Genomic DNA, 44,819 nt, shown 5'->3' on the forward strand with positions numbered 1-44,819 from the left:
ATTTAATTTTAGGAAGTCCTGGGAATTTTACCGCTTCTAAATTAAAGTGGGTAAAAGAAAATGAACCTAGCAATTATAAGCAATCAAAATACATGATGTTACCCGGTGATTATATTGCCGCAAAACTATCGGGAAAAGCACAAATTAGCAAAAGTGGATTATCGGAAGCTGCACTTTGGAATTTTAAAGAAAACCGGTTAGCTCACGAAATTTTAGATCATTTTGAAATTGATACTAACATTGTACCTGAAATTGTTTCTAATTTTGGTGAGCAGGCTCAAATTTCAGCAACAGTTGCCAAAAGTTTGGGACTTAATGAAAATGTGAAGATTACCTATCGTGCAGGAGATCAGCCTAACAATGCATTATCGTTAAATGTTTTAGAACCAGGGGAAATAGCTACTACCGCAGGTACATCAGCAGTTATTTATACGGTTAGCGATAACCATGCTTTTGATAAAGATAACCGTATCAATACTTTTTTACACGTTAATAATCAAGAAAAAGAGAATCGTAATGGTGTAATGGTTTGTATTAATGGATCTGGTATTCTATATCAGTGGCTTCGAAATACGTTGTCTGCTGGGTCTGATAAACCAGTTTCTTACGAGCTTTTAAATGAATTAGCTGCAGCAGCAAAACCAGGAAGTGATGATTTATTGTTTTATCCGTTTGGAAATGGTGTAGAGCGAATATTTCAGAATAAAAAAGCCACATCTGGAATTCAGAATCTTAATTTCAACATTCATAAAACACCACAATTGATACGCTCAGCTTGCGAAGGAATTGTTTTTGCAATGTACTATGGTTTCGAAATTATGAAAGAGGTGGGAGCATCCGGAACTAAAGTAAGAGCAGGACGAGATAATTTATTTTTAAGTCCTGTATTTCGAGAAATTTTCGTGAATACTACAAACACTACCTTAGAATTGTACAATACCAATGGGGCAGATGGAGCAGCAAGAGGTGCGGCATATGGTTATGGCCATTTTAAAACACTTAAGGATGCCTTTAAAAGTTTAGAATGTCTGGAGCAAATAAAACCGGATGCTGAATTGGTAGAAACTTATAAACATATTTATACAAACTGGAAAAATCAGATTAAAATTCAATAAAGATGAGTGAATATTTTAAAAATATCGGAAAGATAAAGTTTGAAGGTAAAGAGAGTGACAATCCTTTAGCTTTTAAATATTATGATGAAAACAAAGTTGTAGCGGGTAAAACCTTAAAAGAACATTTACGTTTTGCGGTAGCTTACTGGCACACTTTTAATAATAAAGGGGGAGATCCATTTGGATCAAATACAGAGGTATTCGAATGGGATAAAAAAACAGATGCTGTAGATCGTGCTAAAGACAAGATGGATGCAGCATTCGAATTTATGACCAAATTAGGAGCTCCTTATTATTGTTTCCATGATGTAGATTTAGTAGATGAAGCACCTACATTAGGAGAGTTTGAAAAAAGAATTCAGAAAATAACTGAATATGCTAAAGTAAAACAAAATGAAAGTGGTTTGAAACTACTTTGGGGAACATCAAACTTATTTACGAACCCTCGTTATATGAATGGTGCCTCTACAAACCCTAATTTTGATGTAGTTTCTTATGCAGGAGCTCAAGCAAAAATAGCTTTAGATGCTACTATTGCTTTAAATGGTGAAAATTACGTATTCTGGGGAGGTAGAGAAGGTTATATGAGCCTTTTAAATACCGATATGAAAAGAGAACAAGATCATTTAGCTATGTTCTTAGGTATGTGTAGAGATTATGCACGTAAAGAAGGTTTTAAAGGTAATTTCTTTATTGAACCAAAACCTATGGAACCAACAAAACATCAGTATGATTACGATGCGGCTACTTGCCTTGGGTTTATAAATAAATATGGTTTAAAAGATGATTTTAAATTAAATATTGAAGTAAACCATGCAACACTAGCTGGACATACTTTTGAGCATGAATTACAAACTGCTATAGATGCCGGTATGTTAGGAAGTATTGATGCTAACCGTGGTGATTACCAAAATGGATGGGATACTGATCAATTCCCAATAGATTTATTGGAGGTTACACAAGCTATGCTTATTATCTTAGAAGGTAACGGATTTAAAGGTGGTGGAATTAATTTTGATGCAAAAGTTCGTAGAAATTCTACTGATTTAGAAGATAAATTTATTGCACATGTAGCAGGAATGGATGTTTTTGCTAGAGCATTAATCACAGCAGATCATATTCTTAAAAATACAAAATATACTTCTTTACGTACAGAACGCTATGCTTCTTTTGATAATGGAGAAGGAAAGAGATTTGAAAATGGAGAACTTAAATTAGAAGATTTAAGCGCTTTAGCTACTAGCAAAGGTGAACCAGAAAAATTAAGTGGTAAACAAGAACTTTACGAACAAATTATAGCTAATGCATTTTAATTTCTATAAAATGCTTAGTTAATTTTTAAGGATTCGAATTTTATAAAAAAAAGCTGTCTATTTAGGCAGCTTTTTTAATTATCATCGATAAAGGTTTATTTTTGTGAAAATTTAACAAAATCATCTTCAGGCAAACTTATATAATATCACTTTTTAAGCACTATTTATTAAAATGAATATGTTATAAAGCTAAGATTCCATATAAAGTGCCATAAATTAATTAATATAAACATCTATATCTCTTGAGAAGTATCAGTCTTAAAATTTTCTTACTACTATTTTTAGCGTATACAGCGAATAGCTTTTCTCAAACTAGCCAATTTAATGAAATCGATATTCGGTTTTCTCATATTGGGGTAGCCGATGGCTTATCGCCGGGTGCTGTAAATTGTATTTTTAAAAGTAACGATGGTTTTTTATGGATAGGAACTACCAGTGGCTTAAATAGATACGACGGATATTCATTTAAAACTATTAATCCAAAACCTTCTGATACATTAGCATATCAATCAAGAGATTATCGCCAAATTTTTGAAGATCCAATTGGTAATATTTGGGCAGAAACACAGCAAGGTATTAATATTTTTAATAGGGACACACAATCTTTTTCATCTAATCAAACTAAAGTTATAAAAGCATTAGGGTTACCTGAAGGTACTGTTACTTCAATAAAAAAGGATAAAAATGATGATTATTGGTTTATATATGCTGATGCTCGTATAGTAAAATACAATAAAAAAAATATTGATGTTAGCTCTGTTATTAAAGAATTATCTATTCAACAGGATACAGAAATTGCAGATATAACTGAAGATAAAAAAGGAGATTTTTGGATAATATTTAAAAATGGATTTTTAGTTACGGTAAATGGAAAAACATTACAAATTTCTGCTAAATACAATAATCTAAAGGAACATAATGATTCAGAATCCCGAGCGTATCGTTTAGTAATTGATAAATTAGGAAATATTTGGATCCATAGTTATGGAAGATATGGTGTATACCATTTTAATGTTGCTAAAGAATTACTTCAGAATTTTTCTGAAAAAACATCTAAACCCAAGATTAGTAATGATTTAGTAAGCGAGTTGGTTACTGATAGTAAAGGCAATATTTGGGTAGGTACTGACCATGGTGGCATTACAATTATTGATCCTGAGGATTTTACAGTTCAGTATCTTGAAAATAATCCGGAGATCGAAAATAGTTTATCGCATAATACGATAACAGCAATGTATAAAGATGCTGAAGGTATTTTGTGGATAGGTACATTTAAAAACGGAGTTGATTATTATCATCCTAATATTATTCGGTTTCCGCTTTATAAAAAACTAGTTTCTGATCCAAATAGTCTACCTTTTAACGATGTAAATGTATTTGAAGAAGATAAAAACGGAAATCTTTATTTAGGAACTAATGGGGGGGGATTAATTTACCTAAATCGAAAAACAGGAAAATATACGCAATATCTTCATAATCCTGATAATCCCAAGAGTATTTCTAGTAATGTGATTGTTAGTTTGTTAGTGGATGATAAAAATCAGTTATGGATAGGAACTTATCTTGGTGGATTAAATAAGTTAACTGCAGATGGGTTTATTACATATACGCACAATCCTGCCAGCCCAAATTCGATAGCTGGAAATAATATTTGGGAATTATATGAAGATTCTAGCGGTTATATCTGGATTGGTACTTTACAAGGTGGGCTAGATCAGTTCGATCCAGAAAAAGAAATATTTTATAATTCAAATAAAGATGGAGGAAAATTCATCATTCACAATAGTTATATTTCTTCAATTACCGAAGATTCTAGGGAAAATTTATGGATTGGTGGCTTAAATGGCATCGATGTTATTAATTTAAAAACTGGAAAAAGTACTCATTTTACGCACATTCTTGGAAAAGAAAATAGCTTAGAAGATAATTTTATCTTCAGTATTTATAGTGATAACGATAACCATATTTGGGTGGGAACCCAAAAAGGTCTGGAATTATATAATCCTAAAGAGCAATCGTTTTATCACTATAAACTGAAAGATGGCTTACCTGGGGAAAAAATTATTGGTATTGTAGAAGATAGTCAAAACGATATATGGTTAACCTCTTCTAACGGAATTGCGCAATTCTCTAAAGATTCCATTAATAAATCTGGTAAAATAATTCCTAATTTTAAGATTTATAATGATTTAGATGGACTCCAAGGAAATATTTTTAATGAAAATTCAATATTTAAAACATCAAGAGGAGAAATTTTAGTTGGTGGCTTGCACGGTTATAATATTTTTAATCCTGAAGAATTTGAAGTTAATACCAAACTACCAAAAGTTGTTTTTACAAATTTTTACTTATTTAATAATACTATTTTACCTAATCAAGAGATAAATGGAAGAAAACTTCTGAAGAAACCGTTGTATAAAACTTCGGAAATATCTTTGAAGTATGAGGAGAATATATTTTCCATTGGATTTGCTGCTTTAGATTATTTTCAACCTTCAAAAAATAAATATAAATATAAATTGGAAGGTTTTGATGCTAATTGGCAAATGGTAAATAGCGATCAGCGTGAGGTTACTTATACAAATTTAGATCCTGGTTCGTATATCTTTAAAGTAAAAGCCTCAAATAACGATAATTTTTGGAATACTGAAGCAACTACATTAAAAATCGAAGTTTTACCCCCATTTTATAAAACCACCTATGCCTATATTTTTTATGTATTGATTATTGCCGGTATTTTATATGTTGGTAGAGAACGAATTATCGATAAGCAGCGTAAAAGTTTTCAGATTGCTCAGGAAAAAAGGGAAGCCAGTTATTTACACCAGATGGATTTAATGCGTATTCGTTTTTTTACCAATATTAGCCATGAATTTAAAACGCCATTATCTTTTATACTTTCTCCGCTAGAGCAATTAAAACAGCGAGAATTACAACCTCAGGTACAAGAGCAAATAGCAATTATCAATAAAAATGCACAAAAATTATTGAATTTGATTAATCAAATTCTGGATTTAGGAAATATAAAGAATGATATGCTGTTATCGAGCTCTAGAGGTAATGTAATTCATTTTATTGAAGAGATTGCTGATTCGTTTCAGGAATTAGCAAAAGAGAAAAATATACATTTTCAATTTACTTCAAATAAAGATCAATTTTTTACGATTTTTGATATGGATAAATTGGATAAAATCATCTTTAATTTATTATCGAATGCGTTTAAATTTACACCTTCGGAAGGAAAAATTACAATTGCGATAACTGTAAAAAAATCTAAAAATAAACCAACACAAAGCCATTGTTTAGAGATAACGATAAGCGATACGGGAATTGGTATAGCTAAGGAATATCAAAAAGCTATTTTCGATCGATTTTTTCAGGTAAATGCTGTAGATCAGAAACCAACACAAGGTAGTGGTATCGGGTTAACTTTAGTTAACGAATATGTGATGTTATACAAAGGAAAAATTAGCCTAGAAAGTGAGTTGGGAAAAGGAACTACTTTTAAGGTTGAAATACCGTTACTGGAGTTGACAACCCAGCCAGCTATGGATAGTGAAAATTCAACAGATTCTGTAGAATTAGAAGTATTGCCTAGTATTTTAATTATTGATGATAATCGAGATTTACTAAATTATCTTACTCAAAATTTCAAAGAATTCTATAATGTTTTTATTTCAAGTGATGGGGAAACAGGTTGGAAAAAAATACTTTCGGTTCGGCCTGATTTAATAATTTGCGATCGGATAATGCCTGGTATGCAGGGTATGGATTTGTGTGTTAAAGTTAGAAATGACTCGAGAACACGGCATATTCCTTTTATTTTAATAACTAGCAATGGTAGTGAAGAGAATAAGCTGCAAGCGTATAATGCTGGGGTAAATGATTATTTGATAAAACCGTTTCAATTCGATTCTTTACATTCAAGAGTTCGAAATTTAATTGAGCAGCGAAAGTCTTTTCAGCAAGCCTATAGTAAAAAAATCGAAGTACCTGATATTTCCGATAAAGTGAAAATTGAAACGGAAGATGAAAAACTAATGGGAAAGGTTTTAAAAACAATTACTAAAAATTTATCCAATTCTGATTTTTCAGTAGAAAAATTAGCTTCTGATTTGGGAGTAAGCAGATCTTATTTATATAATAAAACTGTAAATCTTTTTGAAAAGTCTCCTTTAGAATTGATTATAGATCTTCGCTTAAAAAGAGGAAAAGAATTATTGAAAAAAAGTCAATTAACAATTGCGGAGATTGCTTTTCAAACCGGCTTCAACAATCCTAAATATTTCACTAAAAACTTTAAAAAGAATTTTAATATTCTTCCTTCTGAATATAGAAATAGGCATAACGCTAAAACTAAGTAAGTATAATATCGTTTTATAAAGACATAATTGTTTTTAATAGGGATTAAAATGTTAAAAATGATAAATCCCTTTATTTATAGGGTTTGCCGAGTTATTTAAAAACATTAAGTCCTATATAAAAACGATTTAATCCTCTCCATAACTACATTCATTTAATACTTTAGCGCTCATTACTACATCGTTTGAATTGATTAGTAAATAATTTTTTAATTGAATTTTTTTAAACGCAAAAAATCAAGACATTTTTATTAATTCATTATTAAAAGCATCGTTTATGAATAAAATGACTACTAGTAAAATAAGGATTAGCCCTTATTTTTTGACGTTAATTTTTCTGCTGTCTAGTATGAGTATCTGGGCGCAAGAAAAAGAAGTAAGCGGGACAGTGATTTCCGCAGACGATACTATGCCGATTCCCGGTGTAAGTATTATGGTAAAAGGAACTACTAAAGGAACTACAACCGATTTTGATGGAAATTATACGATATCGGTTTCTCCAGATGCAGTACTCGTATTTAGTTATTTAGGTTTTAAAACTCGAGAAATTACGGTTGGAGAACAAACTAATATAGATGTTTCTTTACAAACGTCAACTGCGGAGTTAGATGAAATAGTAGTTGTTGGTTATGGTACCCAACGAAAGAAAGTTTCGACCGCTGCTACATCTTTAGTGAAAAGTGAAAATTTAGTGGAAACAGCAAGCATAGATGCTACGAGTGCCTTACAAGGACAAACTTCTGGTGTTAACATTACTTCTACATCAGGGCAACCGGGAGCAGATATGTCTGTAAATATTCGAGGTGTAGGAACCGCAGGAAACAATAAGCCGTTATATGTAGTAGATGGTGTAGTGGTTAATAATGGGATAGGATATTTAGATCCAGCCTCTATAGATAGAATAGATATTTTGAAAGATGCATCAGCTGCGGCTATTTATGGTGCTAGAGCAGCAAATGGAGTAGTGCTTATTACAACTAAGAAAGGAAAGAAAGGAAATATTAATGTGGCTTTAAATAGTTATGTAGGTTTTCAGGAAGTTTATAAAGAGCTAGATCTATTAAATACTAGAGAGTATGCTACGATTATGAATGAGGCTAGAGTTAACTCGGGTTATGCTCCTTTATTTTCCCAAGAAGAAATAAATGGTTTCGATAATCACGATTGGCAAGATGATTTGTTTAATGATGGAGCTATAAAACAAAATTATTCGGTATTAATAAATGGAGGTAGCGATAAAGCAACCTATTCTACAGGAGTTTCTTATTATGGACAAGAAGGAATTGTTGGAAGCAATACTGATCAATCTGATTTTGATAGAATAACTTTTAATACTAATAGTACTTATAACGTTATTGATGATATACTAAAGATTGGTGAAAATTTTTCTTTTGCTAATACTAAAAGAAATGGTGTTTCTGATGGAGGTATTTATAGCAATAGTATTCGTAATTTTTTGAATGCCCCACCAACTTTTCCTGCTTATGATGAGAATGGAGAATTTGGAAGTACTAATATTAGTTCAGATATAGCGAATCCACTAGGGATGTTATATTATAATAATTTTAATGAGACTAAAACAAATCGAGCTGTAGGTAATTTATTTGCAGAAGCAACATATGATAATTTTACTTTCAGAACTACTTTTGGTATAGATTACCGTAGCAGTAATTATAGAAGTTTTCTACCGATTTATAATCTATCTTCAGCAGATAATAATACTAATTCATCAGTAACTCAGCGTCATGAAACAAATATGAACTGGACTTTTGAAAATACAATCCAATATAAAAATACATTTGCAGGTGTACATAATATAGATCTTTTGGCTGGTATTTCAGCAAGGAAAAATGTTTATGAATTTAATGAAGGAAAAGGAACTAATTTAACATTCGACGATTTCAAGCATGCTTATTTAGATAATGCTACAGTTAGACAGAATAGTAGTGTGTTTGGTTCTAGAGATGATTATGCAATATATTCTTATTTCGGAAGACTTTTATATGATTATGATAGCAAGTATTTATTTACTGCTACAATTCGTAGAGATGGTTCTTCAAATTTCGGTCAAAATAATCCATATGCTTATTTTCCTTCTTTTTCAGTAGGATGGAATGTAGATAGGGAAGATTTTTTTCCGAAAGATTCTTTCTTAAATACATTAAAATTACGAGGAAGTTGGGGACAGAATGGTAATGATCAGTTTGAACAGGCTTTCGTTTATATGGCTACAATAGATTCTTATAATAAGAATTATCATTTCGGAACTGGAGAAGATGAATTGCCTTTAGAGTTAGGGGCAAGCCCAGATATTTTAGCTAATCCAGATATTAAGTGGGAAACTTCAGAGCAATTAGACTTAGGTTTTGATGCTCGTTTATTTGATAAACTAAAAGTAACATTTGACTACTATAAAAAGACAACTAAAGATTGGTTAGTAGAAGCACCTATACCTTTATTTGTAGGTACTGGAGCTCCTTACATAAATGGAGGGGATATTGAAAATGAAGGTCTTGAACTATCATTAGGTTATAATACAGATATTACAGAAGATCTTTCTATTTCCATCAATGGTAATATATCTTATAATAAAAATGAAGTTGTAAGAATTGCTAATTCCGAAGGTATAATTAGAGGAGAGACTGGTTTGTTATTTCAAGGGATGGATGAATTAAACCGTGTTGAAGTTGGCCAACCTATTGGTTATTTTTATGGATTGAAAACTGATGGAATTTTTCAAAATCAAGAAGAAATTGATCAATATTCGAAAGATGGGCAATTAATTCAGCCAAATGCAAAACCTGGAGATGTTCGTTTCGTAGATTTAAACAGAGATGGAACTATCGATCAAGTAGATAAAACAAAAATAGGAGATCCTAATCCAGACATTAATTATGGATTCAATTTTACTTTAAATTATAAAGCATTTGATTTTTCAGTTTATACATATGGTGTAGCTGGTAATCAAAATGTATATGGGGTAAGAGATTATTCTAGACCTTTCTTTAATTATACTACAGATATTTTTAATAGATGGACAACAGAGGGTAGTTCTAATAGATTGCCTAGAGTTACGTACGGTACTACAGAAAATAAAAATTATAATAGTTTTTCAGATTTGTATGTACAAGATGCAGGTTTCTTTAGAATCAAAACGTTGAATATAGGTGCAGATTTGGTGAAATTGACTAATAGTCTTGATTTCTTTTCAAAATTTAGAGTTTATTTAACTGCAAATAATTTATTTACAATTACCGGTTACGATGGAATGGATCCAGAAATAGGATTTGGAAATTCAAATCAATCTTGGGCAAAAGGTATTGATGTAGGATATTATCCACAACCAAGAACATATATGATTGGTTTAAATGTTAATTTTTAAAAAGTAAGAAATGAAAAATTATATAAAACTATTTTTAGGATTGTCTATTTTATTTTTAGCTTCCTGTACAGATGATTTTTTAAAAGTAGAGCCTTATACCCAACGTGTGCAAGAAAATTTTTATAAAACGCCGGAAGATGCACATGAAGGTTTAATTGCTACCTACGATGTTTTACAGCGTGAAGGATATGGTGGTTTTTTAATGATTTCGGAAATTGCTTCTGATAATTGTTTTGGAGGTTTTGGTACTGCTGACGATCAAGTAGCATTAGATTGGGATCGTTTTAAATATGGAACCGATTTAGAAATGAATAAAGAAGTTTGGCGTGTTTGTTACATGGGAATCTATAGAGCAAATGTTTTATTAGAAAATTTAGATAATGTTACGTGGGGAGATAAAGAAAGTTTACGGACACAATATGAAGCTGAAGCACGCTTCTTAAGAGCTTATTTCCATTACGAATTATCTAGAATGTTTGGAAAAATTATTCCTCTAGATCATACGGTATCCACTAGTGAATTTGAAAGTCCTAGGGCTCCTGCAGAAGAAACCTATTCATTAATAGCTAACGATTTAGTTTTTGCTTCTGAGAATTTAGGGAATGACAATTATTCTATAGATGATACTTCCGAATTTGGTCGTATTACAAAATGGGCTGCAGAATCCTTGTTGGCTAAAGTATTTTTATTCTATACAGATTATTATGAGAGTTCAGATCTAGCTGGTATTGTAACTAAACAACAAGCTACAGATTATATTAATGATGTTGTAAACAATAGTGGACATGGTCTACTTGAAGATTTTTCTACTTTATGGTTAGCAGCTTCATTAAAAAATTATGCAGGAGAAGCAAATAAAGAAATTATATGGTCTATACGTTTTAATAGTTCCGGTAAACAAGACTGGGGATTAAATGAAGGAAACCGCTTTCAGGTAAATATAGCTACCAGGGGTTCAAATTTAGGTCCCTACGCCAATGGCTGGGGTGGAGCTACTGTAAACCCTGAATTGTATAATGCTTATAATAATGGTGATACTCGTAGAGATGCAACCATTATCGATTATGAACGAGAAGGTTTAGATTTTGATGTTCAAGCTCGTGGGCAAAGACAATATACTGGTTATGCTTGGAAAAAATATGCTCCAATTACCAATGAAGCAGGTGATGCTGTAGTAACTGCAAATGGAGGTAATTTTCAAATTGATGGTTATCAAGATATAATTGTATTACGTTTCTCAGATGCTTTATTAATGGCAGCAGAGCTAAATATGGATTCTAATCAAACTTTTGCTCAAGAATGTTTAGATAGAGTTCGTGCTAGGGCTTTTCAAGATGACGAGCATTCTGTAGCTATAAATAAAGAAAACATAATGAATGAACGCAGATTAGAATTAGCTTTAGAGGGGTATAGATATTTTGATTTAATCAGATGGGATTTACAAAAAGCAAAAGCGGCAATTGATAATACAGGAGATGATTCAGGGTTCAATGTAAACTTTAGAACAGAAACTGAAGGTTGGTTTGCATTACCACAATCTCAAATTGATATTTCTAATGGGGCAATCGAACAAAACCCAGGTTGGTAGTTGTTGAATTTAAAACAAAACTTATGAAAAATATTAAAATTATACTTCTGGCATTATTGAGTATTAGTTTATTTTCTTGTGATGATGAAGAAAATTTGCCAGCAATCAATCTCAAACCAAGTGAACTAGATTACACGGTAGAATTAATGCCTGAAAACCAAAATACATTAATTCTAAAAAACAATGATGAAACGGTAATACCTTACTGGAGCTATGTGGATTCAGAAGGTAGTGAAATAGGTCATTCTAACAAAGATAGCTTAAGTGTTGGTTTACCTTTTGCAGGAGATTATATAGTTAAATTTACTGCTTATACAAGAGGAGGAGCAGTACACGCAACGCCTGATACTATTAAAATTGCATCAAACGATAATGAAATCTTTAACGATGAAAAATGGCAATTATTAACTAATGGTGCTGAAGGGAAAACATGGGAATTAAATATGGAAAGTCCTATCGGATGGGCTGCTTTAGGTTATCCTGAAACTTCAGATGATAGATGGTTCCCAAGCTATAAAGGTAACGAATGGGTTATGGAAAATAAAGATTGGGGAGAAATGACATTTAATCTTAATGGAGGTTACAATGTAGAAGTAACTCAAACGGCTTTAAATTCTGAAGAAAAAACAACTAAAACAGCTACTTTTAATTATAATATAGAAGAACATACTATTACATTTAACGGAGGAGTGGAACTTTTATATGGTGGGGACTATTATTCTGATGTTAGTAATTGGACAGCAGTAAATGTACTTTCAGTTTCTAAAAATTTACTAGAACTTTCGGTAGTAAGAGATCAAGATAGGGCAGGACAAGACAAGCGTCAAATAGTATTTAGGTATACTCCAAAAAAATAAAAATAATGAAACCGGTAGTTATTTACATTACCTACCGGTTTTTTATAAGCCTAGCCCATGAATGCTTTAAAAAGAAACTTTCTAGTTCATTATTATGTAATTCTCTTAATAGTGATTTTAGCTTCTTCTTGCTCTAAAAGTCAAAAAGTTGATTCATCTATAGATCGCAAACAAGATTTCACCGACAATTGGCAATTTCAATTAAATGCTGATATAACAGATCCTGAATCTGTTTTAAATTCAGGAGCTTGGGAAACTCGTCAATTACCACACGATTGGAGTATTGCTCAAGATTTTGATCAAAATAGCAGAGCTGGTATTGGTGGTGGTGCTCTAAATGGAGGATTAGGGTGGTACAAGAAAACTTTTAAAGTTGCTGAAGAAGATACTTCAAAAATTACAAAAATTGTATTTGATGGGGTGTACCAAAATAGTAGCGTTTGGATAAACGGAAAACTATTAGGTAATAGACCTAACGGATATATCGGATTCGAATATAATTTAACGCCATATCTACATTTTCGTGACAAAGAGAATACAATTTTAGTTAAGGCAGATAATAACAATCAGCCAAATTCTCGTTGGTATTCGGGAAGCGGTATTTATAGAAATGTTTGGTTAAAAACAGTACATAAAGTTCATATTCCACAATGGGGAACTTTTATAACAACACCTCAGGTTTCAACTGAAAAGGCGACCATTCAGTTAACCACAAAAGTTGAAAATGAAAGTGCTACAAGTCAAAATGTTCAATTAGAAACTAAAATTTTATTTGGTAATAAAACCGTAGCCACTACTACTTCAAAAGTTATAAATATTGATAGCAATAAAAATCAAGAAGTAGCACAAAAAATTGAAATTAAAAATCCAGATTTATGGTCAGTAAACGAGCCTAATTTATACCAAGCCGTTGCACGAATCAAAATAGATAATGAAGTTGTAGATAAATACACAACTACTTTTGGTATTCGTTATTTTAAATTTGACTTAGAAAAAGGATTTTTATTAAACGGAGAATCAGTAAAAATTAAGGGTGTTTGTATGCATCACGATTTAGGTCCATTAGGTGCTGCAGTAAATACTAGAGCGATCGAACGTCAGCTTGAAATTTTAAAAGAAATGGGCGTAAATGGTATTCGAACCGCCCATAATGCCCCAGCTCCTGAATTGTTAGATTTATGTGATAAAATGGGCTTTATTGTTATGGATGAAGCATTTGATATGTGGACGAAAGCTAAAACCGAAAATGATTATAGCCAATTTTGGGATAAATGGCATAAACGCGATTTAGAAGATTTGATTAAGCGAGATCGAAATCATCCTAGTATTTTTATGTGGAGTATTGGTAACGAAATTCAGGAACAATGGAGTGAGAAAGGAGCTGAAATTGGTCGAGAATTATCCAAAATCGTTAAAAATTTAGATACAACTCGATTGGTTACTGCTGGGATGAATCCGCCAATTCATGTAAACAATAAAGAAGTAACCATTCAGTTTGAAGAAACAGCCGATCAGCCAAATGCACTAGCAGGTTCTGGTGCTTTAGATATTATAGGGTATAATTACGCACACCAAACTTGGGAAAAACATCAAACAAATTTCCCCAACATCCCTTTTATTGCTACAGAAACTACTTCTGGTTTAGAAACAAGAGGATATTACGAATTCCCTTCAGATACTACAAAGATTTGGCCGGTACGTTGGGATAAAGTATTTACTGGTGGTAATCCTGATAATACAGTTTCAGCTTTCGATCAAGTACGTGCACCATGGGGATCGTTACACGAAACAAGTTGGAAAATCATTAAAAAACACGATTTTTTATCTGGTTTTTATATTTGGACAGGTTTCGATTATATAGGAGAACCAACTCCTTACGAATGGCCTTCACGTAGTTCTTACTTCGGTATTATAGATCTAGCCGGTTTCCCAAAAGATGTGTATTATATGTACAAAAGTGAATGGACTACCGATACGGTACTTCATGTTTTACCACATTGGAACTGGAAAAAAGACCAAACCGTAGATGTTTGGGCCTACTATAATAATGCAGATGAAGTTGAACTTTTTATAAATGGAAAATCAAAAGGGATAAAAAAGAAAACTGGAGATCAATTACACGTAATGTGGCGTTTTCCATTTGAAGCGGGTACTTTAAAAGCAGTATCTAGAAAAGATGGAGAAATTGTAAAAGAAACCTTAGTTAAAACGGCTGATAAGCCTGCTCAACTAAAACTATCTCCAGATAGAAAAACCATTAAAGCGGATAATAAAGATTTATCTTTTATAACAGTAACAATTACCGATAAAGATGATGTTTTAACGCCTCGAGCTGATAATAATATTTCTTTTAGTATAGAAGGAGATGGAGAAATTGTAGGGGTAGCCAGTGGAGATCCTACTAATCATCAATCTTTTAAAGGAACAGAGCATAGAGCATTAAATGGTAAATGTTTAGTGATTGTTAAAGCCGGTAAAAATGCCGGAACTTTAAAAGTTACGGCAAGCTCAAAAGGATTACAAGCAGCTAGCTGTACTCTAACAATGGTAGATTAATATAATTATACAACTATGAAAATAAATAGTTTACTCAAAAACAGACCTAAGCTTTTACTAATGGCTTTTGGTCTAGCTTTTGGTGTTGCAGCACCGGGATATGGGCAAATTCAAAATGCCGATGTGCTTAATGAGCCTGTAGATGTTAGTAAATATTTTGAAAACTATGAAAACACCTTCTATTTTGCTGACGAGCTGGTTTCATTTAATCCAGAAACAGGAAAAGGAACGTTAAAATATAAGCGATATCAATATAAAACGAGACAGGCTTTTGATAATATGTTGATGAAGCCTGATACGGTTGCTGCTAACGAATTTCCTGAAACGGAATATGAAGCATCTCCAGAACTTCCATTTCAAATTCAATTTGTATCCGATCGTACTATTCGGTTAAAAATGGCTTCAGGTCCTCAATTTAATCAACCTAAAGAATCGTTGATGTTAATTGATGGTACAGCTCCTAACCATCCTGAGTTATGGAAATCATCTAAAATTAAGAATGGATATCAGTTTGAAAGTAAGCATGGTAGAGTTGAAATTATTTCGAAACCATGGCATGTGAAAATTTACGATGAAAATGGTAAATTATTAACTAGTACATTGCATAATTCAGACGTTCAAAATACATACACACCTGTTTTACCATTCTCGTATGTAAGAAGAAATTCAGATTATTCAAGGAGTTTTAGTCCGGTTTTCAGTTTAAAGCCAGACGAAAAGATTTTTGGCTGTGGGGAGTCGTTTACACAATTCAACAAACGCGGTCAAAAAGTTGTTTTGTATACTAACGATGCTAATGGTGTGCAAAACGAAACCATGTATAAGCCTGTTCCTTTTTATATGAGTAGCCGTGGTTATGGTGTGTTTATGCATACTTCTTCACCAATAACTATAGATTTTGGAAAGTATTTTAACGCTGCCAACAAAATGATGCTTGGTGACGATGTAGCAGATTTATTCTTTTTCTTAGGAGAGCCTAAAGATATTTTAGATGAATATACTGATCTTACCGGAAAAGCTGCAATGCCACCACTTTGGTCATTCGGGTTTTGGATGAGTAGAATAACTTATTTTTCTGAAAAAGAGGGAAGAGAAGTAGCTAAGAATTTAAGAAAATATGAAATACCTAGTGATGTAATTCATTTTGATACCGGTTGGTTTGATGTAGATTGGAGAAATAACTACGAGTTTGCTTCAAAGCGTTTTGATGATCCAAAGAAAATGATGTCTGACATGAAAGACGATGGTTTTCATGTATGTTTATGGCAATTGCCTTACTTCACACCAAAAAATACATTATTTAATGAGATTGTAGATAATGGCTACGCTGTAAAAGACAAAAAAGGAAATATTCCTTACGAAGATGCTGTATTGGATTTCACAAATCCTGAAACTATCAAATGGTATCAAGCTAAACTAAAACATTTATTAGATTTAGGAGTAAGTGTATTTAAAGTAGACTTTGGTGAAGCTGCTCCTTTTAATGGAATTTATAATAATGGCAAAACCGGTTTTTACGAACATAATTTATTTCCATTACGTTACAATAAAGCAGTAGCCGAAATTACTAAAAAAGAAAAAGGATACACCTTAATTTGGGCTAGAAGTACTTGGGCCGGTAGCCAACGTTACCCATTACATTGGGGAGGCGATGCTGCAACAACCAATACAGCAATGGCATCTACTTTACGAGGAGGTTTATCTTTAGGACTAAGCGGATTCAGTTTTTGGAGTCACGATGTAGGAGGATTTGTAACAAAATCTCCAGAAAATTTATATAGAAGATGGACACCTTTCGGAATGTTATCTTCTCATGTAAGAAGTCATGGTGAACCACCAACAGAACCTTGGGAATATAGCAAGTCTTTCTTAAAAGATTTCAGAAAAGCCGATAATATGCGTTACGAGCTTATGCCATACATTTATGCACAAGCGAAACAAAGTTCCGAAAACGGATTACCAATGATGCGCGCTTTATTTGTAGAGCATCCTGAAGATGCCGGTTCTTGGTTGATCGATAACGAATATCTTTTTGGATCTAGCATGTTAGTAGCTCCTCTTTTTGAAGAAGAAACAAGCCGAGATGTATACTTACCAGAAGGGACTTGGATAGATTATCAAACTAAAAAAGTATACAAAGGTGGATGGCATACTATTGAAGCTGGCGAAGTTCCTATAATTGTATTGGTACAAAACGGAACTGTTATTCCGCACATTAAATTAGCACAATCTACTAAAGATATGGATTGGTCTAAACTAAGCTTAAAAGTTTACGCAGATGAGAATACGGAAACTGCTACTGGAAAAGTGTATTTGCCAAACGGAAAATCACTACAAGAACTATCAGTTTCTAAAGAAGACGGAAGCTTTACTTTAGATAATAATCCGTTACAAGAAAAAACAACATTCAAAATTGAATGGATTAAGTAATTGAAATCTTAAAAATCAGTAAAAGTCGAACGTAATTTTTATGAGTTTTCGATTTTTACTGATTCCCTAACAATAATTTGCTTTAAAATATTTAACAATGATTAAAAAGATACCCCTTATTGCTTTAGCACTTAGCACGATGGTTGGCTGTATATCGCAAAATTCAGAAAAAACGTATCAGATACAATCTCCTAATGGAGAAAATACGATTCAATTTGAATTAACCGATCTAGCACCACAATATTCTGTAAAACATGGTAACACTGAAGTAATAGTTCCTTCAAAATTAGGTTTTGTTTTTAAAGATAATGATACGTTACAGCATAATTTTGAGGTAGTATCACAAAAAGAGTCTAGTTACGATAATACTTGGAAACAAGTTTGGGGAGAAAAACACAGTATCCGAAATCACTATAATGAGTTGGTTGTTCACCTCCAGGAAAAATCAGAAAAAAAACGAAAGCTAAATATCGAGTTTCGAGCTTTTGATGATGGTATTGCTTTTCGATATGTATTCCCGGAACAAGGAATTAAAGATAGTATTTTCATCATGGACGAGCTTACTACTTTTAACTTGAAAGAAGATGGCAAAGCTTGGTGGATCCCAGCTTACGATGAGCAACGTTACGAAAATTTATTTACAGCTTCACCAGTTAGTACGTTAGATACCGTACATACTCCATTAACTATAGAAAGTAAAAGTGGACTAGCATTAAGTTTTCATGAAGCTAACTTAACAGATTTTGCAAGTACCACATTAGCACATACAACAGGTACTACTTTAAAAACAGATTTAGTGCCATGGTCAGATGGTATAAAAGTACGAACTACAAAGTCTTTTAGAACACCTTGGAGAACCCTTCAAATAGCTAAAAAACCGACCGATTTAATTACTTCATATTTAGTTTTAAATCTTAACGAACCTAATAAAATAGAAGATACTAGTTGGATTGAAACTTTTAAATATATTGGTATTTGGTGGGGAATGCACATTGGTAAATATACTTTTTGGGAAGGTGATAAACAAGGAGCAACCACTGTTCATGCTAAAGAGTATATAAATGAAGCTAATAAATTAGGAATAGACCATTTATTAATTGAAGGGTGGAATAAAGGATGGACTCCTTCTTGGTATGAAAATGCAATGCATCAATTTAGCTTTACTAAAGAAGCAGACAATTTCAATTTGAAAGAAGTTACCGATTATGCTGCTGATCATGGAGTGAAAATTGTAGGCTATCATGAAACTGGATCAAACCTTAAAAATTATTTACAACAAATAGATTCAGCATTTGCGCTTTATAAAAAACGCGGAATTACTACTGTGAAAATCGGTCATGTAGGTTCAAAATTGAATATGAAAGAATGGCATCATGGTCAATTTGGAGTTAATTACTTTAGATATGTATTAAAAAAGGCAGCCGAATACGGATTAGAAATTTATTATCATGAGCCTATAAAAGATACAGGGGAGCGCCGAACTTACCCAAATATGATGTCTCGCGAAGGAGCTAGAGGTCAGGAATATAATGCATGGAGTGATGGTAATCCAACAAGTTATACTACAATTTTACCATTTACCAGATTATTAGCGGGACCTATGGATTATACGGCAGGTATTTTAGATGTAAATATTGAACAAGGCTACCCAGGTAGAAGAGTACATAGCACAGCTGCTAAGCAACTTGCTTTAACTGTTACTGTATTTTCTCCACTTCAAATGTTAGCCGATTTACCTGAAAACTATATGAATCAGCCTGCATTTAAATTTTTACAAGATGTTCCAACTGACTGGGAAGATACTAAAGTGTTAAATGGAGAAATTGGGCAGTATATTACAACTGTTCGAAAAGATATTAATAGTGATGATTGGTTTTTAGGAAGCATTACTAATGAAGATGCTAGATCACTTTCGATTAATTTAGATTTCTTAGACAAAAATGTTTCCTACGAGGCGCAAATTTATAAAGATGCAGACGGAACCGATATTGATCATAATCCTACAAAAATTGATATTCAGAAGAAAAAAGTATCTGCTTCAGATTCATTAACTTTAGAGTTAGGATCTGGTGGTGGAACTGCTATTCGATTTAAAAAGATATAATATTAGTGATTTTTAACAAACTACAAATTCAGTTTTTATGAAATATAAATTTTTATATACCGCTTTAGCGTTGCCATTATTATTTGGTAGTTGCAAAGGTGACCAATCAAATGATACGGGAGCTGATCAAAAATCAGCAGCCAATAAGGAAGAAATCTATAAAGGTATTCCGGTTACTCAAAAGTATAATGAGAAGATAGATAGTCTTGTTGCACAAATGACTTTGGAAGAAAAAACGGGAATGCTACATGGTAATAGTATGTTTACTACTGCCGGAGTAGAACGTTTAGGTATTCCTGAATTAAAAATGGCTGATGGACCATTAGGAGTACGAGAAGAAATCTCTAGAGACTCTTGGGCGCCACTAGGTATAGATGATGATTATGCAACTTATTATCCAGCAGGATCTGGTGTTTCTGCTACTTGGAATCCTGAATTAGCTTATACTTTCGGAAATAGTGTAGGGCAAGAAGCCAGAGCTAGAGATAAAGATGTATTACTTTCTCCAGCAATTAATATCATTAGAACACCACTAGGTGGTAGGACGTACGAGTATTTTACAGAAGATCCGTTTTTGAATAAAAAATTAGCGGTTCCTTTTATCGTAGGTCTTCAAGAAAACGATGTGGCAGCTTGTGTAAAGCATTTTGCAGCAAATAATCAAGAAACACATCGAGACTATGTTAATGTGAAAATTGCAGAGCGACCATTACGTGAGATTTATTTACCTGCATTTAAAGCTGCTGTACAAGAAGCAAATGCTTACAGTATGATGGGAGCTTACAATAAATTTAGAGGTGAATATTTATGTGAGAATGATTATATGTTAAATCAAGTACTTCGAGATGAATGGGGGTTTGAAGGAATTGTAATTTCAGATTGGGCAGCCGTTCATAGTTCGGTTAAATCGCTAGAAAGTGGATTAGATATCGAAATGGGTACGCCCAAGCCTTTCAACGAATTCTTTTTAGGAGATAAATTAATTGAAGCTGCTAAAGCAGGTAAAATTTCTGAAGAAGAAATAGATAAGCACGTTAAACGTTCATTACGTATACTTTATTCAGTGAATAGTATGGGCGATACTACTGCTCAGAAAAAAGGGAGTTTGGCTACAGAAGCTCATTTTAAAGATGCTTATAAGATTGCTTCAGAATCTGTAGTATTATTAAAAAATGATGAATCTTTATTGCCTTTAAAAACTGATGAATTAAAAAGCATAGCCATTATTGGTAATAATGCTACTAAGAAAAATGCATTAGGAGGTTTTGGTGCTGGTGTTAAAACAAAACGCGAAGTAACTCCATTAGAAGGAATGAAAAATAAACTTCCTTCTTCTGTGAAAATTAATTATGCTGAAGGTTATTTAGAACGCTATTCTAAAACCGAAAAAGCAAAATTAGGTGATGTTACCTTAAGTGGCCCGGTAACTATAAACGAACTTGATCAAGATAAATTAAAAGAAGCTGTAGAGGCTGCAAAAAAATCGGATATAGCAATAATTTTTGCAGGTTCTAACCGTGATTACGAAACAGAAGCTTCCGACCGTGCCAATTTAGATTTACCATTCGGACAACAAAAATTGATCGAAGAAGTAATGAAAGTGAATCCTAAAACCATTGTGGTTATGATTGCGGGAGCACCTTTCGATATTCAAGAGATCAATAAAAAAGCTTCAACCTTAGTTTGGAGTTGGTTTAATGGTTCTGAAGGAGGAAATGCTTTGGCTGATGTGTTAGTTGGTAATGTAAACCCTTCCGGTAAATTACCTTGGACAATGCCTAAATCTTTAAAAGATTCTCCTGCTCATGCAACCAATAGTTTTCCTGGAGATCAGGAAGTATCTTATGAAGAAGGTATTTTAGTAGGTTACCGATGGTTTGATACTAAAAACATAGCGCCACTTTATCCATTCGGTTATGGAATTTCATATACAGATTTTGAATTTTCAGAAGTTAAAGCTGATAAAGATTCTTATGGATTAAATGATACGATACAAATAATTACTACTGTAAAAAATACCGGTGATATGGATGGTAAAGAAGTAGTACAAGTGTATGTTTCTAAACCAGAATCTAAAGTGGAACGTGCAGCAAAAGAGTTAAAAGGATTCAAAAAACCTGAAATCGCTGCTGGTTCTTCAAAAACAGTAACTGTTCAGGTTCCTGTAAAAGAACTTGCTTATTATGATGTAACTTCTAAAAGCTGGAAAGTAGAACCAGGAAAATATACTTTTAAAGTAGGAAATTCTTCTAGAAATATTAAAGGAGAAGTTAGTATTACTATTTCAGAATAAAATAATATAGTATTCGTAGTGAAATAATTATCATTTCAAAACGATTTTTATTATCATGAACTAAAAAGCAAAAGCACCTTAAAATAAGGTGCTTTTGCTTTTTATGAAAAATTAATTATTAATCTTATAAGATCTTATGTGTTACGTTAATTCTTTTATTTAATGATAGAATTAAAAAATTAGCAATTATTTACAAAAATATTGTATTTTCTACAAGAGATTTTCTTGGGTTTCTAAAGTAATTTTGAAAAAAACTTAGCCATGAAACCGAAAGATGCCATAAATAAAATTAGCACTAAATATCGCCTCAGTAATGAGGAATTAAAAGCACTTTATAATTTAGAAAGTTGTGAGATAAAAGGAATTGCTTTTACAACGGAAGGTGGTTTTTGTAATGAAGGCAATTTTTTCTTAGAAGAAAATCCAAATCTAGGAAAAATCAGAATTCAGTATTATAATTATAAATCCGAAAGAGATCAATATCTAATTTTAAATAAAAATGTTGATTTGACTATTAAAATAAATGGATTATATCGAGAAGTAAACAAATTAGCTTGCTTTTATAAGCAATTAGAATCTGAAGCTAAAAAACTTTATTTTAAACATACATTTGCTGATGCTTTTAAGCGTAAAAAAGATTTTTTGGTCGGTCTTAAAGCAATGTTTAATATAACGGAGTCTTCAAAAGAATCTAAAAATGGTTTACAGTGTTCTCAATATAGAATGGTAGGGTGCACAGCTATTTTGGAGTGTTGTACCGAATACGAACAAAACTTAAAAACAGCCTACCAATCTATTTTAACAGAAATTGAAGAAGAAGGAACTCAAAATTTATTAAAATCCCATTTAAGTTATGTAATTGCCGATTTACAAAATTTACGAATAATCCAAAAAAATATTCAATTATGAGAATATAAGATAATTATTAAATGGCTAAAAGCCGCCATTTATAAACGTTTTTTTTGTTAAAGGCAAGTTCTTCCTACAATGAAAAACTCTAGTTTAGATTTAATGTATTATTTGAGTTATATATTTCTTAAACTCGATTTGCCGTATTAGCTGTTTCAATTCAATTTGCCTAAACTATATATCATATCCATTTTGGTTGTTTCTCGAGCATATTTTTTTTATCAGTTGAATTTTTATTACTAAGCGTTTATGCAAAATTATCTCTATACCAAATGAGATATAGAATTAATATTCCATAGAAAATAGTTTACATAAATTATTGATTTTTATTTAGCAAATGCTTAGCTGCAATTACAAGCAATAAATAATCAGTAGTGCCACCGCCCAAAACGTATTCGGTTTGTTGCCATAAGTACGGCCATTCTAAAAGTTCAGGAAAGTCCGGCCTAATTAATGCTGTTCCGGAAGCTATACCACCCGGAACATACGAACGTTCTCCTCTTGTTGGTCCATAAGCTTGCGTTACCGATCGGGTACCAACGCCCGATACAAATGAGGAGGTGTTAACTCCTGGATGTGTCCCTAAAACAAAGTTTAGTGCATTTAGAATATATTCTTTTGGGAAATATTGAGGAAATGCAGTGTGCAAAAAATATTGTTTCATCCCAAAGTTCTGGATACCCCAACCAGCACCCCAGATATTTGGTTCATAGGGAACTCCGTATGGTGTTTTTGTGCCTTCTTTTTTTACCTGGACAGCATAGAATTCAGCTTGTTTAGAAAGAAAATTTTTGAATTTTTCATCTGGAATTTCATCAATAATAGATGCTATAATCCATCCAATAGCCTGAAAATTATTTTGAATAAATTCTTGTTGCTGAATTAAATATACTAAATATTTAGAATTTTTAGTAGTATTAAATAATTCCGTTGCAAGTTCAATTCTACCTAAAGAAGGTTTTTTACTATATTTTTTCCATTCCTTTTCCGAAATGCTTAATGCCGCATTTGCCAAAGTATCATTATAATCTTTTAAAACTCGAACTGAAGTAGCTAAAGCGGCAGCAGCTTGAAGAGCTCGTTCAGGATTCTCTTCAGTAAAAACCCATCGGTCGTCTGAAGCACCTTGTTGCCCTATAGGAATATCGGCAACTGAATCGTTGTAAACTATATTATCGCTATGGTTTACAGCATCTCCCAATAAAACATATTGTCTTTTGGTAGGAACTATAATGCCTCGATAAAACTGATCTAAAGAATTATATCCGCCAATTATCGATAATAAACCATGTTCAATTTGTTGTAAAATATCTGGTTTCCCGTCTGGGGTAAGTAATTCTACAGTTTTTGAATGTTGATTGATAAGCGTATTATCATAGTCAATTTTAAATAATTCATAAATACGGGAAAGTCCTTGTACCGTTTCGGCTTGCGATTCTATCCGTAAATCGTAATCTCCGGCATCGTGCCAACCTCCTTGATTGAGCTGAGGTACATGTTCTCCTGATTTAAAATGTGTTAAGGAACTTGTGCCTTGAAGGTACCCATCAAAATGATTCGTATTTATAGGAGCCATTCGAGCATCATCTAAGTGGCAGCGCCCATGCCAAACTTTGTACCGATCGTTAACACGCATATGGCACATTTGTTCTGGTAAGAAATATTCTAAAGTAGGTTGCCAAACATTTCTGTCGAATATTTTTTGACTGATCTGAAAAGGATTGGTGTTGAAGTTTCGATATTTTAATTGATAAATTCCTTCTTCTTTTACATTAGAAAAGTCATATTGATAATAGATATACCGTAAAAAACTGCCCCATTTTTTAGGTAATTTTTTTTCGACAAGTGTATGGCTTCCATCCGGATTTATTTTTTCAAGAATAATAGGTTGAATACTATCTTTTGGATCGGTTTCAATTACTGCAATTTTTTCTTGATTTGGATGATAGCCAACTTGCGATATTTGAACTATAGGATCGTACTTATAATTAGGCAAGGCTTGGGGTGTTACCAACCACTCGATGGCATTTTTTGTTTTATTTGCTGGCACTAAGGAACGTACAATAAACCACCCATTGTTATGAAGCTCCCTTCCATCTAGCAATTCTAAATTTGATGTTCCTAGATTCTCGATGGTTATATGTTGTTCTGAAGTTTCAGGAGCAATATTGAGCTTTTTTCCACTAGCTAGAGGTTGGAGGTGAGAAATACCTTCTTCCGAAATTTTTCCGGGACCGTTGGCTTGGCGATTAAACGTGCCAAATTCCTCATCTAAATAATAGGTTTTTCCGAAGAGAATACCGGGAAATAGCTCAATATTCATTCCTACTTTACCAACCCATTCTTCTGGTAAAGGTTCATCTAAATCGACACTTATTATAAAAGATTTACCTTTTGGTTTAATGTTTAGGTGATAAGAGAATTGAAGATCCGGATACTCAATAGGGTTAAAACCAATCTCATTCTTTCAAGAATCAGGATATTGCATGTGTACGCTAATGGTTTGGGTGTTCCAATCTACTTTTCGGACACCAACTTTTGGAACCGGTTGCCATTGTCCGGGAGTAGGCTGCAAACGTAAATCTCCGTTTGTGGCAATGCGAATGCCATTTTGAATAATACCTACACCGCCCTGATGGCTTTCTGGATAAAAATCGTGAGCTAACATTACATTTACACCATTTCGCTCTAAATATTCTTGATTATTGATAGCGAAATTAGAATCTGGAGATTGGCTAAAACAATTTATGAAAAAGCCTATACAAAAGCTATAAAGTAAAAATTTCATAATCTTAATTTATATTAGAATTAGCAGGATGCCTAATTGTACTTATAATACTATTTTATGAAAGTACTACAGGGGTTTTTTAGAAGATAATAATTATATAAAAAATATAATATCTTTATTTTGCTAAATTTATAATTATGACTATTGGATGCATTTGTGTATTGCTATTATACCGCTAATACGTAAATATAACAAGAATTTAAAATGACTGTTAAACAAGCGTTACTATAAAAATGGTATCCGTTGGCTGTTGATAAAGAAGATTGTGGTTTTATACTGAAATTATTCATAAATAAAAAAAGCTATATCCTTTGGTTAGTGGATATAGCTTTTTTATAATTTTAAAACTAGTTTATTCTTTCCGTCTTTCTCTAAGCTAATTAATCCTTTGCTTTTGGCTCTAGAATCATAAGGCGTAAGTTGCCCATTGCTTAAAAACTTGATTTTATCATATTCTGGGCGAATAAGTTTACCGGTTTTTGGAACGTAAAACCCATATTTTTCATTGGCTGTTAGTTTAAAAATAGGTTCAGTTTTATTCTCGGCAGTTTTCATTTCAGTCATGATAATCTCATCATAACTATTAGGTAATACTTCTTTATTCTCCTGATTAAGCACGCCAACTTTACGGTTTTTTCTACTAATAAAATAATGACCTTGCACGCGTAATTGTCTCTTATAACTTGACGGAATTATAACATTGCCTATCTATAATTCCAAATTTTCATACTTTTTTACATTAAAATAGCGGAGAGCTAGTATTTGAACGCGATCATTAAGTTGCCCCAGGAATTGGCATAGGTTGTTTTTCCCTCTTTTTCTATTTTTAAATAGCGATCATAGAGCAATGGTATTGTATCATATTCCGGTTGCAATACCCATTCAGCTGAATCATTCAGCATTCCATAGTTTCCTACAATGCGCATTAGTTTTTTCTCATTCTTGTATAAGCTTAGCATTCCGTTATTCGTAGGAGAAACGCTGTCTAATGGCTGAAATTCGTGTATCAAATTTTCAAACACGCGTTTTCCATTGGTTTTGATAAAAAAGGTACTACTGTCTTCTTCTACTCGTGCTATACCTTGAAAAAAACGAGAGCTTTTATCGAATGCTACTGTATCGGTAAAAGTTTTAGAATTTTCTGTAGTATGTTGAGATAAGCTTTTAGAGCCATTGCAGGAGTTAAAAAGCGAAATTGAGATTATAAATAGGATGCTATAAATATAGATTGAAGGTGTTTTCATTTTTTATTCTTTCAGTATTAACGAAAAAAAATCTTTTTTCAAAATTCAAAAAGTGTTACTGTAAGGACTATAATTTAATTTATTTAGTTGTATTTGATTAGCTATAATGCCAATTTTTGTTTGATTACAGTGAGGTTTTGTATAATTTATCGCGATCTAAGACAAACAATTTATTTTTTAAAATAAAAAGTCCGTAAGCATCTCCTGTAAAAGTTTTCTCTTTTTTTAAGAGGAAAGGGCTTATGTTTTCTTCTTGATCTACTGAGAAAACAAAAGTAATATATTTATGATTTTGAAAACTTTCAGCGGTAGTAAGCAGTAGTTGATTGTTTTTTGTGTATTCTAGGTTAGAGATGTTTGCATCAGGTCCCAAAACAGAAGTATCTATTTTGTGCCAAGTTTTTCCTCCATCTTTTGTTTTCAGGAGTAAACTTTGTAATCCTGAAATATAACCTTCTTTTTTATTTTTAAATGCTATAGAATTTAAAGATTCACCTTGTTTTCCGCTACGTAATAACAACCAGTTATTTCCTCCATTTTCACTCTGGTATACATTTCCTTTAAAGGTGATTATTAGGATGGTATTATCTGGTAAAATAAATAGATCGCTTAATGAATTATCATCTTTTTTCAATCCATTTAAAGGATTTAATTGCCAATTTTTTCCGCCATTAGTGGTTTTAAGTAAAATGGGGTTTCCACTATTATCGCCAATAATGAAGCCCAAACCTGATTCCGAAAATTTAATTTTATAAAATTTAGGATAGCGTAACCCGTAATTGTTTTTACTTAAGCTACTTACGTCAAAAACTTCCCATTCCTTATCTAAATTTTTATTTCTAAAAATAAAACGAGAAGCACCCACTACAAAAAATTGATTATTATAAATAGTAGTACAATAAAAAGCATTGGCAAAACCTGAGAATGAAAAACTCTTCCAATGCTGCCCTCCATCTTGTGTAGAACTTATTCGTAATCTGGTTCCGCCAACAATAATTCCTGTTTTTTCGTTTTTAAAACTAACGCTATTGTAAAAATGAAAACCAGTATTTTCTACAGAATGCAAAACCTTTACTGTTTTTCCGGTTACTTTATTTTGAAAATGTTCTTGATCAGTAAAGTTTACTGTATTGGTGTCTATTTCAATTTCAGGAAAGTCACTTACTGGTTTGTAGTGTGTTTGAGAATTACATTTTATAAAACAAACACAACAAAATAGTAAGGATACAATTTTAAAATTATTCATTTTTAAGTTTTTTGTTTATCACTTTTATTCAATATCTATTCCATTTAAAATCAACGAACATATTAATTAATGATAGCTATTTTATAGATCAAATATAAAGTTTAATTAATTTTGATTATTTTAAAATGTAAAATATATTTGACTAATTGTAAAGCAAAATTATCAATTTAATTATGGAAAAATCAAAATTGGTTATCTTAGTGATAATGTTCACAATTATTATGTTAGCATTATTTACTTCTAAAAAAAATCCTAAAAATCTATATGAGGTTAAACGAAAATTGAGGTTACTTCCTTTTTGGGCAAAGTATCTAGGTATTGTAATTTCTATTTTAGCACTTATTATTCATTTAGTAGATAAATTCTTTGTTTTAAGTTCATTTTGGCAATTTATTTTAACAGTAGGATTATTAATTATAGGACTTTCAGAAGAAAAAAACGAAGATGAAATGATTATGTCTTTACGGTTGAATGCTATATTTATAGCATTTTTTGGAGGAGTTATTGTACATATTTTATATGTTTTACTAGATATTTTTTTAGGAGGAACTGCAGCATATTTTAGTTCTATGTATGTTACAAACTTTATTATTATTTTATATCTTATAAATTTTTATAGCACAAAAAAAAGAATAAATGAATGAAGAATTCATTAAAAATTGAACGAGCTATTTTAAACTTAACACAGGAAGATTTGGCTAAAAAGATAAATGTTTCTAGGCAAACGATTAATTCGATAGAAAATAATAAATATATACCTTCTACTGTTCTAGCATTAAAATTGTCAAATGTTTTTGATAAACCGGTAAACGAATTTTTTCAATTAGAAGAAAGTGAATAAGCTTATATAAAATAGTAGTGTAGGTGAAAAGTATTGCTGAAAAACAAATCGAATTTTTACTTCAATTCTTATACTCAATTTATAAATTTTAATAAGTTTTTACTTGGAATAATGGTCTTGCCGTAAAAGTTAAAAATAGACTCTTTTTTTGTTTAAAATTAGAATTATAAAATATCAGTAACAATTTATAGTTCAGGAATTCAAGATACATCCACAATGTAATTTAAAATAGGACACCAAAAAGTATGGGGAAAACTGAAATAAATTCAGTTGATAGTTGACGACATACAATTATAAAAGCAGTTACTTTTTATTGAAGCTCCTAATGTAACAGCAGAAATTTAATATTAAAACACCGCTCCCTATTACAAATAAATAAACGGCATATTTTTCAGGGATAATATCACAAATACTTATTATCGCACCAATATATGTCAATAAAAAGCATATTATAAATGCCCAATGTAATTTAGTGGTTATTAATTTCATGGTTAGGTAGATTGGTTAAGCTATTTTAAAAATAAACTATAACTACTTATAAATCAATTATTAATTTATATTATTTTGATTGGATTAAAATAATTTTGATATGTGTTATAATTCTACTCTATAAATAAAAATTCACAGCATTAATAAAGTTTGTATATCAAAATTCCTAGAGTTACTATTTTTTAATTGATACGAATTTATTTTATAAAAAGATAGACTATCGTACTAATAACTTGTAGTTTCAGATTGCTTTGAATTATTGTTATGTGAAAATATCCCTTTTAAAATGCGTATATGGTAAAAAAAGCTATATAAAATTTTAAATTTTTATTGTTTCTTTTTTAAACATTAAAAAAAAGTTGTACTATTGTTTCCATATTAAGCAATAAGACATTTTTACGAAAACCTTGTAAATTATAATAAAATGAAAAGATTTCTACTTCTAGTTTTATGTTTGCCGGCTCTATTTTCTTCCCACGAAAAGAAATCAAATATGTTTTGGGGTAATTGCGAAGATATATCTTCATTTGTTGCAGTATTTGGCAATAATTTAATTTACAATCAATTTTTAGAACTATTATATCCTATTGAATATGAATGATTATTGAAAAGTAAGAATCGAGCGATGTCAATGCGCCATAAATTATTGTCAGATATATAAATTTTAAAACCAAAAACTAAACACAGTATTTCTCATTTTAACCAACATTGAAATGAGATTTTTTTAAATCAATTTTTAAAAGTTTCAAAATGAAGCATTATATGAACAAAAATTTTACTAAAAGAAGCTTAAGCTTATTCTTCGCAGGGTTTTCTTTATTTGTTTCGCAATCGATTTTTGCGCAAGAGGATAAGGATAAAAATTTAAGCACTCAAGATTCCATTGCATTACAGCAAGAATTGAAAGGAGACAAAGAAGTAGAAGGAAAGAAAAATGGAGGCGATCGAAATGTGATGTTAAATGCATCTAGTAATTCAGGCCCTAGAGATGTTAATATTGGTTTACCAGGAAGTGTGGGAGGTATAACTATTCTCGAAAACGATTTACCTGTGGTTTATTTCTTTTGGCCAGAATTACCTAATAAAACGTGGAGACAAAGTGTAAGTCTTCAAAAAACTGGTCTGTTAAAGATGGATCAATTAGCCAGTACAATGGGAGATTTAGGTTTTGCTGTTAATTCGTATACACAAACCGGTACTGAAGATTTTCATATAAAAGGAAAACTATCAGGAAGTCATTTTGGTTGGTTTCAAGGTGATGTAAATGTATCAGGACCTATTTCTGATAATGGTTGGTCGTATACTTTAGGGGCATTTGTGAATTTTGATCCAAGTACCTACGATTTAGGCTATAACAATTATGCCGATCAAACTAAAATATTTAGAGCAGGGCTAACTAAGCGTTTTAAAGAAGGTAAAGGAGAATTTAATATTTCTTATAAATATGCAGATTCTTATACTACTACTAACTATGCGGTTATAGAATATGGGCCAAATGGAGAAGCTAACGAAATTGACGATTTTAGAATTGGACGTGATTCTTATACCGTGAGAGATGGAAGAATTCGTTTTAAGGATATAGATGGTGGTGATTATTATTGGGCATCAATGGATGGTAAAGAAAATACCAATAAATCTCAAAATTTAGATATTTTTGGTAATTACCTAATGGATAATGGATGGAATTTTAAATACTCTACACGTTTACATTTAGCAAAGGCTTCTTTATTGAATAGTATTCCTTTAAGTATACTTAGTAATGATAAAGATAAGAATGATCCAAAATATAAAGAGTTTAGATATCCATCTACTGGAGAATTATATGAAGGACCGGTAGGAACTCAATTAGGGATGAATAGTCCGGAAATATCTACAACAGCAATTATGGGAAGATTTTCTATAAATAAAAAAATAGATAATCACAATTTAACTTTTGGAGTTTTAGAGCAATATTATCATATAGATAATTATTTATCTAATCGTTCTCTTTTCTTTCAAACCGTAGAAAATCAACCACAACGGTTAATTGGTTATGGCAAAGATGAAGAGAATCAATCTTTAGTGCAAATTACAGATGAATATGGTTTTTATGGATATAACGGGGGCGCAGAGTTCCATACAGGAACTGAAAATAAATTGGCAGTATATGGTAGTGACGATTGGAAAGTAAATGATCGTTTAAATTTAAGTTATGGTTTATTCTTGAGGCATCAATATATAAATGGAGAATATTCATTGACCCCTAGGAGTCAGGGTTTTACTATTCAAGATGCAGAAAAAGATCCTATTGATAAAAATTGGTTTCATATAGCAGGGAAATTAAATGCAACTTATAATTTGACTAAAAAATTCGGACTTTTGGCTAATTTTCAATATACCGAAGAAAATGGTAGGTTAGAAAGTTATTCTGCAGCAGCAGTTCCAAATACTAAAACTAGTAAAAGTCCATTAGGTGCCTTTGGAGTATTTTATAATGAAAATTGGATTAGCTTAGTATCTCAGGTTACCTATTTAACTAAAAATAACTATTTAAAGCGTTTCAATTTAGTAAATCCCAAAAATGATACTGAGCAACAACAAACGCCTACGAATTACGATATCGAAACTTTAGGGTGGACTACAGATGTTGTACTAACTCCATTTAAAGGTTTCAGTTTTCATGGTTTGCTAACATTGCAAGATCCACAATATAAAAATTTTACTTTTAATGCATTTGGAGAAGACGTAGATGATAGTGGTAAAACCGTATTAGAAATTTCTAAAGTTTTAATTGAATTGGATCCTAGTTATACCTATAAAGATTGGAGAGTTTGGGCAAGTTTTAGATATTTTAGTGAACAATACGCCAATATAAATAACGCGCTGACCTTCGCACCTAGATGGGAGAATTTTGGAGGTGTAAATTACAAATTAAATGATCATTTAAATTTTGGTCTTACGCTGGTTAACTTCTTAAACCAAGTAGGTGCTAAAGGAACTATTAATGGAACTGAGTTAGTTAAAGATCCAGAAGAGTATTACGGAAGATTGTTAACTGCTTCGTACATCCGTCCGTTTACTGCACAACTTTCAGTAAGCTTTAATTTTTAGAAATCAACAAGACTAAAAGCATTCAATTTTGAATGCTTTTGGTTTTTTGTAAAATCATAGTTATGAAAACAAAAACTTTCTTGTTACTAAGTTTAGCTTTAGGGATCCAAATAGGATTTTCACAAGAAGCTAAGGATATAAAAACCCTCACCAGTAAATCAGGAACCGTTTTAGGCTACAGTAAAAATTCTGGAGTTAAAATCATTAAAGACAATGGAGAATCTTTTAAAGATTTAAATAAGAATGGAAAATTAGATTCTTATGAAGATTGGCGGCTTCCTGTAGAAAAGCGGGCTAAAGATCTGGCGTCTAAAATGTCTGTTGAACAAATTGCCGGTTTAATGTTATACAGTAAACATCAATCTATTCCGGCTGGTGAAATTGGTTTTGGAGCAGGAACCTATAACGGAAAGCCTTTTTCTGAAAGCGGAGCGAAAGCTTCAGCAATTTCAGATCAGCAAAAGCAATTTTTAAAAGACGATAATTTACGCCACGTTTTACTTACTGCTGTTAAATCGCCGGAAGTTGCCGCCAAATGGAACAATAATGTACAGGCCTATGTAGAAAGCTTAGGTTTGGGAATTCCCGCAAATAACAGTTCAGATCCACGAAATACAGCTACAGTTACTTCAGAATTTAATGCCGGGGCAGGAGGGACGATCTCCCTATGGCCTGATGGCTTAGCTATGGGAGCGACCTTTGATCCAGAGTTGGTAAGACAATTTGGAGAGATAGCCGCTAAAGAATATCGTGCTTTAGGGATTACTACCGCACTTTCACCGCAAATAGATTTAGGAACCGAGCCACGCTGGTATCGTATCGCTTATGTATTTAGCGAATCGCCAGAACTGGTAAAAGCGATGGGGAAAGCCTATGTTGAAGGATTTCAGACTTCAGGTAAAAATACTGAAATCAACAGTGGTTGGGGATATGAAAGTGTAAATGCAATGGTTAAACACTGGCCGGGTGGTGGTCCGGAAGAAGGAGGTCGTGATGCTCACTGGGCCATGGGAAAATTTGCAGTTTATCCGGGAGATAATTTTAAAGACCATTTAAAACCTTTTACCGAAGGTGCTTTTAAATTGGATGGAGGTACTCAAAAAGCAGCTGCCGTAATGCCTTACTATACGATTAGTTTTGATCGGGATGATATTTATAACGAGAATGTAGGGAATGGTTTTAGTAAATATATGATTACTGAACTGCTTCGCGACAAATACGGGTACGACGGTGTGGTGTGTACCGATTGGCTAATCACTGCCGATGAAGGGAAAACTCCGGGAACTTTTGCCGGAAAACCTTGGGGAACTGAAGCACTTAGTGTGGCTGAACGTCATTATAAAGTACTAAAAGCAGGAGTAGACCAATTTGGTGGAAATAACGAAAAAGGTCCGGTTTTAGAAGCTTACCAAATGGGCGTTAAAGAATTTGGTGAAGACTATATGCGTAAGCGCTTTGAACGTTCTGCGGTACGTTTACTGAAGAATATCTTTAGAACCGGATTATTTGAAAATCCATATTTAGAGATCCAAGAAACCAAAGAAATCGTTGGTAATGTAGAATTTATGCAGGCTGGTTACGAAGCGCAGGTGAAATCTGTCGTAATGCTAAAAAATAAAGATCAGGTATTGCCGATTAAAGAAAAGAAAACCGTTTACATCCCTAAAATTTATACGCCAATTTCAACCGATTGGTGGGGTATTCCTACGCCGGCAACATTTGATTATCCGGTAGATTTAGAATTGATCAAAAAGTATTACAAGGTCACAGATAATCCAAAAGAGGCAGATTTTGCACTGGTTTTTGTGAGAAATCCACAAACTAAAGAAGCCGGTTATAGCGAAGTAGATCGTAAAGAAGGTAGTAATGGTTACGTGCCTATTTCTCTTCAATATGAAACCTATACCGCAACAACCGCCAGAGAAAAAAGTATTGCTGCCGGAGATCCTGTGGTAGATCCAGAAATTACCAATCGTTCCTACAAAGGAAAATCGTCTACCTCTTCAAACATCATGGATTTAAGAACGATTGAAGATACCAAAATGTTGATGGGTGATAAACCGGTTATTGTTTCGGTAACAGCAAATAAACCGATGATTTTTAGTGAATTTGAATCTCAGGTAGAAGGAATTGTTCTCAACTTTGGGATTTCAACCCAAGCAGTAATGGATATTGTTTCGGGAAAACAAGAACCTTCAGGATTATTGCCTTTACAAATGCCAGCCAATATGGAAACGGTAGAAGCACAACAAGAAGATGTGCCTTTCGATATGATTCCGTATCAAGATTCAGAAGGCAATACATATGATTTCGGTTTCGGTTTAGACTGGAATGGCGTCATAAAAGATAAAAGAACTTTAAAATTTAAAAAACAATAAAAATGAAAACTAAAATTATAGCTTTCTTGGGATTGTTATTGGCTGTTTTTCAGTTGTCTGCCCAAGATGAGGTGATCAAACTTTACGATGGAAAAGCGCCCGGTTCTGAAGATTGGAATTGGGAAGAAGCACAAAAATTTTCCGATTTATTTAAAACTGAAGTGGTGTATAATGTCACCGATCCTTCGTTATTGGTTTTTAAACCAGAAACTCCAAACGGAACAGCAATTATAATCGCTCCTGGCGGAGGTTTTCAAACCTTATCAATCAATCGGGAAGGTATCGATCTAGCTAAAGAATTAGCTTCAAAAGGGGTAACTGCGTTTGTATTAAAATATCGTTTAGTGCATTCTAAAACAGATTCTCCTGCAAAAGAATTAATGGAAAGTTTAAAAGATCGCGCTGATTTTGATGCGAAAAGAGTTAAAATCAAAAAATTGGCAGGGCAAGATATGCAAGCTGCTTTAAAGTATGTAAGAGATAATGCAGCTCAATTTAATATAGCTAAGGATAAAGTGGGAGTGATTGGATTTTCTGCCGGAGCTACTGTAGCTTTAGAAAGTGTGCTTAGAAGTGCAAGTAAAGCAACACTTCCTAATTTCGCAGCTTCACTTTATGGAGGACCTAGCGACGATTTAATGGCTCAGGATATTCCCAAAGAAATTCCATTATTTATAGCTGCCGCCAGCGACGATCAGTTAAAACTAGCTCCAAAAAGTATAGCTCTTTATAATAAATGGCTAGCAGCCGGATATCCGGTAGAATTGCATATGTATGCCAAAGGCGGTCACGGGTTTGGAATGGGAACTCAAAATTTACCGGTAGATTCTTGGTATAAGCGATATGAAGATTGGTTAACTCAATATAAATACCTCAATAAATAATAGCATATGAAAATGAACAAACTAAAGCTTTTAGCTTTTGTAGTATTAGGCTCTTTACAGCTGGCAAATGCTCAAAAAGCACCTCAATTAGGAAAAGCTGCTGTAGATAAAGTAATCCAGGCAATGACGCCAGAAGAAAAGGTAGAATTATTAGTGGGACCTGGGATGCCTGGTTATGCAGGTTTGGTACCTCTAGAGGGAGAGCCTGATGTACGTGTTTTAGGGCAAGCCGGAGGAAATGAAGAAGTGAAGCGTTTAGGAATTCCTAAGACTGTTTTTGCTGATGGTCCTGCCGGACTAAGAATTCAGCCAAAAAGAAAAAATAATCCTAATACCTATTATGCCACTGCATTTCCTGTAGGAACTGCTTTAGCCTCTTCTTGGAATACCGATTTAATTGAAGAAGTGGGAAAAGCCATGGGAGAAGAAGTAAAAGAGTATGGTGTAGATGTATTATTGGCTCCTGCGTTAAACATTCATAGAAACCCCTTAAACGGAAGAAACTTTGAATATTATTCTGAAGATCCTTTGGTTTCCGGTAAAATAGCTTCTGCTTATATCAAAGGAATCCAGTCACACGATGTAGGTACTTCCGTAAAACATTTTGCAGCAAATAATCAAGAAACTAATCGTTTATCGGTTAATGCCCATATTAGCGAGCGTGCGATGAGGGAAATTTACTTACGTGGTTTCGAAATTGCCATAAAAGAAGCCAATCCGTGGACAGTGATGACTGCTTATAATAAAATTGATGGTACGTATGCTTCCGCCAATGAAGATTTATTAATCAAGGTGTTAAGAGATGAATGGGGCTATAAAGGAATGGTGATGACCGATTGGTTTGGCGGCTATCCGGGTTTCGCTGCTATTAATGAGAAAGGTAATGTAAGTGATGTTATAGCGCAAATGGAAGCCGGTAACGATTTGTTGATGCCGGGAACACAAGCCCAAAAAGAAGCTTTACTAAAAGCTATTAAAGAAGGTAAGGTAGATGAGGCGGCTATAGATAGAAACCTGCGTCATATTTTAAATTATATTTTAAAAACGCCAACGGTAGAAAACTATAAGTATAGCGATAATCCAGACTTAAAAGCACACGCTGAAGTAACGCGTAATGCCGCTACTGAAGGAATGGTGTTGTTGAAAAATGAAGAAAAAACTTTGCCTTATACCAATAAATCAGGTACCGTTGCTCTTTTTGGAAATACTTCCTACGATTTTATTGCTGGAGGAACTGGAAGTGGTGATGTAAACGAAGCCTATACCGTTTCGTTATTGGAAGGATTAAAAAATGCTGGGTATAGCATCGATCAGGATTTAGAAAAAACCTACGTTCCTTTTGTAAAAGCAGCTACCGAAAAGGAAATGAAACGTCGTGCAGCAGAAGGGTTATTGGCCGCTGTACAACGTATTCCAGAGATGCCGCTGGCAAAAGAAATGGTAACTGAAAAAGCAGCATCTTCTGAAGTTGCCGTAATTACCATAGGTAGAAATGCCGGTGAGCAACACGATAGAAAAATAAACAATGATTTCTATTTAGGTCAGGATGAAATAAAAATGATCAATACCGTTAGTGATGCCTTTCATGCTGAAGGTAAAAAAGTGATTGTGATTTTAAATATTGGTGGCGTTATTGAAACCGCCAGCTGGAAAGATAAAGTTGATGCCGTTTTATTAGCTTGGCAACCTGGGCAAGAAGGAGGAAATTCTGTTGCCGATGTAATTTCTGGGGTTAAAAATCCTTCCGGAAAATTAACAATGACTTTTCCAATGGATTATAACAACGAGCCTTCTGCAGCTAACTTCCCAGGAGTTCCTGCTAACGATCCTAAAGAGGTATTTTACAAAGAAGGCATTTATGTTGGTTATCGTTATTTCAATACTTTTAATGTAAAACCCTCTTATGAATTTGGTTTTGGTGATTCGTATACCACGTTTGAGTATTCAGATATAGCATTCAGCAATAACAATTTTAAAGATGAGATCAAAGTTTCAGTAAAAGTTACCAATACGGGAAATATTGCTGGGAAAGAAGTAGTTCAGGTATATGTTTCTGCGCCTTCAAAAATGCTTGATAAACCTTCAGAAGAATTACGAGCTTTTGGAAAAACTAAATTGCTCCAACCCGGAAAATCTCAGAAGTTAACATTCACTTTAAAGGCAAAAGATTTAGCTTCTTTTGTAGATGCTAAAAGTGCCTGGATTGCTGAAAAAGGAATCTATACCGTAAAAATTGGAGCCTCTTCTTTAGACATTAAAACCGCTAAAAATTTCAATTTATCTAACGACATCACCGTAGAGAAAGTTAATAATACTTTTGATCTTGATGTAGATATGGAAACCCTGAAGAATTAGTTCTTTTAAGATCATAACTAAAAAAGCCTTATCTTCTGATAAGGCTTTTTTTATGTTTTGAAATTTTTAAATCGAATTATTCAATTTTACATTATTTTACAAGTGTTTATTTTCTAATAATTTATAAATCGTAATTTTTTTATCGTTATTAAAATTGGTAATTTAATAGATGACCAAAACATCAACCAAAATTATCAAATTATGAAAATAAAATATTTTCTACTTTCAATGTTAAGTGTTTCTTTGTTAGTGGGTTGTCAGCGAAAACAAAAAGATTTCACTAAAACGATTACGGTAAAAAATAAGTTAGGTTTTAATCGAGAAGAGGTAGTAAGTATTTCTAAACAAAAGCTTACTAAATTTTTAAAAAATAATAATCCAGAATATTTACACATCAAGAGAGTAGGAGATTCTTCATTTTTGAGAAAACAGTGGATTGATAATGATCTTGATGGTAATAACGATGCGTTTCTTTTTTTAGCAGAAGTCAGCGCAAATTCAACAGTTCAATATGAATTAGTTTTAGATAGCACCGTTACAGAACCTGAAAGTGATGTTGTTGCTTATTCACGTTTTGTTCCAGAAAGAACAGATGATTATACTTGGGAGAACGATAAAGTAGCTTTTAGAACGTATGGACCTAAAGGTCAAGAGGGATTTTTAAAAGGTGTATCAGGTAGTACTATGTCTAGCGGAATTGATCTTTGGCTTAAGCGTACCTCAAAATCAATAATTAATGATTGGTATGAAGGATATCAAAAAGATCCTCGTTATTATCATGTAGATCGGGGAGAAGGTTACGATCCCTATCATGTAGGGAATAGTAGAGGAACAGGTGGAATTGGCGTTTGGGAGAACGATAGTTTGTATGTTTCAAGAAATTTTACCAGTTATAAAACAATTGCTTATGGTCCACTTCGTACTGTTTTTGAATTAAGTTATGCACCATGGTCGCCTTATAATGTGAATGAAACAAAACGCATTACGTTAGATTTAAGAAGCAATTTTTCGAAGTTTGAGTTAACACTTTCTGCGGATGATTCAATACCTAATTATGCAATTGGAATTAGTTTACATGAAAACAAAGGAGTATATGCTATTTATGAAGATGAAGGTTGGCTTAGACATTGGGAAAAAATTGATGGAACTCTTGTGGGGGAAGGTATCGTAATGAATCCAGAAGAGATAGATTCTGCTTTTGCTAGAAAAACAGAAGTTTCAGATCAAAGTAATTTATTAGTTATTGCTAAGCCAACTCAAAAACTAACTTATTATGCTGGTTTTGCTTGGGTAAAAGCAGGAAATATAACTACTGTAGAGGGTTGGGATAAAAAGTTAAAACAAAAAGCGAAAGAATTGCAAAATCCACTAGAGATAAGTTTTGAATAAGAACAAGAAATTAAAAAAAGGTAGTTTAAACTACCTTTTTTTAATTAATTCGTAGTGATTCGTACAACTTGGTAATAGCTGTATTTAGCTCATTAGCTATTTTATTCTTTTTCAGAATAGCATCAATAAGTTTATTTTCTCTTGTATTTATATAGAAGATTGAACTTTCACCAACTTCAAATAAACGTTTTTCTGCAGCAACCATTACTTCACTATCACTAACAATATCATTAGTAATTTGCAATTGCTCTTGTAAACTAAAAATCTCTTGTTCGGTGGCTTTTACTTTATTCGTTAATTTCCAGCGGCTTTGTTTAATTTTATATTCTGCCTGATCTCTTTTCGCCTTTGCTAATTTTAAATCTCCACGTTCTTTTCTTAAAAATAATGGGAGTTTAACTTTTAAACCAGCTTTATAATTGTCGGTAGAAATATAATTAGTTTCATCGATTTCTGGAGATAAGAAATTGTACTCTAAATTAATAGTCGGTAATAAATTATTCTGTTTTAATTTAACATCGAGATTATACGAATCTAGATCGTATCCTAAAGAGCGTAATTTCGGGTGATTCGTAAGATCATTAGCATTGCCTAATAATTGTTCAATTTCTAATACATCTTTAAAATTAATAACATCGGCCATTGGCTGTAAACGATCTTCTAGTTCTAACGGAATATTATCAATCCATAAATAGTTGCTAAGTTTTAATTTTGCTTTTTGAAGTTTTAATTCAGCTTGTTTTAACTCTAATTCTCTTTTTCTAACTGTAATTTTTGTTTCGACGGTATCTATTGCCGGAGTTTCTCCTAAACGACTAGATTTTGCTACACCTTCATATCGGATCTTAGCATTTTCTAAAAACTCCTCAATTACTGTTTTATTCTGAAAATAATATAGCCAATCTGCATAAGTTTGTGCAGCTTCAGCTATTATACTAGCTACCATAATATCACGCTGTACCAGTGTTTTCTTTTGAAGAATTTTAGCTTGGCGCAGTGCATTCATTCTATCGTTATATAATAATCCTTTTGCTAAGGATATACTAACTCCGGCACTCCAAATACCATTTTCGGGAGTTGTATGCTCAGGATTTAAATAATAGCCTTCGTTTTGTTCGTAACCAGCTTTTAGATCTATACCGTACCATGTAGGGATTTTAAAACTTCCTTTCCATAAGGAATAGTATTCAGTTTCCTTAAAGTTTTTCTCTTTCATGCTCCCAGTCAATGTAGGATCAAAAGCACCTCTAGATTTTAATAATTTGGCTTCTGCAGCAGTAATTTCTAAATCTGCCTGAGCAACAATAGGATGGTATTTTTTTACCATGGCTAGAAATTCTTCTAAAGAAAAAACTTCTTCAGTTTCTTGAGCATAACTGGTATTAAATACTCCTATAAATGTTATAATAACAATTGCGATTTTTTTCATAAAGGGTGATAATTATTTCGCTTTACTTTTCGCTTTTGTATTTACTTTAGATTGGGTTGTGTTTTCCCCACTTTTGTAAAAGTTAGGCGGGAATCCATTCAATTTTCGCCATAGTTCATACCAAATAGGAACATCATCTAATAAGGCAATTGTTCTTGCACCGGAGCCTACGCGTAATGCCTCTGGCCATTCATGATTGTCTTTTATATCTGGAGCTAGTAAAATTCGATATTTACCATTTGGGCTAATAAAGTTTTCTATAGCTACAATTTTACCTCCATAAGTCCCATAAGTAGCATTAGGCCAACCGCTAAATACAATTGCAGGCCAACCATCAAATTGAACTTGAACGTGATCTCCAATGTTTAATAATGGAAGATCTATAGGATTCACAAAAGTTTCTACAGCAATTTCAAAATCGGAAGGCATAATAGTTACCAATTTTTGGCCGGCTTTAAAAGTTTCACCTATTCCATTTATTATTGCTCTGTTTATATATCCATTTTGAGGTGCTTTTATATAAAGCATTCCTTCTCTTATTGAATAATTGGATAATGAATTCTCCAATTTTGAAACTTCGGAAATAGCATTAAATTTTGATGAATTAGAGGTGGAAATTTCTCCTTCTAATTTACTAATCTTATCATCATAAGAAGCTTCAATTCTATTAATTTCCATTTCTGCATTTAAAACTTCGTTTTGGCTAGTTAATAATTTATTTTCTTGGCTTATTAATTTAGCTTGGGTTTCTTGAAGTTTAGATTCTTTAGTTTCTAGATCTAATCTAGATTTTAGCCCATCTTCGTATAAATTTAAAGTACGGTTGTATTGACGTTTAGCAATTTTTAAATTTATTTTTGAGGCTTCTAATGTAATACTATCACTAACCGTTTTAAGGTTTGCTTGTTTTAATTTATTTCTAGTCTGTTTTAATTTTAAAACACGCTCTTTTTTTACGGCAATTAATTGATTTCTAATTGAATTTATTTTTTCGTTATACGAGCTTACTGAACTTGTTTTTGATTCTAATTGTTCATTAGTACGTTCTACTAACTTCGGATCGAAATATTCACTTTTAATTTCTGTAATATGTAAAAGTGTATCTCCTTTTTTAACATAGTCTCCTTCTTGAATATACCATTTTTCTATTTTACCAGGAATAGGGGATTGTATGGTTTGTGGGCGCTGATTTGGTTTTAAGGTTGTAACATAACCGTTACTTGTTATACTTTGCGTCCAGGGTAAAAATAAAAGTACTATAAGAGATATAGATGTCCCTAGTAGGATTTTAGAAAGTAATCGATGATGTTCTCTTTTTTTGATAAGAGAAAATGCACTGAAATCAGTAAAATCTTCTTTATAGTTGGGATCGGATTTTGGAAAATTTAGCATTCTTTTCAGTTTACGATTTAGTTAAACTCAATGTTTCAAATGGCCCTGTTAATGGAGATTGGCTGCCTAAAAACAAACAAATGTTATTATCATTTACATAGTTAAGAAGCGCTTCTTTATCATTTTTAGTAGTTATAAAGCCTTCTTCTATCATTAAAATATGGGGTTTTTTTAATAAAGCACGTAGTAAACATATTTTCCGAATACTATTATCACTTAATTTTTTATAGCCCGGAAAAATATAAGTGCTTAGTGTATTAGGTAGAGCTTGGATTTCTTCTAGAATATTAAATTTCTGAGCTAATTCATAAACTGTATTTTGATCCATTTTAGGATTACTTAGGCTGATGTTTTCCCAAACGGTACCTTCAAAAACTTGATCTGAATTTAAAACTAAAGCAATTTTATTTCGATATTCATCTAAATTGATGTTGCTTATTTCTTCATGATTAAAAAATATTTTTCCTTTTTTCGTGCGTTTCATTCCAGACATATATTGGAAAAGGCTATTGGTAACCACTTGGTTGGTAACTACATTAATAGCCATATTTCTTGTAACAATTATATCTTTTGCTTTGTAATTCCAGATTTTTAAATCTTCAATACGTAGTGGAAATAGTTGAGCAGTATGTCCATTCCCGTTAGATTTTCTATCTAATTTTTGATCGCTTACTTCGCTTATTTTTTCAACAGCAGTAACTACATCGTAAATAGTTTCAAGACTAAAACCTATTTTTTCTACAGAGTTAATTACCATTACAATAATAATTTCTGCAGCAACAAATTGTCCAATGTTCATCTGTTGGTTTAAAACCAGCAAACCACCAATAAGTAATAAACCTAATGTTACAATTACTTTAAAGAGAACCATTTGTTTAAATTGGTTCTTAACAATTCCAAAATGGGATTGTCTTTCCTTTAAGTAACTTTCTACTAATTCATTATTTTTATTTTGCTCATATTCATCCGGATAAATTTTAAATATTTTAAAATTTGCAGCTACTTGTTGTATCCAAAAAGCGATATGATATTTCTTTTTAGACTCTAAAATACTACTGTTAACCGCTTTAGTTAGAGTAAATTTAAATATGATATACATTAAAATAACTAGAGCTATACCAAATGCTATAAAAAATGCATGGTATAAGGATAGTAAGATAAGTCCAAAAAATATTTGAATAACAGCTGCCGGAAAGTCTAGCAATAGTTTTTGTAATCCTTTTTGAAGTGTAAGAACATCAAAAAACCGATTCGCTAATTCTGGAGGATACCGCTTTTCTAGTTCCCTAACTCTAATTTTTGGAATTTTATGAACGAATTCGAAAGAAGCTCTAGCAAATATTTTTTCTTGTATATTTTCTACAATATCTAATTGTAAAACCTGTAGGGCTCCAACAAAGCCAACACCAATGGTTACTAATACGGTAAGTAAAATCCAAGAGGTTGAAACTTGAGCTCCTTGAAGCATATTTATAATGGCTTGTATACCAAGCGGGAGTGTTAGACTGATAAGTCCCGTAAAGAGTGCATAATAAAGCACTTGGAGAATGTCTTTTTTCTCCAATTTCAATACATCAAGAAGTTTCTTCCAAGGGGAGATGTTTTGTTTTGTCATGGGGTTATTGAATAGTTTTGAATACTAATTGTTGAAAAAAATCGGTTACAAAATTTTCGGATTTTGAATTTTCGTCTGATAGCTCACTGAAATGCTGACCTAAATAATGATGCTGAAGTGATCCATGTAAAATATTAGTAGATAATGTTTTTGGAAATTCATATTCTGGTTTAACGGCAGCTATAAGTCGGCTTAAACGGTTAGTTAGACGTTCGTAAATTTCGAAATAACCATTTTTGTTTTCTGTATCTATATCTTTTGTTTGGAAAACTTTAGAATATTCTTGAATAACAATAAAATGAAGCTCTTCTTCATTAATAAATCCAAAGGTTTCATCTTTTTTAGGCTTCTCAGTAACGGCAATTATAGCTCTACGTAAAACCTCTTCTTTATCCTCTATATTATTAGTTTTAAAAACCAACTTATATTCTATCCAACCCCAATACCAAGAGATCAAATATAACAATAGCTTGTGTTTGTTTTCAAAATATCTATAAATAGAACTTTCATTAGAAGCAATATGGTCGGCTAATTTTTTAAAAGTAAAGCCTTCTAAACCTTGTTTTTGAATTAAAGAAATAGCGTTCTCTAAAATTCGACGCCCTAATTTTGAACTTTGGGGATCCTTAATAAAAATATTTTCAGGTATAGATAATCTAAAATTAGAATGGAATGAATTCATTTCAATATAAAAAATATTACACACAAATATAAAAGTAATACTTTTAATTCATAAAAAAATATCTAAATTATTATATTAAATAAATATTT

General features: G+C 32.3%; 27 protein-coding genes (1 of these 27 only partly in view). 18 read left to right on the forward strand and 9 right to left on the reverse strand.

Annotated features, from left to right (window positions below):
• From ACN0WI_RS14370 to ACN0WI_RS14420, 11 genes are all read left to right on the forward strand, one after another.
• Window positions 1–1,115: the 3' portion of a xylulokinase gene (locus ACN0WI_RS14370; RefSeq protein ID WP_417887735.1), read on the forward strand. 376 nt of this gene lie to the left of the window's left edge; the window shows 1,115 of its 1,491 coding nt (coding positions 377–1,491); its start codon lies off the left edge, out of view; its stop codon occupies window positions 1,113–1,115.
• A gap of 2 nt (window positions 1,116–1,117) precedes the next feature.
• Window positions 1,118–2,428: a xylose isomerase gene (xylA, locus tag ACN0WI_RS14375; protein ID WP_417887736.1), complete on the forward strand. Its 1,311-nt coding sequence runs from the start codon at window positions 1,118–1,120 to the stop codon at window positions 2,426–2,428.
• A 242-nt stretch (window positions 2,429–2,670) separates the two neighbouring features.
• Window positions 2,671–6,792 (forward strand): two-component regulator propeller domain-containing protein, encoded by a 4,122-nt coding sequence (locus tag ACN0WI_RS14380; protein WP_417887737.1) that lies wholly within the window; start codon window positions 2,671–2,673, stop codon window positions 6,790–6,792.
• 346 nt (window positions 6,793–7,138) lie between these two features.
• Window positions 7,139–10,171: a SusC/RagA family TonB-linked outer membrane protein gene (locus ACN0WI_RS14385; protein WP_417887738.1), complete on the forward strand. Its 3,033-nt coding sequence runs from the start codon at window positions 7,139–7,141 to the stop codon at window positions 10,169–10,171.
• 10 nt (window positions 10,172–10,181) lie between these two features.
• Window positions 10,182–11,759: a RagB/SusD family nutrient uptake outer membrane protein gene (locus tag ACN0WI_RS14390; protein ID WP_417887739.1), complete on the forward strand. Its 1,578-nt coding sequence runs from the start codon at window positions 10,182–10,184 to the stop codon at window positions 11,757–11,759.
• Window positions 11,760–11,782: 23 nt separating this feature from the next.
• Entirely contained in the window at window positions 11,783–12,616 is an 834-nt protein-coding gene (locus ACN0WI_RS14395; RefSeq protein WP_417887740.1) for a hypothetical protein, read from the forward strand.
• Window positions 12,617–12,673: 57 nt separating this feature from the next.
• A complete protein-coding gene (gene galB, locus ACN0WI_RS14400; RefSeq protein WP_417887741.1) occupies window positions 12,674–15,172 on the forward strand; it encodes a beta-galactosidase GalB in 2,499 nt (832 codons plus the stop codon).
• Window positions 15,173–15,232: 60 nt separating this feature from the next.
• Entirely contained in the window at window positions 15,233–17,602 is a 2,370-nt protein-coding gene (locus tag ACN0WI_RS14405) for a TIM-barrel domain-containing protein (protein WP_417887763.1), read from the forward strand.
• Between the two features lie 97 nt (window positions 17,603–17,699).
• Window positions 17,700–19,706, forward strand: a complete 2,007-nt coding sequence (locus ACN0WI_RS14410) for a glycoside hydrolase family 97 protein (protein ID WP_417887742.1) — start codon at window positions 17,700–17,702, stop codon at window positions 19,704–19,706.
• A 37-nt stretch (window positions 19,707–19,743) separates the two neighbouring features.
• Window positions 19,744–21,999 carry a glycoside hydrolase family 3 C-terminal domain-containing protein gene (locus tag ACN0WI_RS14415; protein ID WP_417887743.1) on the forward strand — a complete coding sequence of 752 codons (2,256 nt, stop codon included), beginning with the start codon at window positions 19,744–19,746 and terminating at the stop codon, window positions 21,997–21,999.
• Window positions 22,000–22,260: 261 nt separating this feature from the next.
• Window positions 22,261–22,908, forward strand: a complete 648-nt coding sequence (locus ACN0WI_RS14420; protein ID WP_417887744.1) for a hypothetical protein — start codon at window positions 22,261–22,263, stop codon at window positions 22,906–22,908.
• A 316-nt stretch (window positions 22,909–23,224) separates the two neighbouring features.
• Here ACN0WI_RS14420 and ACN0WI_RS14425 read toward each other — a convergent pair whose 3' ends face one another.
• The 5 genes from ACN0WI_RS14425 to ACN0WI_RS14445 form a co-directional block, all read right to left on the reverse strand.
• Window positions 23,225–25,231 carry a glycoside hydrolase family 9 protein gene (locus ACN0WI_RS14425; protein ID WP_417887745.1) on the reverse strand — a complete coding sequence of 669 codons (2,007 nt, stop codon included), beginning with the start codon at window positions 25,229–25,231 and terminating at the stop codon, window positions 23,225–23,227.
• A 144-nt stretch (window positions 25,232–25,375) separates the two neighbouring features.
• Window positions 25,376–25,696: a hypothetical protein gene (locus ACN0WI_RS14430; protein WP_417887746.1), complete on the reverse strand. Its 321-nt coding sequence runs from the start codon at window positions 25,694–25,696 to the stop codon at window positions 25,376–25,378.
• Window positions 25,697–26,029: 333 nt separating this feature from the next.
• Window positions 26,030–26,359: a hypothetical protein gene (locus ACN0WI_RS14435; protein WP_417887747.1), complete on the reverse strand. Its 330-nt coding sequence runs from the start codon at window positions 26,357–26,359 to the stop codon at window positions 26,030–26,032.
• A gap of 92 nt (window positions 26,360–26,451) precedes the next feature.
• Window positions 26,452–26,940, reverse strand: coding sequence for a hypothetical protein (locus ACN0WI_RS14440; protein ID WP_417887748.1), 489 nt, complete (start codon window positions 26,938–26,940; stop codon window positions 26,452–26,454).
• A 124-nt stretch (window positions 26,941–27,064) separates the two neighbouring features.
• Window positions 27,065–28,186, reverse strand: coding sequence for a YCF48-related protein (locus tag ACN0WI_RS14445; RefSeq protein WP_417887749.1), 1,122 nt, complete (start codon window positions 28,184–28,186; stop codon window positions 27,065–27,067).
• A 173-nt stretch (window positions 28,187–28,359) separates the two neighbouring features.
• Here ACN0WI_RS14445 and ACN0WI_RS14450 point away from each other — a divergent pair, with 173 nt between their 5' ends.
• From ACN0WI_RS14450 to ACN0WI_RS14480, 7 genes are all read left to right on the forward strand, one after another.
• Entirely contained in the window at window positions 28,360–28,830 is a 471-nt protein-coding gene (locus tag ACN0WI_RS14450) for a hypothetical protein (protein ID WP_417887750.1), read from the forward strand.
• A complete protein-coding gene (locus tag ACN0WI_RS14455; protein ID WP_417887751.1) occupies window positions 28,827–29,027 on the forward strand; it encodes a helix-turn-helix transcriptional regulator in 201 nt (66 codons plus the stop codon). Before ACN0WI_RS14450 ends, ACN0WI_RS14455 begins: the two co-directional genes overlap by 4 nt.
• A gap of 1,251 nt (window positions 29,028–30,278) precedes the next feature.
• Window positions 30,279–32,606 (forward strand): TonB-dependent receptor, encoded by a 2,328-nt coding sequence (locus ACN0WI_RS14460; protein WP_417887752.1) that lies wholly within the window; start codon window positions 30,279–30,281, stop codon window positions 32,604–32,606.
• A 62-nt stretch (window positions 32,607–32,668) separates the two neighbouring features.
• Entirely contained in the window at window positions 32,669–34,984 is a 2,316-nt protein-coding gene (locus ACN0WI_RS14465) for a glycoside hydrolase family 3 N-terminal domain-containing protein (protein WP_417887753.1), read from the forward strand.
• 2 nt (window positions 34,985–34,986) lie between these two features.
• Window positions 34,987–35,868, forward strand: coding sequence for an alpha/beta hydrolase (locus tag ACN0WI_RS14470; protein WP_417887754.1), 882 nt, complete (start codon window positions 34,987–34,989; stop codon window positions 35,866–35,868).
• 6 nt (window positions 35,869–35,874) lie between these two features.
• Complete coding sequence (locus ACN0WI_RS14475; RefSeq protein ID WP_417887756.1) at window positions 35,875–38,223, forward strand: beta-glucosidase family protein; 2,349 nt, start codon at window positions 35,875–35,877, stop codon at window positions 38,221–38,223.
• Window positions 38,224–38,424: 201 nt separating this feature from the next.
• Window positions 38,425–39,612, forward strand: coding sequence for a DUF4861 family protein (locus ACN0WI_RS14480; protein ID WP_417887757.1), 1,188 nt, complete (start codon window positions 38,425–38,427; stop codon window positions 39,610–39,612).
• Window positions 39,613–39,652: 40 nt separating this feature from the next.
• Here ACN0WI_RS14480 and ACN0WI_RS14485 read toward each other — a convergent pair whose 3' ends face one another.
• The 4 genes from ACN0WI_RS14485 to ACN0WI_RS14500 are packed head-to-tail and all read right to left on the reverse strand — an operon-like array spanning window position 39,653 to window position 44,730.
• Window positions 39,653–41,041: a TolC family protein gene (locus ACN0WI_RS14485; RefSeq protein ID WP_417887758.1), complete on the reverse strand. Its 1,389-nt coding sequence runs from the start codon at window positions 41,039–41,041 to the stop codon at window positions 39,653–39,655.
• 12 nt (window positions 41,042–41,053) lie between these two features.
• The gene (locus ACN0WI_RS14490; RefSeq protein WP_417887759.1) at window positions 41,054–42,433 is read right to left on the reverse strand and encodes an HlyD family secretion protein; all 1,380 of its coding nucleotides are present in this window, start codon (window positions 42,431–42,433) and stop codon (window positions 41,054–41,056) included.
• A gap of 10 nt (window positions 42,434–42,443) precedes the next feature.
• A complete protein-coding gene (locus tag ACN0WI_RS14495; RefSeq protein ID WP_417887760.1) occupies window positions 42,444–44,048 on the reverse strand; it encodes an ABC transporter transmembrane domain-containing protein in 1,605 nt (534 codons plus the stop codon).
• 4 nt (window positions 44,049–44,052) lie between these two features.
• A complete protein-coding gene (locus ACN0WI_RS14500; RefSeq protein WP_417887761.1) occupies window positions 44,053–44,730 on the reverse strand; it encodes a TetR/AcrR family transcriptional regulator in 678 nt (225 codons plus the stop codon).
• Window positions 44,731–44,819 lie beyond the last annotated feature (89 nt).

Origin of the sequence: Zunongwangia sp., assembly GCF_048269745.1 — a bacterium.
GTDB lineage: Bacteria > Bacteroidota > Bacteroidia > Flavobacteriales > Flavobacteriaceae > Zunongwangia.

Bases quoted from the DNA above. Each gene is read 5' to 3' on its own strand.
- xylA (WP_417887736.1), top strand. From the start codon at position 1,118: ATGAGTGAATATTTTAAAAATATCGGAAAGATAAAGTTTGAAGGTAAA.
- ACN0WI_RS14385 (WP_417887738.1), top strand. From the start codon at position 7,139: ATGAGTATCTGGGCGCAAGAAAAAGAAGTAAGCGGGACAGTGATTTCC.
- ACN0WI_RS14390 (WP_417887739.1), top strand. From the start codon at position 10,182: ATGAAAAATTATATAAAACTATTTTTAGGATTGTCTATTTTATTTTTA.
- ACN0WI_RS14395 (WP_417887740.1), top strand. From the start codon at position 11,783: ATGAAAAATATTAAAATTATACTTCTGGCATTATTGAGTATTAGTTTA.
- galB (WP_417887741.1), top strand. From the start codon at position 12,674: ATGAATGCTTTAAAAAGAAACTTTCTAGTTCATTATTATGTAATTCTC.
- ACN0WI_RS14405 (WP_417887763.1), top strand. From the start codon at position 15,233: ATGGCTTTTGGTCTAGCTTTTGGTGTTGCAGCACCGGGATATGGGCAA.
- ACN0WI_RS14410 (WP_417887742.1), top strand. From the start codon at position 17,700: ATGATTAAAAAGATACCCCTTATTGCTTTAGCACTTAGCACGATGGTT.
- ACN0WI_RS14415 (WP_417887743.1), top strand. From the start codon at position 19,744: ATGAAATATAAATTTTTATATACCGCTTTAGCGTTGCCATTATTATTT.
- ACN0WI_RS14420 (WP_417887744.1), top strand. From the start codon at position 22,261: ATGAAACCGAAAGATGCCATAAATAAAATTAGCACTAAATATCGCCTC.
- ACN0WI_RS14425 (WP_417887745.1), bottom strand. From the start codon at position 25,231: ATGAATATTGAGCTATTTCCCGGTATTCTCTTCGGAAAAACCTATTAT.
- ACN0WI_RS14430 (WP_417887746.1), bottom strand. From the start codon at position 25,696: ATGAAATTTTTACTTTATAGCTTTTGTATAGGCTTTTTCATAAATTGT.
- ACN0WI_RS14440 (WP_417887748.1), bottom strand. From the start codon at position 26,940: ATGAAAACACCTTCAATCTATATTTATAGCATCCTATTTATAATCTCA.
- ACN0WI_RS14445 (WP_417887749.1), bottom strand. From the start codon at position 28,186: ATGAATAATTTTAAAATTGTATCCTTACTATTTTGTTGTGTTTGTTTT.
- ACN0WI_RS14450 (WP_417887750.1), top strand. From the start codon at position 28,360: ATGGAAAAATCAAAATTGGTTATCTTAGTGATAATGTTCACAATTATT.
- ACN0WI_RS14455 (WP_417887751.1), top strand. From the start codon at position 28,827: ATGAAGAATTCATTAAAAATTGAACGAGCTATTTTAAACTTAACACAG.
- ACN0WI_RS14460 (WP_417887752.1), top strand. From the start codon at position 30,279: ATGAACAAAAATTTTACTAAAAGAAGCTTAAGCTTATTCTTCGCAGGG.
- ACN0WI_RS14465 (WP_417887753.1), top strand. From the start codon at position 32,669: ATGAAAACAAAAACTTTCTTGTTACTAAGTTTAGCTTTAGGGATCCAA.
- ACN0WI_RS14470 (WP_417887754.1), top strand. From the start codon at position 34,987: ATGAAAACTAAAATTATAGCTTTCTTGGGATTGTTATTGGCTGTTTTT.
- ACN0WI_RS14475 (WP_417887756.1), top strand. From the start codon at position 35,875: ATGAAAATGAACAAACTAAAGCTTTTAGCTTTTGTAGTATTAGGCTCT.
- ACN0WI_RS14480 (WP_417887757.1), top strand. From the start codon at position 38,425: ATGAAAATAAAATATTTTCTACTTTCAATGTTAAGTGTTTCTTTGTTA.
- ACN0WI_RS14485 (WP_417887758.1), bottom strand. From the start codon at position 41,041: ATGAAAAAAATCGCAATTGTTATTATAACATTTATAGGAGTATTTAAT.
- ACN0WI_RS14490 (WP_417887759.1), bottom strand. From the start codon at position 42,433: ATGCTAAATTTTCCAAAATCCGATCCCAACTATAAAGAAGATTTTACT.
- ACN0WI_RS14495 (WP_417887760.1), bottom strand. From the start codon at position 44,048: ATGACAAAACAAAACATCTCCCCTTGGAAGAAACTTCTTGATGTATTG.
- ACN0WI_RS14500 (WP_417887761.1), bottom strand. From the start codon at position 44,730: ATGAATTCATTCCATTCTAATTTTAGATTATCTATACCTGAAAATATT.